The 41,706-nt window shown below is 36.1% G+C and carries 43 protein-coding genes (1 of these 43 running past the window's edge); 9 read left to right on the top strand and 34 right to left on the bottom strand.

The annotated features are described in order from the left end of the window. Nucleotides 1-466 precede the first annotated feature (466 nt). From LRP81_RS07280 to LRP81_RS07255, 6 genes are all read right to left on the bottom strand, one after another. Nucleotides 467-1,852 (bottom strand): sensor histidine kinase, encoded by a 1,386-nt coding sequence (locus LRP81_RS07280; RefSeq protein ID WP_230500595.1) that lies wholly within the window; start codon nucleotides 1,850-1,852, stop codon nucleotides 467-469. Beyond that, nucleotides 1,849-2,532 carry a response regulator transcription factor gene (locus LRP81_RS07275; protein WP_230500594.1) on the bottom strand — a complete coding sequence of 228 codons (684 nt, stop codon included), beginning with the start codon at nucleotides 2,530-2,532 and terminating at the stop codon, nucleotides 1,849-1,851. The genes LRP81_RS07280 and LRP81_RS07275 overlap by 4 nt, the downstream gene beginning before the upstream one ends. Continuing rightward, nucleotides 2,529-3,500: a YncE family protein gene (locus LRP81_RS07270; RefSeq protein WP_230500593.1), complete on the bottom strand. Its 972-nt coding sequence runs from the start codon at nucleotides 3,498-3,500 to the stop codon at nucleotides 2,529-2,531. The genes LRP81_RS07275 and LRP81_RS07270 overlap by 4 nt, the downstream gene beginning before the upstream one ends. A gap of 134 nt (nucleotides 3,501-3,634) precedes the next feature. After that, complete coding sequence (locus tag LRP81_RS07265) at nucleotides 3,635-3,826, bottom strand: hypothetical protein (protein WP_230500592.1); 192 nt, start codon at nucleotides 3,824-3,826, stop codon at nucleotides 3,635-3,637. Nucleotides 3,827-3,882: 56 nt separating this feature from the next. After that, nucleotides 3,883-4,275: a hypothetical protein gene (locus LRP81_RS07260; protein ID WP_230500591.1), complete on the bottom strand. Its 393-nt coding sequence runs from the start codon at nucleotides 4,273-4,275 to the stop codon at nucleotides 3,883-3,885. Between the two features lie 133 nt (nucleotides 4,276-4,408). After that, the gene (locus tag LRP81_RS07255) at nucleotides 4,409-5,329 is read right to left on the bottom strand and encodes a phosphatidate cytidylyltransferase (RefSeq protein WP_230500590.1); all 921 of its coding nucleotides are present in this window, start codon (nucleotides 5,327-5,329) and stop codon (nucleotides 4,409-4,411) included. A 105-nt stretch (nucleotides 5,330-5,434) separates the two neighbouring features. Here LRP81_RS07255 and LRP81_RS07250 point away from each other — a divergent pair, with 105 nt between their 5' ends. After that, nucleotides 5,435-5,989, top strand: coding sequence for a hypothetical protein (locus LRP81_RS07250; protein ID WP_230500609.1), 555 nt, complete (start codon nucleotides 5,435-5,437; stop codon nucleotides 5,987-5,989). A 35-nt stretch (nucleotides 5,990-6,024) separates the two neighbouring features. On the opposite strand, the gene LRP81_RS07245 is transcribed toward LRP81_RS07250, so the two are convergent. The 12 genes from LRP81_RS07245 to ilvA all read right to left on the bottom strand — a co-directional run bounded on the left by LRP81_RS07245 (nucleotide 6,025) and on the right by ilvA (nucleotide 19,619). Then, nucleotides 6,025-6,960 carry a DUF6612 family protein gene (locus LRP81_RS07245; RefSeq protein WP_317987042.1) on the bottom strand — a complete coding sequence of 312 codons (936 nt, stop codon included), beginning with the start codon at nucleotides 6,958-6,960 and terminating at the stop codon, nucleotides 6,025-6,027. A gap of 47 nt (nucleotides 6,961-7,007) precedes the next feature. Beyond that, on the bottom strand, nucleotides 7,008-7,211 hold the full coding sequence (locus LRP81_RS07240; protein ID WP_230500588.1) for a hypothetical protein: 204 nt from the start codon (nucleotides 7,209-7,211) through the stop codon (nucleotides 7,008-7,010). Nucleotides 7,212-7,299: 88 nt separating this feature from the next. Then, a complete protein-coding gene (leuD, locus tag LRP81_RS07235; protein WP_230500587.1) occupies nucleotides 7,300-7,881 on the bottom strand; it encodes a 3-isopropylmalate dehydratase small subunit in 582 nt (193 codons plus the stop codon). Beyond that, entirely contained in the window at nucleotides 7,881-9,299 is a 1,419-nt protein-coding gene (gene leuC / locus LRP81_RS07230; protein WP_230500586.1) for a 3-isopropylmalate dehydratase large subunit, read from the bottom strand. The genes leuD and leuC overlap by 1 nt, the downstream gene beginning before the upstream one ends. Nucleotides 9,300-9,323: 24 nt before the next feature. Then, entirely contained in the window at nucleotides 9,324-10,418 is a 1,095-nt protein-coding gene (gene leuB, locus LRP81_RS07225; RefSeq protein ID WP_230500585.1) for a 3-isopropylmalate dehydrogenase, read from the bottom strand. Beyond that, the gene (locus LRP81_RS07220; protein WP_230500584.1) at nucleotides 10,415-11,965 is read right to left on the bottom strand and encodes a 2-isopropylmalate synthase; all 1,551 of its coding nucleotides are present in this window, start codon (nucleotides 11,963-11,965) and stop codon (nucleotides 10,415-10,417) included. Before LRP81_RS07220 ends, leuB begins: the two co-directional genes overlap by 4 nt. Then, a complete protein-coding gene (gene ilvC / locus LRP81_RS07215; RefSeq protein ID WP_230500583.1) occupies nucleotides 11,952-12,977 on the bottom strand; it encodes a ketol-acid reductoisomerase in 1,026 nt (341 codons plus the stop codon). The genes LRP81_RS07220 and ilvC overlap by 14 nt, the downstream gene beginning before the upstream one ends. 57 nt (nucleotides 12,978-13,034) lie before the next feature. Beyond that, the gene (gene ilvN / locus LRP81_RS07210; RefSeq protein WP_230500582.1) at nucleotides 13,035-13,292 is read right to left on the bottom strand and encodes an acetolactate synthase small subunit; all 258 of its coding nucleotides are present in this window, start codon (nucleotides 13,290-13,292) and stop codon (nucleotides 13,035-13,037) included. After that, nucleotides 13,289-15,004 carry a biosynthetic-type acetolactate synthase large subunit gene (gene ilvB, locus LRP81_RS07205; protein WP_263458230.1) on the bottom strand — a complete coding sequence of 572 codons (1,716 nt, stop codon included), beginning with the start codon at nucleotides 15,002-15,004 and terminating at the stop codon, nucleotides 13,289-13,291. The genes ilvN and ilvB overlap by 4 nt, the downstream gene beginning before the upstream one ends. A gap of 33 nt (nucleotides 15,005-15,037) precedes the next feature. Next, a complete protein-coding gene (gene ilvD / locus LRP81_RS07200) occupies nucleotides 15,038-16,705 on the bottom strand; it encodes a dihydroxy-acid dehydratase (protein WP_230500581.1) in 1,668 nt (555 codons plus the stop codon). Between the two features lie 76 nt (nucleotides 16,706-16,781). Next, nucleotides 16,782-17,726, bottom strand: a complete 945-nt coding sequence (gene ilvE / locus LRP81_RS07195) for a branched-chain-amino-acid transaminase (RefSeq protein WP_399207241.1) — start codon at nucleotides 17,724-17,726, stop codon at nucleotides 16,782-16,784. A gap of 630 nt (nucleotides 17,727-18,356) precedes the next feature. After that, a complete protein-coding gene (gene ilvA / locus LRP81_RS07190; protein ID WP_230500580.1) occupies nucleotides 18,357-19,619 on the bottom strand; it encodes a threonine ammonia-lyase IlvA in 1,263 nt (420 codons plus the stop codon). Between the two features lie 518 nt (nucleotides 19,620-20,137). Here ilvA and LRP81_RS07185 point away from each other — a divergent pair. Beyond that, a complete protein-coding gene (locus tag LRP81_RS07185) occupies nucleotides 20,138-20,983 on the top strand; it encodes a patatin-like phospholipase family protein (RefSeq protein WP_230500579.1) in 846 nt (281 codons plus the stop codon). 147 nt (nucleotides 20,984-21,130) lie between these two features. On the opposite strand, the gene LRP81_RS07180 is transcribed toward LRP81_RS07185, so the two are convergent. The 4 genes from LRP81_RS07180 to LRP81_RS07165 form a co-directional block, all read right to left on the bottom strand. Continuing rightward, on the bottom strand, nucleotides 21,131-21,526 hold the full coding sequence (locus LRP81_RS07180) for a TraR/DksA family transcriptional regulator (RefSeq protein WP_230500578.1): 396 nt from the start codon (nucleotides 21,524-21,526) through the stop codon (nucleotides 21,131-21,133). Between the two features lie 69 nt (nucleotides 21,527-21,595). Further along, nucleotides 21,596-22,486, bottom strand: coding sequence for a TIGR01777 family oxidoreductase (locus LRP81_RS07175; protein ID WP_230500577.1), 891 nt, complete (start codon nucleotides 22,484-22,486; stop codon nucleotides 21,596-21,598). Nucleotides 22,487-22,614: 128 nt separating this feature from the next. Next, nucleotides 22,615-23,766: a thiolase family protein gene (locus LRP81_RS07170; RefSeq protein WP_230500576.1), complete on the bottom strand. Its 1,152-nt coding sequence runs from the start codon at nucleotides 23,764-23,766 to the stop codon at nucleotides 22,615-22,617. Nucleotides 23,767-23,787: 21 nt separating this feature from the next. Beyond that, on the bottom strand, nucleotides 23,788-24,963 hold the full coding sequence (locus tag LRP81_RS07165; protein WP_230500575.1) for an acyl-CoA dehydrogenase family protein: 1,176 nt from the start codon (nucleotides 24,961-24,963) through the stop codon (nucleotides 23,788-23,790). A 214-nt stretch (nucleotides 24,964-25,177) separates the two neighbouring features. On the opposite strand from LRP81_RS07165, the gene LRP81_RS07160 reads away from it, so the two are divergent. Beyond that, nucleotides 25,178-25,600 (top strand): NUDIX hydrolase, encoded by a 423-nt coding sequence (locus LRP81_RS07160; RefSeq protein ID WP_230500574.1) that lies wholly within the window; start codon nucleotides 25,178-25,180, stop codon nucleotides 25,598-25,600. An 80-nt stretch (nucleotides 25,601-25,680) separates the two neighbouring features. Here LRP81_RS07160 and LRP81_RS07155 read toward each other — a convergent pair whose 3' ends face one another. The 6 genes from LRP81_RS07155 to LRP81_RS07130 form a co-directional block, all read right to left on the bottom strand. Then, entirely contained in the window at nucleotides 25,681-26,451 is a 771-nt protein-coding gene (locus LRP81_RS07155) for a 3-hydroxyacyl-CoA dehydrogenase (RefSeq protein ID WP_230500573.1), read from the bottom strand. Between the two features lie 73 nt (nucleotides 26,452-26,524). Beyond that, complete coding sequence (locus tag LRP81_RS07150) at nucleotides 26,525-27,154, bottom strand: DUF5643 domain-containing protein (RefSeq protein ID WP_230500572.1); 630 nt, start codon at nucleotides 27,152-27,154, stop codon at nucleotides 26,525-26,527. 5 nt (nucleotides 27,155-27,159) lie between these two features. Further along, nucleotides 27,160-27,726, bottom strand: a complete 567-nt coding sequence (locus LRP81_RS07145; protein ID WP_399207256.1) for a DUF4179 domain-containing protein — start codon at nucleotides 27,724-27,726, stop codon at nucleotides 27,160-27,162. Between the two features lie 114 nt (nucleotides 27,727-27,840). Next, complete coding sequence (locus LRP81_RS07140) at nucleotides 27,841-28,140, bottom strand: RNA polymerase sigma factor (protein WP_230500570.1); 300 nt, start codon at nucleotides 28,138-28,140, stop codon at nucleotides 27,841-27,843. 38 nt (nucleotides 28,141-28,178) lie between these two features. After that, entirely contained in the window at nucleotides 28,179-28,361 is a 183-nt protein-coding gene (locus LRP81_RS07135) for an RNA polymerase sigma factor (RefSeq protein ID WP_230500569.1), read from the bottom strand. 156 nt (nucleotides 28,362-28,517) lie between these two features. Then, on the bottom strand, nucleotides 28,518-29,249 hold the full coding sequence (locus LRP81_RS07130; protein WP_230500568.1) for a hypothetical protein: 732 nt from the start codon (nucleotides 29,247-29,249) through the stop codon (nucleotides 28,518-28,520). A 199-nt stretch (nucleotides 29,250-29,448) separates the two neighbouring features. On the opposite strand from LRP81_RS07130, the gene LRP81_RS07125 reads away from it, so the two are divergent. Further along, the gene (locus tag LRP81_RS07125; protein ID WP_230500567.1) at nucleotides 29,449-30,411 is read left to right on the top strand and encodes a D-2-hydroxyacid dehydrogenase; all 963 of its coding nucleotides are present in this window, start codon (nucleotides 29,449-29,451) and stop codon (nucleotides 30,409-30,411) included. Between the two features lie 55 nt (nucleotides 30,412-30,466). Then, nucleotides 30,467-31,309, top strand: a complete 843-nt coding sequence (locus LRP81_RS07120; protein WP_230500566.1) for an STAS domain-containing protein — start codon at nucleotides 30,467-30,469, stop codon at nucleotides 31,307-31,309. An 828-nt stretch (nucleotides 31,310-32,137) separates the two neighbouring features. On the opposite strand, the gene LRP81_RS07115 is transcribed toward LRP81_RS07120, so the two are convergent. The 4 genes from LRP81_RS07115 to LRP81_RS07100 all read right to left on the bottom strand — a co-directional run bounded on the left by LRP81_RS07115 (nucleotide 32,138) and on the right by LRP81_RS07100 (nucleotide 34,693). Further along, nucleotides 32,138-32,425: a hypothetical protein gene (locus LRP81_RS07115; protein WP_230500565.1), complete on the bottom strand. Its 288-nt coding sequence runs from the start codon at nucleotides 32,423-32,425 to the stop codon at nucleotides 32,138-32,140. Nucleotides 32,426-32,600: 175 nt separating this feature from the next. After that, complete coding sequence (locus tag LRP81_RS07110; protein ID WP_230500564.1) at nucleotides 32,601-33,119, bottom strand: mismatch-specific DNA-glycosylase; 519 nt, start codon at nucleotides 33,117-33,119, stop codon at nucleotides 32,601-32,603. A gap of 219 nt (nucleotides 33,120-33,338) precedes the next feature. Then, a complete protein-coding gene (locus tag LRP81_RS07105) occupies nucleotides 33,339-33,662 on the bottom strand; it encodes a cyclic-phosphate processing receiver domain-containing protein (RefSeq protein WP_230500563.1) in 324 nt (107 codons plus the stop codon). 296 nt (nucleotides 33,663-33,958) lie between these two features. Continuing rightward, a complete protein-coding gene (locus LRP81_RS07100) occupies nucleotides 33,959-34,693 on the bottom strand; it encodes a YwaF family protein (protein WP_230500562.1) in 735 nt (244 codons plus the stop codon). Between the two features lie 154 nt (nucleotides 34,694-34,847). Between LRP81_RS07100 and LRP81_RS07095 the strand changes: the two genes are divergently transcribed. Further along, complete coding sequence (locus LRP81_RS07095; protein ID WP_230500561.1) at nucleotides 34,848-35,636, top strand: alpha/beta fold hydrolase; 789 nt, start codon at nucleotides 34,848-34,850, stop codon at nucleotides 35,634-35,636. 187 nt (nucleotides 35,637-35,823) lie between these two features. Here LRP81_RS07095 and rsgA read toward each other — a convergent pair whose 3' ends face one another. Both rsgA and LRP81_RS07085 read right to left on the bottom strand, forming a co-directional pair. Further along, nucleotides 35,824-36,888 carry a ribosome small subunit-dependent GTPase A gene (gene rsgA, locus LRP81_RS07090; RefSeq protein WP_230500560.1) on the bottom strand — a complete coding sequence of 355 codons (1,065 nt, stop codon included), beginning with the start codon at nucleotides 36,886-36,888 and terminating at the stop codon, nucleotides 35,824-35,826. Nucleotides 36,889-37,223: 335 nt separating this feature from the next. Beyond that, a complete protein-coding gene (locus LRP81_RS07085) occupies nucleotides 37,224-38,417 on the bottom strand; it encodes an MFS transporter (RefSeq protein ID WP_230500559.1) in 1,194 nt (397 codons plus the stop codon). Between the two features lie 233 nt (nucleotides 38,418-38,650). Between LRP81_RS07085 and LRP81_RS07080 the strand changes: the two genes are divergently transcribed. From LRP81_RS07080 to LRP81_RS07070, 3 genes are all read left to right on the top strand, one after another. Further along, nucleotides 38,651-39,712: an AbrB family transcriptional regulator gene (locus tag LRP81_RS07080; RefSeq protein ID WP_230500558.1), complete on the top strand. Its 1,062-nt coding sequence runs from the start codon at nucleotides 38,651-38,653 to the stop codon at nucleotides 39,710-39,712. 144 nt (nucleotides 39,713-39,856) lie between these two features. Next, entirely contained in the window at nucleotides 39,857-40,885 is a 1,029-nt protein-coding gene (locus LRP81_RS07075) for a Rossmann-fold NAD(P)-binding domain-containing protein (protein WP_230500557.1), read from the top strand. Nucleotides 40,886-41,095: 210 nt separating this feature from the next. Further along, nucleotides 41,096-41,706, top strand: the 5' portion of a protein-coding gene (locus LRP81_RS07070) for a LysM peptidoglycan-binding domain-containing protein (protein ID WP_230500556.1). 70 nt of this gene lie beyond the right edge of the window; 611 of the gene's 681 nt are visible here — the first part of the coding sequence; it begins with the start codon at nucleotides 41,096-41,098; its stop codon lies beyond the right edge, outside the window.

Below are 41,706 nucleotides of genomic sequence, written 5' to 3'. Positions count from 1 at the left end.
GGACAATTAGAAATGCGAAAGCGCCTCGTTCAGCCCCGACAAGCATAAGACAAGCTGGCAAGAAGGTTGGGTTTTACCTTCTGGACAGATTGCTTATGACCTCGAGGGGCTAGGCGCTGGAGCTGGACAATTAGAAATGCGAAAGCGCCTCGTTCAGCCCCGACAAGCATAAGACAAGCTGGCAAGAAGGTTGGGTTTTACCTTCTGGACAGATTGCTTATGACCTCGAGGGGCTAGGCGCTGGACCTGGACAATTAGAAATGCGAAAGCGCCTCGTTCAGCCCCGACAAGCATAAGACAAGCTGGCAAGAAGGTTGGGTTTTACCTTCTGGACAGATTGGATTATGACCTCGAGGGGCTAGGCACTGGAGCTGGACAATTAGAAAAGCGGAAGCGCCATATGCAGCTCCGGCAAGTAAAACGAGGTAGCGAGAAAGCTGGGACAGTTTGCGTTTTATTTCCTCTATTAAAAAGAAAACAAAGGCAATTTTACCGTTACTTTTGTTCCTCGTCCGCTTGTTGATTCCAGTTGTACATTCCCTTTATGCTTGTTTACAATTTGTTGTACGATGGAGAGTCCTAAACCAGTTCCACCTGTTTTTCTAGTACGTGCTTTCTCCACACGATAAAACCTTTCAAAAATATACGGAAGATCATTTTCAGGAATCCCAATGCCTTCATCTTCTATTTGAAAAATTCCTAGATCCTTCATTTGGTGGACTGAAATTTTAATCTTCCTATTCTCAGGAGTAAATTTAATTGCATTGCTTAAAAGATTAACGATTACTTGATCAAGCCTTTTATAATCACCTAAAACAACTACTTCTTCATTAAGGTCCAGTTCTGTTATGATTTTTTTCTCCTTCAATTCTAATCGAAACCGGCGTACTATTTCTTTAACCATTTCTGACAGTATGACTGGCTCTTTATCAAGTGGATATGATGTTCCATCTAATTGCGCCAGGTCTAAAAGATCATGAACAAGTTGGTTCATTCTATCTGTTTCTTTTTCGATAGTCTCTATATATTTTTCAGTTGTAATTAAGTTTTCCTTTACTGCTTCACTATAACCTTTTAAATAGCTAATGGGAGTTCTCAATTCATGTGATACATTCCCTAAGAACTCCTTCCTTTCTTTGTCCACTTCATGTAAATTCTCTGACATCGTATTAATGGACTTACCTAGACTCGTAATCTCATCCTTCCCTTGAACAGCTACTCTTTTTGCAAAATTCCCCTGTGCGATCTCTTTTGCTAGTTTCTCCATTTCTACAAGGGGTCGGACAATTCTATTTGTCATCTTCAATCCAATGCCAACAAGGAATATAATTAATATGACTATACTAGAAAAAAGTAACATCCTGATTGGCTGAAATGCTTCTGTTATAGCTGTTAATGGCATATATAGAAAAATGACTGCCTCTAATCTATCATTTAGTATTAACGGAACAACAACTGCACGAATCTCCTGCTCTAACCCTGTATGGTATTTCGTAAAGATCAGTGTTTTACCAAGTAGTAGCTCCTGCCTTTCTGAAAAAGTAATCAGATTTTGCTCTGCAAAGGAATCAAACGGAGCACCACTTCCTAGCTGCATCGGATCATCCGTAAAAATAATGGATGTTTCTGAACTTTCTTCCACCCATTGTAATCTATCGGATAATACCTCCTGATTCTCTTCTAGAAAAACTGCTTCTAAGTTCCGTCCTTGTTTTAGAAGAATATCTGTCTGTTTTTCAATATACAATATTTGATAAAGATAGTAGGAAACAATTGTTACAAGCAATATTGTGAATACAGATACAGAAATGATAGTCAGCCATATTTTGTAACGGATGGATATAGATTTCATGTTTCCATTCCCTCGAATTTATAGCCAATTCCCCACACTGTTTTTATGTTTACACCCGCAGATTTAAGCTTAAATCTTATTGTTTTTATATGTGTATCAACTGTCCGGTAAGATTCATTATCTGAGTCCATCCCCCATACCACTTCATGAATCTGCTCTCTTGAGAATACTTTCCCTTCATGTTCCATTAAAAATAAGAGAAGATCATATTCTCTTCTAGCAAGATTGACCTTTTTGTCATCCACATATACTTGTCTTGCACTTTTTTGCACCGTAATATTCCCATATGAGAAGACATCAAAAAAGGCTTGATTGTAGCGCCTTAGCAATGCTTCGATTCTTGCTAACAGCTCTTTAGGACTGAACGGCTTCATTACATAGTCATCTGCTCCAAGCTTTAACCCGTTCACTTTATCCCATTCATCACTTTTGGCAGTTAACATCAATATTGGCATTAAATATTTTTCACGGATTTTTTTGCACGCTGTAAAACCATCCAACTCAGGCATCATAACATCTAAAATAATCAGATCCACTTTGTTCAAAAAAAGAAGGTCCAATGCTTCTTCTCCATTTTCCGCAAATAAAACTTCATAACCGTCCTTTTTGAGGTACATTTCAAGTAGGTTTCTCATGTCTGCTTCATCATCAACTACTAAAACTTGAAAGGAGTTTTTCATCTCTCATTGCCTCCTTTAAACAAAAGAAAAGGACCATTTTCTATTACAAAAACATTTTGTACTTCTAAGGTATTTTTGTCGATAATCGCAAGCTCATCTCCATCTAGACATGTGATATATAGATTGTTTTTGTCAACTATCATGTTACTAGGATTATCGCCAACGAAAATTTTTTGTTCTACCGAGTATGTATCTGGATCTAATTTTGATAAGCTATGGTCCCCATGACTTAATACAAATATATCCGACCCCTCGTCCTCTTGTAATATTTGAATAGGCATTAGCCCTGTTTGTACACTTATCTCTTCTTTTTTTGTCTCTGGGTCATAGCCAAAGATTCGGTCGTTTAGACTTCCAGTTGCACCGTGACCACCTGTCCATAAATACTTGCCATCAAACTGCAATCCTTCTGGTCTAGGATTAACATTTATTGAATCTGTTATGTTATTAGAAGTTGTATCAATTTTATATACTTCACTGCTTCCTGCAGAAAGAACAAATAATTGTTGTCCGTTCAGAAGCATTTTTGAAGGATACTCGCCTACTTTTATATCATTTACTTGTTTCTCACTCTGAACATCTATTACTTGAATTGTGTTTGAAATCACATTTGCAGCATATAAGGACTTTTCTTGAGAATCATATAATAAGTCAACAATACCATTACCAACATTCAAAAAAGGTGAAATTATTTTTTCTTCTACATTAATCTTGTATAGTTTCTCTTCTTCTTTCACAGATGCAATAAAAAACCCTGAGCTTATTTCCACTATGGAAGAAAAGGTAAAAGGGAGACTTACTTTCTCTTGTTTGCCTGTTGATATATCCATTGCAGTTATGGCATTTTCTTTTAAATGGGTAATATAAATGGTCGAGTCAAGGTTATTAGTAGTTGGCAATTGAATTTCATTATTATTACAACCTGAAAATGTCAGTACCACTACTAAGAATACGATTATTTTTTTCAACCTATAACACTCCTAATCAAAATACTATCCCTATTTTACTCTATAAATGTGAATTATGTGTGTGAGAAACAAAAAAGATGATTCTTCTAATAAGAACCACCTCAGTATCTGATAATCAGTATTAATGTAATTTGTCATCCATTTAATTTACATTGCTCATAAACATTAGCGTTACCGCCAATACTCTGCCCTCCACATGAAGCACACATGACTGTTCTGGCAAGAGAATCTCCATAAACATCATGATGTTTTTTTAGGGATAGGTTTAAAAAATAAAAAAAGATTGCTACTAATGATGTAAAAGCGATTAAAAATAACCAAAACATACTGTTCCCACACCTCTAATTTTCTATATTTCCCCACAAGACACATGTAAGGTCATTCAATATTGCCTAACAAGTAAAATCAATTTTAATAGAGGATACACTACAATTGCCATTGAAAGTTGGACATATAGTACCATCTCTACTGATATTTTCTCCATTATCAATAGTAAAACCGAACAAACCACACTTGTTGCCATCAATATGTATGCAACATGTCCACTTTTTTGATTGATTTCTGCACGTTTTCTCTTTGTAGGCTGATATCGTCTACGCATGAAAGCACGAATAATTTCAGAAAGTCCCAATAAGATAAAGACCACGGGAATATATTTCAGTTTTCCAGAATTGTGGGCTTCTATCAGCAGAAAAGCACCAAACAACATAATTATTATCGGCAAGCCAAAGGCTAAAAGTGGTTGATCAAATATAGACTGCTCCTCTTTTTCCAAAAAACTTTCCTCCTAACATAAATCCTAGTATGTATACTACCGTAATAAAAGGAATGAAATTGCTATATTCAAGAGTACGAAAGAAGAATCGTTACAGTATATGCAACGATTACTAGGAAACATGATAGTTTATTTACATAAAATCAAAATAATAGCGAATAACATGAAAAAAGATTGGAGCTGAATATGCAAGACTATCCACTCTAGTTAAATAGCTTTTTTTCAATACAGAAGCTTTTTCACCGTCACCAATTAATAAATCTCTCTTTAGAACAGAAATTGCCAAACTTCCTCCAAAACATGAAATACTGATAAGTACACCTGAAAGTAATCCAAAAAGTTCGTCTAGCGGTGTTAAATAGGAATAAATATTGTAAGATACACCTGTTGTCACAAAAGTCGCGATAATAAAACCTTCCCATGTAATATTCGGATTAGATGTCGGAATTACTTTTCTTCTTCCTATATAAAGGGAGACTAGGTGCTGTATCACATCATGCAGTTGGGTTAACACAACTAAAAACAATACTAAATTAGCACCATATTCTGGAGTAGCAATCTGGTAAAATGCAAGATGGCTTAATCCAAATACCATTAACATCAGCCCCCATTGAGTGGAGCTTACAGATCTCAAAAAACCGACTGTCCCTTTGCCAAGGATTCTTGGTAGAGGTAAGAATAAAAAAACATATACCGGAATAAAAACAATAAACATTCCATACCAACCAATATAAATCCAGTAAAATTGGATTGGGATGGATAGATATGCCCAAAGGAACAATTGTCGATCTACTTTTCTCGTCTTTAAGATAGAAAAGTACTCTTTCAATGAAAAGAAACATAAAAACATTAAAGCGATTAAGGAGATTAGAGGGTTAAATAAAGTGGCCACACTAAAAACTGCAAGCATCCCCCACCAAGTTTTTATTTTCACACCTAAATCAGAAAAATCCTTCGATGTAGAGTTTTTCCTAACTATAAGATACATTATATTAAACACACATAACCCCGATGCTATTATCAGCAACGTAATAACCGCTTCTATTTCAAACATGTTAAACCCCCTTTATCTATTATTATGAAATTAATGGTTAATTTTGGTCAAGATAAATTATATAATGAAGTTAGAAAAAGAGTTGTAAGTAAGGCGGTGAGTAAATTGAATGATACACACGTATATATACTATTAACTGATACAGGCACTTTGTTTACAAAATCTATAAAAAAGTATACGAAAGCACCTTATAACCACGTCTCACTTTCATTCGATCCAAATCTTGAAGAGATGTACAGTTTTGGTAGAAAACGACCAAGCAACCCTTTTCATGGTGGATTTGTAAGGGAGAATGTAGAAACTGGGACATATCGAAAGTACCCTGAGACTACCTGTGTTTTATATAAAATGAAGGTTACTGCAAGGGAAATTGAAAAAATGAGAAGAGTAATTAGTATATTTCAGAGGAAGGAAAAGAAGTGGTTTTATAATTTGCTAGGTGTAATTGGAGTGTCTATTAATGAACCAGTAGAGATAGATTCAAGTTATTTTTGCTCACAATTTGTTTCTGATGTCCTTCATCGCTCAGGAATAAAGCTATGGAATAAGCTTCCTTCGCTTGTCACTCCTGATGATTTCAGACAAAGTGAACGATTAGAGTGGCTCTATGAAGGTAAACTTTTTGATTATGAGCCTATAAAACTTCGAATGAATAGATAGAGGTGGAAGGGAAAACCTTCCACCTATCTTCTATATTAAACTCCACCTTGCTCATCTAGCTCTTGCAGGTCTTCCAACGATAGCTCCTCCGCATTATCAAGAACCTCTTGAGGTATCGTAATTTCACCTACTTCATCAAAATTATATAATGTTGCATCGACTTCCTGAATGGACGCTATTGTGTCACCTTCCATGTCCATTTCCATATCCATATAAACAGTCATTTTTGTTTGGAAGAATGTTTCTTTATCCACATGAATGACATAGTTTAACTCGTTCACTGTCATCATAGATAACATCTCCTCCATCATTCCCGACATATCTTCCCCCATCATTCCACTGACCATTCCAATCATTTCATTGAATTGCTCACCTGAACCTTCAAAAGTAAGGACATAAGAGTTACCTTCTTCAGATAATGTCATATTATCTGAATACGCTTTAAGCATTTCCAATTGTACAGCTGGGTTAGATTGCATATCAGATAATGCATTCATCTCATCAGCAAACTCTTGTGGGAGCTTCACCCATTTTTGTTCTAGTGGCTCGAATACAAAGAATCCATCAGAAGTAAAATAGGTTTCGGTATCCATACTCCCCATCATTCCATCTGCATCTTGTACGGATGTTACTTGATACATTGCAAGAGGATTTTGTGATATATCTGATTTTACAGTTGATGACATATTAATGGAGTCTTCCCCAGCCATTGAAATTTCTTGCTCAGTTGTCATTTCCATAGAATAGCTCGATAAACCTGTCATCGCTTCCGTTGATTTTTCTAAAACTTCTTCTGCTGATAAACTATCCGTTACGTCAGACTCACCAGTTTGATTATCAACGTCTTCTACTTGATTATTACTTGTATTCCCTTCACTGGAAGTGTTTTCATTTCCATCCACCGTGTTACTGTCATTGCCACAAGCAGCTAACATCATCATGGCAAGCAGAGTCACTAATAATAACTTCACGTTTTTCAAATAAATCCACTCCTATTCAATTTAATCCCTTTGTTCCTTTACCCTACTTGGATAAAAATAACACCATTACCTAAAGTACATCTTACGAAAGATATTTTGACATTATTACTTACGATAAAAAGTAAGGAATGTTTCACTTTTGTATAAGAATAGGAAATAAGATCTATAAGGCAAATCGGAAGCATCCATTTTTTCTCTAATCGAATATCCATTAAAAAGAGTCCAATGAAATCATTCTTCATTGAACCTTTTTTTCAATAATCTAAAGTCTTCTTTTTATGGATTACACCAATCATTAGCTTAAATTTGGAGGATAGCAGGTAAAAAAATTTAATAATGATTTTTTTCAAACTCAGCTATTTGGTTCTCATACATCTCGGTTAATCCAATATCATCCAGCCCTTTTAATAGCATTTCTTTTCGATAGGGATCTGTGTCAAAATGCAGAATGCTATTTTCTACTCTTATCTCTTGAGATTCCAAATCAATAGTCAATTCTAAATGATTTATTTGTGCTAAAACGAAAAGTTCCTCCACCTCTTCTTCTTTTAATGTAATAGGAAGAATACCATTTTTAAAACAATTATTATAAAAAATATCAGCAAAAGTTGGCGCAATAAGTACTTTGATACCATAATCCAATAACGCCCATGGTGCATGCTCTCTAGAAGATCCGCACCCGAAATTTTTCCTCGCTAGCAGAATGGATGCCCCTTGATACTTTGGTGCGTTAAGGGCAAACTCTTCCATTGGTTTCCCTTTTTCATCAAAGCGCCAATCATAAAATAAAAACTGTCCAAAGCCGGAACGTTCTATTCGCTTTAAAAACTGTTTAGGAATAATTTGATCTGTATCTACATTCTCTTTGTCTAATGGGATAACTGCTCCGCTATGTGTGATGAGTGGTTCCATCAGACAACCTCCTCTTGTTTAGTAAAATCATTTACATCGACAAATCGACCTTTTACTGCTGCGGCCGCCGCCATTGCTGGACTTACTAAATGGGTTCTTGAACCTCTCCCTTGTCGGCCTTCAAAATTACGATTGGAAGTGGACGCACATCTTTTTCCAGGTGGCACTACATCCGGGTTCATACTCAGACACATACTACATCCGGCTTCTCTCCACTCAAATCCTGCAGTCAAAAATACTTCATGCAACCCTTCTTCTTCTGCCTGCTGCTTTACCTTTTTGGAACCAGGTACCACTAAAGCAGTAACATGAGGAGATACTTTTCTTCCTTTTAGTACATCTGCTGCTTGTCGTAAATCCTCAATCCTTGAATTAGTACATGAGCCTATAAAAACATAATCTATACTTATGTCCGATATGTTCATCCCTGGTTTTAGCCCCATGTATTCAATTGCTTGCATAAGAGATTTCTTCTCAGATTGGTTTAATATACTTGAAGGGTCTGGTACTTGACCATTAACACTGCTCCCCATGGAAGGGTTTGTTCCCCAGGTAACTTGAGGTTCAAGATTAGTAATATCAAATTCTATTACTTTATCATATGTTGCCCCATCATCTGTACGTAGAGAGTACCATTCTACTTCTGCTCGATCGCGCTCTTCTCCCACTGGTGCATATTTTCTTCCTGTTAAATACGAAAAGGTGGTTTCATCTGGGGCTACTAATCCAGCTTTTGCACCTGCTTCAATAGCCATATTACATATGGTCATTCTCTCTTCCATTGACATCGCTTTGATAACTTTCCCTGTAAATTCAATAACATAGCCTGTTCCAAAATCAGTTCCATGCTTCGCAATAACTGCAAGGATAATATCTTTTGCTGAGATACCTAAAGGTTTTAAACCTTTAAAATCAAGCTTTAATGTTTTCGGTTTGCTTTGCCATAAACACTGGGTAGCTAAAACGTGCTCCACTTCACTTGTGCCAATCCCGAATGCCAATGCTCCAAAAGCTCCGTGTGTGGATGTGTGGCTGTCGCCACAAACAATTGTCTTTCCTGGTTGAGTTAAACCAAGTTCAGGTCCAATTACATGGACAATTCCTTGCTCAGAACTATGGAGATCTGCGAGTTTAATCCCAAATTCATTGCAATTAGCATCCAAAGTTGTCATCTGTTTATTAGCGATTTCATCTGTTACATGAAATGGGTTAATTGTGGGAACGTTGTGATCCATTGTCGCATAAGTTAAATCTGGCCGCCTTACAGTTCTACCTGTAAGTCTCAGCCCTTCAAATGCTTGTGGTGATGTTACTTCATGAACTAAATGAAGGTCAATATATAACAAACTTGGTTTATTATCTTCTTTTACAACTGTGTGCTTATCCCAAATTTTCTCAAACAATGTTCTAGATTTCATGTCACTCACCCTCCCGAATCATTTTTATCCATTCTGAACTGGTGACTTTAGGTAACTTCTAACCATTGTTCCCATTTGTGTAGTGGTCAGTACCCGCTCCCAATCAAAGCCAATATCCCCTGTTCGATAGCCAGCTTCTAGTGTTTTCTTTACAGCATTTTCAATACTATCTGCCTCATTCTCTAATCGAAGGGAATGTCTAAGCAACATTGCAACAGATAGGATTGTTGCAAGTGGATTTGCTTTATCTTTTCCGGCAATATCAGGAGCAGAACCATGGATCGGCTCATAGAGACCTGGTCCCGTATCACTAAGACTTGCTGACGGCAACATACCGAGTGAACCTGTCAACATGGACGCTTCATCACTTAATATATCTCCAAACATGTTTTCCGTTACGATAACATCAAATTGGCGAGGGTTTCTGATTAATTGCATCGCTACATTATCAACAAGCATATGCTCAAGTTTTACGTCTGGATAATCATAAGAAAGTCTATCGGCTACTTCCCTCCATAGTCTGCTGCTTTCTAACACATTAGCTTTATCAACAGAAGTAAGCTTTTTCTTTCTCCCTTGTGCAATTTGAAACCCTTGACGGAGAATGCGTTCTATTTCTTTTTCTGAATAACGGAGGGTATCAATTGCTTCCTGTCCATTTTCACCATTTTTTCTTTCACGTGGAGTTCCAAAGTAAATACCACCTGTAAGCTCTCTTACAATTAATACATCGGTACCAATAACATTCTCGCTTTTTAATGGCGAAGTATGAAGTAACGCATCAAATAATGTTACTGGTCTTAAGTTCGCGTATAAATTGAGAGTCTTTCGGATTCCTAGCAGTCCAGCTTCTGGCCTTCTATGAGAAAGCTCTTGATCCCATTTTGGCCCCCCTACTGCTCCTAATAGAATAGCATCACTGTTCTTGCATAATTCCACTGTTTCTGTTGGAAGAGGAGTTCCCGTCTTATCGACAGCAACTCCCCCAATCAACCCATACTTCATTTCGAAGGTATGATGAAAATGCTTTGCAACTTCCTCCAATATTAGCACAGCTTCCTTTATTACTTCTGGCCCAATACCATCACCAGGTAATATGGCTATTTTATAATAACTCATCCAACTTCGGCTCCTTTGGCAGCATATCGTGCAAACTTTTCTTTAATGGAAAGACGGTTTACAGCATCCAGATAAGCTTTGGCAGATGCCTCCAATACATCATGCTCCACTCCTCTCCCACTGGAAGTATGACCATCAACATGTATTTGGACATATACTTCTGCTAGTGCATCACTACCATCAGATGTTGATTGAATTCTATAGTCTAAAAGGGAAATCTCTTTTTGCAGAATCCTAGATATAGTATTATAGACAGATTCAACACTACCTTTACCTGTTGCAGACTCTTTCAACAGTTCACCCTCTTTAGTCCTTATCGCAATAGTAGTTGTAGGAATGATATTGGAACCATAAGAAATCTGTAGGGCTTCCATTTGATAGTGCGGGAGCATTCCTTTCACCGAAGAATCCATCATCAGTGCAAATATGTCATCTTCTGTTACCTCTTTCTTCTTCACAGTAAGATCTTTAAAAGCACTAAAAAGTTTTTTCCCTTCTTCTTCATTAAGAAATAGTCCTAGCTCCTCACATCTTTGCTTAAATGCATGACCTCCAGAATGTTTACCTAGAACCATCTTATTAGAATTTAATCCTACCATTTCAGGATTAATGACTTCATACGTACTTTTGTTTTTCAATACTCCATCTTGATGAATACCAGACTCGTGGGCAAATGCATTTGCTCCAACTACAGCTTTATTTTGGGGCACAATCATACCTGTTAGTCTGCTGACAAGATTGCTTGTTCTTACAGTTTGTTTCAAATCTATATTCGTTTCTACCTGATAAATATCTTTTCTAATTTGTAGGGCAACGATAATTTCTTCTAAGGATGCATTTCCTGCCCTTTCCCCAATTCCATTAATAGTTCCTTCTATTTGACCAACTCCACTTTTTATAGCGGCCAATGAGTTAGACACTGCCATTCCAAGGTCATCGTGACAATGAGCAGATAGCTTAACTTTGTCAATATTCGGTACATGCTTGCTAATATATGTGATTAAATGAGCATACTCATCAGGAGTAGTGTAGCCAACTGTATCTGGAAGGTTTATTACTTTTGCTCCTGCGTCAATGACCTTTTCAATAATATGAGCTAGAAATGGCCACTCACTTCTCGTTGCATCTTCAGCCGACCATTGAACATGTTCAAAATACTTAGCTGCATATTGTACGGCATTTACAGCAGCTTCCACCACTTCTTTTGGTTTCTTTTTTAATTTATATTCCATATGAATGGGGGAAGTGGCCAGAAACACATGTATCCCATTCTTCTCTGCATCTTTTACAGCTTCATATACTGCATCAATATCTGATTTGATAGATCTTGCAAGACCGACTACTCTTGTTTTTTTTACTGCTTTCGCAATTTGTTGAACTGCTTGAAAATCCCCATAGGAAGAAGCAGGGAAGCCTGCTTCCATAATATCAACTCCATACTTCTCAAGTTGAAGGGCAATTTCCAACTTCTCGTGAGGATGAAGGTTTACCCCAGCTGATTGTTCTCCATCTCTAAGTGTTGTATCAAATATCTCAACCTTGCGCACTACCAACCACTCCTTTCTTTTTCGACTGAATGAATGGCATTTTCGCACGGAGCTCCCTTCCAACTACTTCGAGTTGATGTTGTTTTTCTTGATTATTGATTGCATGGAACATTGGACGGTTAGCTTGATTTTCTAAAACCCACCCTTTTGCAAATTGACCAGATTGGATGTCTGTAAGAATTTGTTTCATCTCTTTCTTCGTATTTTCATTCACAACTCTAGGACCTGCTGTGAAATCTCCCCATTGTGCTGTGTCTGAGATAGAGTAGCGCATCCCTTCAAGTCCAGATTCATATAAAAGATCTACAATTAGCTTAAGTTCATGAAGACACTCAAAGTATGCTACTTCAGGTTGGTATCCAGCTTCCACTAAAGTTTCAAATCCTGCTTTAACAAGTGAGGTAGTACCACCGCATAATACGGCCTGTTCACCAAATAAATCCGTCTCCGTTTCTTCTTTAAAGGTCGTCTCCATAACAGCAGCCCGCCCAGCTCCTACTGCTTTCGTGTATGCAAGTGCTGTTTCTTTCGCTGTTCCAGTAGCGTCATGATATACCGCGAACAACGCTGGAACACCACCGCCATCTTCAAATACTCTCCTAACTAGATGTCCTGGTCCTTTCGGCGCTACTAGAAATACATCTACATCACTTGGTGGAACTACTTGATTAAAATGAATATTAAATCCATGAGCAAATGCCAATGCTTTTCCAGCCATCAAATGAGGTTCAATTTCTTGCTTATAAACTTCTGGCTGTTTTTCGTCTGGTAATAGGACCATTACTACATCAGCTGATGCTACCGCTTCACCTACGGATGAAACCTGAAACCCATCTCCTTTAGCTTTATCCCAAGACCCACCTGGTCTTACCCCTACTACAACGTCTACTCCACTATCCCTTAAATTTTGGGCATGTGCATGACCTTGTGAGCCATATCCCACAATTGCCACCTTTTTTTCGTTAAGAGCTGACTGAGAGATATCATCGTTATAATACATTTTTGCTGCCATGATTCTTCCTCCTTTAAGTAGTTTGTAATTCCGAACCTTATATTTCAAAAAATTCTGTTAATTAGTCATAGCAATTTGTTCAGATATGTCGGTGATTTGAATAACATCGATTTGTTTATCCAATTGAAGTTTAATTTTTTCTACCTCTCTTTCCTCCACTACATTCACCACTATTGTCATCAACGAAATGGAAGTTTCATTTACGGGTGCTACAGCAAGGCTTTCAATATTTAGTCCTTTTTTTAAGAATAAATTAGTTAATCTGTTCAATACACCAAGTTGATTGTTTACTAACAGCGACAATGTCCTTTTCATGGCTTCACACCTTCCATTTGTTGAATCCCCTTACCTGGGGCAATCATGGGATATACATTTTCCATATGAGTAACCCTACAATCTAATAAGAAAGGTTCATCATTTTCAAGCGCCATTGCAAATGCCGTCTTAAATTCATCCTCATTTTTTACTAAAGCAGCTTTTATACCAAATGCATCGGATAACTTTACATAATCTGGTTGATTTGTTAACAATGATTCTGAATATCTTTCTTTATAAAACAATTGTTGCCACTGTCTAACCATACCCATGGATTGATTATTTACAAGAACCACTTTTACGGGCAGACGATATTCAGTTAGAACTGCGAGCTCTTGTAATGTCATTTGAAAACCAGCATCTCCAAGCACAGCAACAACCACTGCTTTTTTATCTGCAATTTGAGCTCCAATTGCAGCTGGTAAGCCAAATCCCATTGTGCCTAACCCTCCAGAAGTAACCCATTTGTTTGGATGTTGAAAACCATGGAATTGAGCTGCCCACATTTGGTGTTGGCCAACGTCTGTCGAAATAATAGCTTCGCCCTTTGTCAAGTCATGTAAAAGCTCAATTAGTTTTTGCGGTTTTAAAGTTTCACCGTCCTCGACATACCATAACGGGTATTCTTCTTTTAATTGGAACAATTTTTCCAACCATCCACCGATGTCACCTTTCTCTAAATGCCCACTTAGCAATAGTTGCAATGATTTAGCTGCATCACCAATTACAGGGAAATCAGTTGGAACGTTTTTCCCTATCTCTGAAGGATCAATATCAAAATGAACTACTTGAGCGTGCTTGGCAAAGTCTTGGAGATTACCAGTAAGTCGATCATCAAATCTTGCACCAATATTAATAATGAGATCTGATTCATATAAAGCCATGTTAGCTGTATAAGTCCCATGCATACCGGCCATTCCCAGAAATAGGGGATGATCAGATGGAAAGCTTCCAAGTCCGAGTAAGGTGCTTGCCACTGGAATAGTTGTCTTAGCCACAAGTTCTTTTAGTTCATCAGAGGCATGGCTATGAAGAATGCCTGCCCCTGCTAAAATGACTGGTTTCTTAGCTTTCTTTATAGCATGTGCTACACTTTTAACCGCTTGTGGATCTGGATCTAATTTTAGTTTATATCCAGGTAGATGTACTTCCTTTGAATAATCAAATACTCCAGAAACTGCCGTTACATCCTTTGGTATATCTATTAATACTGGCCCTGGTCTTCCAGTAGTCGCGATATAAAAAGCTTCCTTAATAATGCGTGGAAGATCTTTTACATCTTGTACTTGAAAGTTATGCTTAGTAATTGGCATGGATATTCCGAGAGTTGGCGCCTCTTGAAATGCATCAGAACCTAAAACATGAGAATTGACTTGCCCTGTGAACACTACTAATGGGAGAGAGTCCATCATTGCATCTGCAAGTCCTGTAACAATATTGGTTGCACCTGGACCTGAAGTGGCTACTACTACACCAGGTTTTCCAGTGATTCTTGCATACCCTTCTGCAGCATGGATTGCCCCTTGCTCATGCCTTGTTAAAAGGTGGGGAATTCCTCCATCATATATCGCATCATAAATATTAAGGACGGCACCACCTGGATATCCAAATATTACTTCTACTCGCTCCTCTTTTAGAGCCTCCACAATCATTCTCGATCCCGTCAAAAGTTTATGGGTGATTTTTGTGCTATTGGTATCCACTTTCGTCACTGTTTATCCACCTCCTCATGTATCGTTTACACGCTATACTTTAAGCACTCCTCCCGTATTCGCAGATGTTACTAATGCTGAGTACCTTGCTAGATAGCCACTTTTCACTTTTGGTTCAGGTTGACTCCAACCTTTTTTTCTCTCATCAAGCACTTCTTGTTCTACGAGTAGATGAATCGTTCTTTTTTGTAAATCAATTTGAATGGTATCTCCATTTTCTACAAAAGCAATTGGACCACCTTCAGCTGCTTCAGGAGAAATATGCCCAATGGATATTCCTCTCGTTGCTCCTGAAAATCTTCCATCGGTTATGAGGGCAACTTTTGTAGATAAGCCTCTACCAGCAATGGAGGAAGTAGGAGCAAGCATTTCTGGCATTCCTGGTCCTCCTTTTGGACCTTCATAACGAATGACAACCACGTGCCCTTCTCTGACGAGTCCACTATCTATTCCGCTTTGAGCGTCTTCTTGTGATTCAAAAATGATCGCTTCTCCATTGAAGGTCTTGATAGAAGGGTCAACCGCTCCAACCTTAATTACCCCTCCGTTTGGTGCAAGATTACCAAATAGAATACTAAGTCCACCAACTGGACTGTATGCATCTTCTTTTTTACGAATTACCTTATCGTTTACAATTTGAGCATGATTGACGACTTCTCTAATGGTTTGCCCGGAAATCGTTATCCTCTCTGGGTGAATGGCACCTTCCATTTGACAAAGTTCTTTAATGATGGCACTAACACCACCTGCTTCATGAACATCCTGCATGGAATAATCAGATGCCGGACTAACCTTACAGAGATATGGGATCCGTTCAGCAATTTTGTTAATATCCTCCAATTTATACTTAATACCTGCTTCATGAGCTATAGCAAGAGTATGTAGCACCGTGTTTGTTGATCCACCCATTGCCATATCCAAAGCAAAAGCATCATCAATAGCTTCTTTCGTGATAATGTCTCTCGGTCTGATATCTTGATCGATTAAGTTCATCAAGTGTTTTGCAGCATTCTTTATTAATTGATGCCTCTCATCGGATGTAGCGACCATGGTACCGTTCCCAGGAAGAGCAACTCCGAGCATTTCCATTAACGTGTTCATAGAATTTGCCGTAAACATGCCTGAACATGACCCACATGTAGGACATGCGCTTGACTCAATTTCTAGGAGTTCTTCACGTGACATTTTACCTGAAAGTACACTACCAACTCCCTCAAAAACAGATACTAATGACAATGGTTTTCCGTCTTTCGTTCTTCCAGCCTCCATCGGGCCACCTGATACAAATACGGCAGGAACATTGGTTCTAGCTGCAGCCATTAGCATTCCGGGGGTGATTTTGTCACAGTTAGGAATATAAAAAACACCATCGAACCAGTGAGCGTTAATAACTGTTTCAGCTGAATCAGCAATCAACTCGCGACTTGGTAAGGAATAACGCATACCGATGTGACCCATTGCAATCCCGTCATCCACTCCAATCGTATTAAATTCGAAAGGGACTCCTCCCGCTTCCCTTATTGCTTCTTTTACAACTTCTGCAAATTTATTTAAATGCATATGTCCTGGAATGATATCAACATATGAATTACAAACTCCGATAAACGGTTTATCCATATCCTCTGGTTTTACCCCAGCTGCATGCAACAAACTTCTGTGTGGGGCTCTGTCAATTCCTCGTTTAATTGTATTACTTCTCATTTGGCAAGTTTCACTCCTTAAAAGGTGCCTTCATGCATTTCAATCGTCACCTTAGCTTAATCAACATTTTTTATTATTAATGGTTTAAAGCTTCTCCTAGCAGTACACCGCTGTTAATTTCCCAGCCAACTTTTGATTCTTCTGGATAAATTTTATACCCATCTTCTACCACTAATTGTCGGAAGCGATGTAAGATCTTATGCGTTTCTTTACCTGGTTTACCGTCTGCAACCGTTCTTCCATCAAGACTTATGACAGGAATCACTTCAGCAGCAGTACCTGTCAGAAAAACCTCATCTGCAACATACACATCATGTCTTGTAAATGGAATTTCCTGCAAGTCATAACCCATTTCCTTTGTCAAATCAATAATGGCATTGCGGGTAACACCTTCCAAAGCACCAACATAGCTTGGAGGGGTTAGCAGTTTGTTACCTTTTAAGATAAAGATGTTTTGACCAGACCCTTCTGCCACATATCCTTCTGTATTTAAAGTAAGGGCTTCATCTGCTCCTGCCATATTTGCTTCCGCTTTTACCATGATATTATTTAAATAATTCAAGGATTTTACTTTAGGACTTAGAATATCAGGGCGATTTCTTCTCGTAGGGACTGTGACCATCTTTATTCCTACGTCGTATAGTTCCTTTGGGAATAATGCCAGTTGTTCGGCAATCACTATTAAATTTGGAGTTTTGCATTTTGAGGGATCTAAACCTAGATCACCGACTCCTCTTGATAAGACTAAACGAATATATGCTGTATCTTGCAATTCGTTTTTTCTTAAGGTCTCGGCAATAATCTCTTCTAGTTCAGACATCGTATAGGGGATATTTAATAATACAGATTTTGCTGAATCATATAGTCTCTCTAAATGTTCGCGAAGACGGAAAACATTTCCGTTATACATTCGAATCCCTTCAAAAACACCATCTCCATAAAGGAATCCGTGATCATATACAGATACAACGGCCTTCTCTTTTTCTACAAGCTGATTATTCATATAGATGTATCTACACATTATAATCTCCTCTTTTCTTTTCTTTTATTTTTTGAATATTCTGACATAAAATGGTTTAAAAGTTGCCTCTTTGACAGGTCGAAGAACGTCTTACGTTAATCAGAACCTATCCGTAGAGGCTTTTTTCCTCGCGGTGTACACCATCCTGAAGAGATTGTGCTGGTATCGCTCGGACCAGTCATGCTATCGGGAAATTTAAGTGGACTTTTTCATTTATCAGTACCACTTTGTATTCCTAACATCATCGGAACCCTAGATACCCTCCTGATAAAAAAATGGATATGTCATTTATTCATGTTTCTTTGAGTTGTTGTTATTTTAATACCGTCCAAACACGAGGTCAACAGTTAATTTCAGATAATTCTAATTTTACTGACAATATAAAAACGCTTTCATTTTTGTTGTCCCAACAAAGAAAACGCTTTCAAAAGTTTGTCAATTTTTTTTACAAACCTGATTTTTATCGATGCATTTCCCTTCCTAAAAATAGATAGAATTTAGGTTTATAGATATCAACGTCTTAGCTTAAAACCTCAGAAGGATTTTGACTCCTCTAAAACCTAGAGATTGATTTATATACAAAATAAAAAGAAGAACAGGAAACTGTCCTTCTTTTTTCAGAAATACGTATTATATTAATAAATTAAACAATTGTTTATCCTTGTTTATCTCAATATAGGTGAAACCCTTCCTCTCCATTTTATCAATAAGAGCAAAATAATCATCAGGTTCCCTTAACTCTACACCAACCAAAACAGGCCCTTTGTCACGGTTGTTCTTTTTCGTATATTCAAATCGAGTAATATCGTCTGTCTCTCCTAATACATCTTCCATGAATTCTCTAAGAGCACCAGCACGTTGAGGGAAATTGACAATAAAATAGTGCTTCAATCCCTCGTAAATAAGCGACCGTTCTTTCATTTCCTGCATCCGATCTAAGTCATTATTTCCACCACTAACAATACAAACAACTGTTTTTCCTTTTATCTGTTCTTTGTAAAAATCAAGTGCAGCTATCGGCATTGCCCCTGCTGGTTCTGCAATAATCGCATTTTCATTATACAGATTAAGTATCGTTGTACAAACTTTCCCTTCCGGTACTAGAATAATATCATCTATGATATCTTTGGAAAGCTCAAAAGGAATTTTCCCCACCTGCTGAACAGCTGCACCATCTACAAAACTATCAATATCTTCTAGTTTCACTACCTGGTTTTCTGCTAAAGATTGTTTCATGCTAGGTGCACCAAACGGCTCTACTCCAATTACCTTTACTTGTGGATTTTTTTCCTTCAAGTATGATCCTACACCAGAGATTAGGCCACCTCCACCAATACTCATAAACACATAATTGCACTCTTCCTCAAGCTGTTCATACATTTCTAATCCAATTGTCGCTTGACCCGTTATCGTTAATTTATCATCAAAAGGATGCACAAATTTCAATCCTTCCTGATTACATGCCTTCACAGCTTGTTGATAGGAATCATCATACGTATCTCCAGTTAAAATTACCTCCGTGTACTCACCACCGAAAAATTCTACCTTTGATACTTTCTGTCTTGGTGTCGTAGTAGGCATAAATATTTTCCCTCTAATTCCAAGCTTTTTGCAGGCATACGCAACTCCTTGGGCATGGTTCCCAGCGCTTGCACATACTACTCCCTTTTCTCTTTGTTGCTGCGTTAGACTTTGCACTAAATAATAAGCTCCCCTTAGTTTAAAGGATCTGACTACTTGTTGATCTTCCCTTTTTAAGTAGACTTTACAGTTATAGCGTTCTGACAGAATAGGGTCCAACTGAAGCGGTGATCTTACGACGATATTTTTCAGCACCTCATATGCTTGTTGAACTTCTTCCGTTGAAACTCTAGTTTGTAATGCTTTCGTCATTTTTCCGCTCCTTTCTCCTAGTTAACTGCATGGTTTAGAATATTGTGAATTATTGTACATCATCTTAATTGGCTATGTCACGAATCTTTTGCAGAAATTAAAAAACACTCCTGCTGAATGAACACTCCAAGGAGGTTGCTGTTGCTATAAGTTCAAGTCATGAACACCTATATTTTTTTATTTTTATTGAATGTAAAAAGCAAGAATAAGCGAAAGATGCCATTGCACAAAATAATAATATTAGAATAGTAAGTTTAGAGCTTCAGATACCTTGCTTAGATAGTACATAAGTATTATAAGAAAACCAAATAATTCAAAGTTTATTTATTAAATGAATAACGAATGAAATCTTTGTCGAAAACTTTTTAAGCATGCATTCGGACAAATCAAATGTTATTTTGATAAACTTTTCATAGATTATTAATTCTTCTATGAAAAATAAAAATGAAGATTTTGGTTGAATAGCAACTAAGTTTGCGGATAAAAAGGCATTTAATAAAGAGTAGAGGTGTAATACCATGATAAATAGTGGACTAGTCTTAGAAGGTGGCGGTATGAGAGGTGTATATACTGCAGGTGTATTAGAATATTTTATGGAAAATAACTTATACTTTCCATATATCATCGGAGTGTCAGCAGGTGCATGCATGGCTGCCTCTTATCTTTCCGGCCAAAAAGGAAGAAATAGAAAAGTCAATATTGATTTTATCAATGACCATCGCTATCTTTCTTATCGAAATTACTGGAAAAAGCGCCAATTGTTTGACATGGATTTTTTATTTGATGAAATACCAAATAAACTTGTTCCTTTTGATTATGAAGCTTATTCTAAACGAAAAGAGGATTTTGTCGTAGTTACTACAGACTGTATAACAGGAGAGCCTGTTTATTTTAATATGAAAAATCATCAAGAAGATTTACTGACTCTCATTAGAGCATCTAGTTCTCTCCCATTTATCGCACCAAACGTAAGCTTCCAAGACAGGTTTCTTTTAGATGGTGGCATAATTGATCCTATTCCAATAAAAAAAGCACAAGTGGATGGAAATGTTAAAAATGTAGTTATTTTGACGAAGTCTGCAGGATATAAGAAAAAAGCGAGTCGATTTGGGTCGTTGTTAAAATATAAACAGTTCCCTATTATCTCTGAAAAGCTCAAAGCACGATATAAATTATACAATGAGACCATAGATTTTTTGGAAGCTGAAAAGGAAAATGGCACTACTTTTATTATTAGGCCAAGCATACCCTTACAAGTAGGAAGAATGGAACGAAATAAAGGAAAACTGATTGCATTATACGAACTTGGTTATGAGGACGCAAAAAATAACGCAAAAAATCTACAAGAGTTTTTATCACAGTAACGTTCAAATCATCCTTAAATATTTGAAGTCTGCCATAAGAAGCTGAGACTTGATGACCATAAAGTGTTTCCAAATATATAAATCTATCTCACTATGAAGAAAGGAGCTATCTAGATTTATTATTGTTATCTAGTAGCTCCAAGGTTTTTATATATTGGGGTTTTGACTGGACAATCCTTTATCCACTTTTTCTTGTGCACTAGCAATACGTTTAGCATAAGGTATTGCTTCTAAACGTTCAAATGGAATTTCCTCACCTGTATCAACGCAAATGCCATATGTCCCTTCTTCCATTCTTTGAAGTGCATCCTTTATCTCATTGTATAGACGGTCGTCCATCTGCTCAAAGGTTTGTTCTTGGGCTCTTTCGACACGTTCTGCATTACCTTCAGCCAAATGATTACCAATACCAGAAGTAATTTCTCCACTGGATTCTTTCAACGATTCGTCCAATACACTTTGTTCTTGTTTCTTCTCTATTGTTTCTTTCATATTCTCTAATTTATTTCTAAGTATTTTTTCATTCTCAGCAGATAATTTCATAGCTTTGATCTTCTCCTTTCATGTATTGGGGGTATTCCCCAAATAGAAAAGAGTAAAACCATTTAGCATTTACGATACTATATCTTCCAATGCTTTCTCTATCGTAGAGTATTTAAATGAGAACCCTTCCTTTAAAAGACGCTCAGGAACAACCCATCTACTTTTTAAAATCAACTCTGTTTCAGTTCGTATCATTATAGCCCCTAGTTCTAACATCCACTTTGGAGAAGGCAGTCCAACATTCCTGTTCATTTTCTTTCTCAATGAAGACATGAACTCTTTATTGGGAATCGGATTTGGTGCTGAACAATTAAATACTCCTTCAAGGTCTTTTCGCTTCTTAATAAACTGGATGATTTCAGAAACATCTTCAATGTGTACCCAACTAAACATTTGCGTTCCAGGACCTTGTATCCCGCCTAAGCCATATTTCACTAGATTTGTAAATGGGGTCATAACTCCTCCGTTTTTACCGAGAACTATAGCAATTCGTAAAGCAACTTGTCTTGTCTGGTCTAATTCAAAGTTAAAAAAAGCCTTTTCCCATGTTTTTGCTACTTCAACAGAAAATCCCTCTCCAATCTCACCAGCTTCTTCTGTCATTGGTCTATCTTCTGCATGACGATAAATGGTTGCTGTACTTGAATTAATCCATAATGCAGGAGGGTTCTTTGCTGCTTTAATAGCTTCGCCAATAATATTAGTCGTTTTAGTTCGCGAGTCAAAAATTTCTTTCATATTCTTTTCATTATATCGGCAGTCCACAGATTTACCTGCTAGATTTATAACCATTTCTGATTGATCGACTGCACTTATGATAGACTCCGTATCTGACCATGAAATATGTTGTGGCTGTCTTGAAATAATATAAACTTCATAGTTTTCTTTTCTATATTTTTCTTCTAAATATCGACCAATAAAACCAGTACCACCTGCAAGCACTATTTTTTTCTTTTTCATGATAGCCCCTCACCTCATATGATTTCCATGTGTCACCTTTATATTAACATTTTTTAGGATAATCTAATAGACCAAGCAGAAATAATGTGAGGTGTGGGGGCTATATCAGTCATTTAAGATGTAGCCTCTTAAACTAGCCTTTCAATGATGGTGGCATTTGCCATTCCATGTCCTTCACACATGGTCTGCAAACCAAATTTTCCACCTGTCCGCTCAAGTTCATGCATCATGCTGACTAAAAGGCGTGCTCCACTAGCTCCAAGTGGGTGACCAAGTGCAATTGCGCCTCCATTAGGATTTAACTTTTCAGGATCTGCACCCGTTTCCTTTAACCACGCCATCGGTACTGGTGCAAATGCTTCGTTCACTTCAAAAACGTCAATATCATCGATGGATAAATCCGCTTTCGCCAATGCTTTTGCTGTTGCAGGTATCGGTCCTGTCAGCATTAATGTTGGGTCTGATCCAATCACAACACGAGTACGTATTAAAAAGCGTGGTTTCAATCCTAATTCCAATGCCTTTTCTTTCGTCATTAATAATACAGCAGCTGCACCATCACTAATTTGGCTGGCATTACCAGCATGGATGACGCCATTTTCCTTAAAAACGGCTTTTAAAGTTCCTAATGCTTCAACGGAGGAATCTTTTCTCGGGCCGGAATCCGCTTTCATTAAAAATCGAGATCCATCTTCCAACATCACTTCAAGCGACATTATTTCTCTATTAAAATAACCTTCAGCTTGAGCTCTCAATGCTTTCTGATGACTTTCATAGGAATAGTTATCAAGTTCTTCTCTTGATAAACCATACTTTTCTGCAATCCTTTCAGCTGAGAGTCCCTGGTTAATAATTTCATATTTTTCTTGAAGATTTTTACTAAATGGTACCTTTTGATAGGCAGATCCCATAGGAACCCTAGTCATATTCTCTACTCCACCAGCAATAACAATATCCATGTCACCTGCTAAAATCGCTTGAGCTGCAAAATGAACAGCCTGTTGGCTAGATCCACATTGGCGGTCAAGTGTAACACCTGGGACTTCAATTGGAAAGCCTGCAATTAATGCAGCAACCCTTGCGATATCACCTGCCTGTTCACCGACTTGTGTGACACAGCCAAGAATTACATCCTCTACTAACCCAGCTTCAATTCCTGCTCGGTTGATGAGTTCCTTCAGCACTTCACCAGCTAAATCATCGGCACGGTAATCTTTCAACAGCCCGTTTTTCCGCCCAACTGGAGTTCTAACTCCTTCTACAATGACGACTTCTCTCATCTGTTGTTTGATCTCCCTTCTCTATAACCCGATATTTTTAGCAATGATGGTTTTCATAATATCGTTCGTCCCAGCATAAATGCTTGCAACAGGTATATCACGGTATCTTCTCGCAATTTTATATTCCTCCATGTACCCATATCCTCCGTGAAGCTGCATACACTGTGTTGCAATATTTCTAGCAACCTCGGTAAGTTTCCATTTTGCCATGGAAACTTGTGTTACAACATTTTCACCCGCCATATGATCTGAAATCAACTGATCAAGGAAAGCTCTCCCCATTTCCACATCTGTAGCCATCTCAGCGATTTTAAATTGTGTATTCTGAAACTGACTGATAGACTTTCCAAATGCCTCTCTGCTTTTTACATATTCAATAGTTGAATGTAGCATATCTTCAGAAGCTACTTGTGCACCAATGGCCACTAAAAGTCTTTCCTGTTGTAACTTTTCCATCAAATATAAAAAACCTTTCCCTTCTAATCCAAGTAAATTTTCTTTTGGCACTTTACAATCTTCAAAAAATAGTTCTGCAGTATCTTGAGAATGGAGGCCGACTTTATCCAATTTTCTTCCCCTTGAAAAACCATTATGCTCACGTTCAATGACTAACAAGCTGATGCCTTTATGAGGTGGTTGTATGTTTGTATCAGTTTTTACTGCAACTATCACAATATCTGCATGTATACCATTTGTGATAAAGGTTTTCGCTCCATTAACAATATAATGTTCCCCTTCCAAGCGAGCGGTTGTTTTAATATTTGCAAGATCAGAACCTGTTCCCGGCTCTGTCATTGCTATAGCTGTAATTTTCTGTCCAGTAGTACATAATGGCAACCATCTCTTCTTCTGCTCCTCCGTTCCATATGAAGTAATATATGGTACAACGATATCGTTATGAAGTGAGATTCCTATTAATCCTGTCCCTACCCTTTCTAGCTCCTCATTGATAATGACGGAATAAGCCCAATCCGTTTCACTGCCTCCAAACCTCTCTTCCAAATCAGGACAAAGATATCCCTGCTCTCCCATCTTCAGCCAAAAAGATCTTGGTATGATTCTATCTTCTTCCCACATTTCATAAAATGGACATGCTTCTTTTTCTAAAAATTTTCTAAATGACTTACGAAACTGATGATGCTCTTCTGTTAAGTATGGATGTGGACGTTTTTCACTCTTTATTGAAAGCGGTTTCATATTCATCACCTCGATTGATTTTTTGTATTAGTGTTGCGTAGCTTTATAAAGTAATTTACAAAAATGTATGAGTTTCAAAAATACAAACAGAAAATATTTAATCCCACCTAATTTTTATTGTAACGGAAAACACTAAATTTTTGAATATTTAATAAATTTAGGTATTATTAAAGTAATGCATGTAGTAGATTTTAATAGAAAATGAGGTAGTAGTTTGGGACAAAGTATATATACACCACCAAAACATATCGTTTCAGCAGCAACCATTGTAGTGAATGAACAAAAGGAAATTCTTTTGATAAAAGGACCGAGAAGGGGCTGGGAAATGCCAGGTGTACAAGTTGAAGAAGAAGAGTCACTAAAAGATGCTGCAATCAGGGAAACAAAAGAGGAAACAGGTATTGATATTGAAGTCTTGAAATTTTGTGGAATATTTCAAAATGTAACTAGTTCAATATGCAATACGTTGTTTTTAGCAAAGCCAATTGGAGGTAAGTTAACTACTACACCAGAAAGTTTGGCGGTTGGGTTTTATCCTATTGAACAAGTAATAGAGATGGTGAATTTTATGAATTTCAAACAAAGAATTGAATATTGTTTGGATGAGAGGAAGCACCCTTTTTACGAAGAATTTTAAAGAGTCTGCTACGAACTCATAATCATAATAGTAAGACATGTAAAAGCAGACTTCCATATGTAGAAATCTGCTTTTACTTATCACTTAGGCTGCAGCCTTATTGCACCATCTAGCCTTATTGTCTCACCATTTATCATTGGGTTTTCCACAATACTTTGTACTAGCATACTAAATTCCTCTGGGTAACCTAACCTTGAAGGAAAAGGAACCATCTTACCAAGAAAGTCTCTTGCTTCCTGCGGCAGAGCATCCAACATTGGAGTATGAAAGACACCAGGGGCTATTGTTACAACTCGAATTCCATAAACTGCAAGCTCTCTTGCAAGAGGTAAGGTCATTGATACTACCCCTCCCTTAGAAGCAGCATATGCCACTTGACCTATTTGACCTTCAAATGCTGCAATAGATGCTGTATTAATAATAATTCCCCGTTCACCTTCTTTATTTATTTGGTTATCCTTCATTCTTTCCACCGCTAATCGAATCACATTAAAAGAACCAATTAAATTGATATTTACAACTTTAGAAAAGACATCTAAAGAATGTGTCCCTTTATGACTTATAACTTTTTGGGAAATTCCTACTCCTGCACAATTTACTACAGCATTTATATATCCAAAGCGATTTATTCCCTCATTTAAAGCATTCTTGACATGATCTTCATTTACAACGTCTGTCTGGATATATAAACTATGTGCCGACTCTAACTCGTTCTCGAGTTTTTTACCTCTTTCATATGAAAGATCAGCAATTATCACCTTTCCACCGTGTGATACGATATTCCTCACAGTAGCCTCACCTAAACCAGATGCCCCACCTGTGACAAATGCAACTAATTTCTTTTTTTCCACAATCTATCCCCTTCCTTTTAATCTTATCTATAAAATAAGTTCGTTAATTGAAAGACTTTTTTCTTGCTTAGAATTACTTAATTTTTAAAGTCACTTCTTCTCTTATTCTAGAAGGATAATCAACAATCGTTAATGTTATCGGACTTTCTAATTCATTTTCATCAAAAAATAAAGCATGCTGATGAAGAATATTTTCTTTTAATCGTAAGTTTGAAACTGAAAATGAATTGTTCCCGTGCATCTCTCCTTGGGCATCATAAATATTTTGTTCAAATACTTGAAAAAAGGAATAACCATCTCGTTTATCTACTTCTATGTCAAAAAACAGTCCACCAAGCTTTTTATCATAATAGAATTTTTTTATTTTTCCATCGTGAGGTGCTTGAATAATATGATCTTCTTTTAAATCTACAACAACTTTCAATTGGTCTTTTGGTAGTGTTCTAATTGATGAAAATTTTAATTTCAACTCCTCAGGTTCAGAAAAATAGTTGCTTTCAAAATACAAAACAGTTTTACTACCTTTTATTATATGAATACCATCATTACTCCATATATTTCCCATGACATCTTCAATCCTAATATCATCAAAACGAAAAATTTCATGTGTATTGGATTCAGGAAAATCAAGATATAATGCAATTTGTGTCGGAAAAATTTCCAGCTTTTCGAAAAATATTGACTGATTGCCAACCAATTGCATTTCTTCTATTTTTCTTTTTTAAGAGCGTCAAATTTTTTAAAATCCACAGTGATAGGGAATTCAACTTCATCTAATAGTTTTCTATCTTCTTCTTCCAAATCTAATTTTAAGATGAATGTTTCAGGAATAATCATTTTTTCTTGATAAACCAAAGTTAATTTTCCAGATATTTTATCCTCTTTCGTTATTTTTTCATGAGCCTGAGCACTTACGCCATAGGAACTAATTCTATTTCCATTATATTTAAATAATTCCACTTCACTGATAATCACATTTTCCAAATCTCTTTCACTCTCAATTGTGTAAAAGACAAGCGTTTGCATATTATCAACAATGATGGCATCTACAGTTAATTTCACCCCATTAAACTCTGTGGTAACTCCAATTTCTTGCATGTAATCATTCTCCACAGCAGAGAGGATTCCCTTATTAAAACGAACTAACTCCACTATTCGTTCCATTCCAGGTAATGAGCTAACATAGTTTGCCAACGCTGGAGATACTCGAATACTAGTAATCAAAATAAGAAAGAAAATACATGCTCCAACAATACTTGTTTTCCAAAAATTTATATACCGCCTCTTTTTAGCAGTTCTGATTCCTTTTCTTATATAATCATCAATATTATTAGGAATGTTATGTCCTGATAAATATTTTTGTATTTATTTAGTTTGTTTTCTTCGTTGTCAAACATGTTCCTTTCCACCTCTTTCATCCCAGTATTGACGAAGTAACTTCAGACTTTTCGTTAACCATGTTTTTATTGTATTTTCAGGACAAGACATAATAATTGCAATATCTTTTAACTTTAAATCTTCTAAATAACGCAGTCGTATGACCATTTGAAAGGGTTCAGCCAAGTATTCAATTGCTTCCTGTATTTCTAATTGAAATTCATTTTCGTTTCTATATTGTGAATCCTGAATCAAATGCTTGTTTGGTTCTCTTTTTCTCTTCTTTCGTTCATCTGCACAGTAATTCATCATGATCCTTACAAGCCAAGTATTGAAATAAGCAGGATCATTTATTTTTTTATGTTTTTGTATGCTCTATAGGTTACCTCTTGTATTGCCTCTAGTGCCTCGAACTTATTTTTCAAATAGGATAATGCAATTCTGTATAATTGTTCTTTATGCATTGAAATGAGAATAAAAAAAGCTTCTTCATCCCCGTTCCTTGCCCTTTCCACTAAATGTCTTTTTTCCAACCATAGCTCTCCCCTAATGTTTTCCTATATGTAATACAATGATTAGACCTACTAACTTGAAGAAAAGTTTTAATAAAATAAAAATCCACCTGCATTTTTTACAGGTAGATGCCAGAAAATCACAATTAGACATTTTGAGTGTGTTCTAAAATATAATCATCCATTCAATTCCTTTCCTGTCTTCACTGCCGATTCACTTATGATATATGCGAGCTTTAATATACCAAGCCAATTTTCTACTTCTGGTCTTGAAATCGTCATATTGTTTACTTCAGAATGATATTCAAGCCCTTCACATTCTAAATATGCTACCTTCTTCCTTGCTATTCTATGAATAATCATTGGCCATTCAGCATCTGTCATTGAATTTTTTGAGAGTTTCTCTATGTAGGTAGCGCTCTCACGGGAAAATGAACAAGATCCAGCTGTAATATCTACTTCTTTTGCTAATACAAGGGAGCATATTTTATTTGTTATTTTTTCCGTTTCACGCCAATCTTCTGGATGAGTCATAAATGCTCTTTCCGTTCTACCCAATATAGTAAAAGGATTATCTGGGATCTTAGTAACAGTTTTTTCTAACTCTTCTGGGAAAGCTGTGCACCAAGTTAATAATCTGTCTAAATCTACATAATGAAAAAAATCGCACTCACCAGCCAGACCCAGTTTGACTACTTCCCGACGAGCATGTGCAACACCTAATTTTGGTATTATCTTGCCTACCATTTTAGCTTCTTGTAATTCTTCCTTCCAAGTTTCAGCGCTCCGATCACTTACAGTTAAATAGATATCATCATACAAAGAGCTTAAGAATGACTTATGCACTTTAAATTGGTTTATATATCTTCCTGTTGGATCATGTGTTACTACTAAAAGACCTATTTTCATGCGTCTTCCCACTCCCTTAAATTAAATCTATTAAAAAGTTGTAGACCTTATTATGGTAAAGTAAAATTAATCCTGTTGATGGATCATGTATTCGACACTTTCTAGCAAAACACCTCGAAAACGAGCATATAATTTTCAAATAATTATCGATTATCTGATAATATAAAGCAAAGACTATAATAAAGGAGTTTATGCAACCATGGGGAAACGACTATTGCTTGTGACACACAATATTGGAGAAGAATATTTACATCAATTAAATGAAATTCTACCTGAATGGAAGGTGGTGGCTGGAAAAGAGGAAGAATTGTGGACAGCTCATGCAAAAAATGCTGAAGTTATTGTAGGTTGGAAAAAAGAGTTACAAAAACATGTTCTACATAATGAGTCCAAACTACGATGGATTCAATCGTGGAGTGCAGGTGTAAATAGTATGCCATTGAATGCTTTGGACGAAAAAGGGGTACTGCTAACAAGTGCTAATGGAGTTCATGCTTATCCAATTTCCGAAACAATCTTTGCTATGATGCTTGGATTAACACGAAAAATTCATACATATGTAAGACAGCAACAAACGAAGGAATGGCACCATGCGCATATGAATATGGAAATTCATGAAAAAACGATTGGTATTATTGGCGTTGGTGAAATTGGTCAAGAAACAGCTAAAATAGCTAAAGCATTTCGCATGAATGTCCTCGGAGTTAGACACTCTGGTGTTTCACACGAGTATGTCGATAAAATGTACACTCCAAGAGAGCTTAAAGAAGTATTACCTCAATGTGACTATATTGTAATTACGGTTCCTTTGACACAAGAAACCAATAAGTTAATTGGTAAAAATGAATTTATTCTAATGAAGGATTCAGCTTTCCTTATTAACATAGGACGTGGTGAAGTAATTGATGAAGAAGCTTTAATACATGCTCTTAATAATAAAGAAATTGCTGGAGCAGGGTTGGATGTTTTTGAAAATGAACCATTAGATAAGAATAGTCCACTTTGGACAATGGAAAATGTAATCGTCACTCCTCACACATCTGGATCCACGCAACATTATACAAAACGGGTAATAGAAAATATATTTTTACCTAATCTTAAAAAATATATAAATGAAAATAATGAACTAATTAATTTAGTTAATTATAAAAAAGGGTACTAACAAAGTTTAATTTTTATTAAAAGCGGGTAAAGATGACTGAATTGGGGGAATATATATGCATCGAAATAAAGACTTACATAATTTTTTACTGGATAAAGCTAAAGTTCTTACAGATGAATGGTATGAATCATTAGACAAGAGCGCTACAGTAGGAGTTTACGCTTCAACAGACCCACTAGTAATTAAGACATTAAAGAAGCAAAATTTTGATTTCCACTTGCATTTATGTAAGATATTTATTGAAGAAGAAGATAATTTTTTTCATAACTTTGAAGAATGGATTCAAACCGTTGCTCAAGATGAGGAACATTTAAACACACCAATCCATATTACGCTACACGAATTCTTTCGTGTGCGTGGACAATATCTGGAATTTATAGCTGAATTTGTTCAAGAGCATCAAGAAGAGAAGGAAAGAGAATTAAGATGGAATCATGTCATTATTAAAGCATTTGATAATGTAGTATTGAAGTTCGTCGAAGAAAATCAGAAATACTCCAATGAACGACTTCAAGCACAACAGGAGATGATTCAAGAGCTAAGTTCTCCAGTGATAGCATTGGATAACAATCGTGCTCTTCTCCCACTTGTAGGTGACATTGATACAACTCGTGCAAAGTTTATTCTTGAGCACACACTCGAACAATGTGGCGAAAAAGGCATCAATCATCTATATATAGATTTATCTGGTGTCGTAATAATAGATACTCTTGTTGCAGACCAAATTTTCAACCTTTTAAAAGCCTTAAACCTTATTGGCGTCAAAACTACACTTTCAGGAATTCGTCCAGAAATTGCCCAAACAACTGTCCAGTTAGGGATATCCTTTAATGAGGTATCAATTAGGCCAACATTAGCAGGTGCATTAACATTACCTGAAGCGAACATACTTAGGTGAAAATTACACTTCTCCCGTTTATCGGAAGAAGTGTTTTATGCTTTTAAATAAGAAGTTTTGTTAATCATTTTTAACATAAACACCAAACCTCAATTTTTCACCTTCGAATTAAAGGATTAGCTTTCACATTATATCTCAGTAAGATTGCATCTCCTCTTCGTCTTTTTGAGGATGATACAATAATTAGTTAAAAAAACTCTTGTTTCTTCATGGTTCATTTAAGCAACGAGCAATCCACTATAGAAGCAAGCATTCCCTGCTTATATGAGCACAAGAGAGCCTGTTGGTAATGATGGGTTTGATGTTTCATTGGTCAGGTTAATATTAATCAATGTTTTTATTATATTTCGAGCTATATAAAATATAGACATTACTATTCTTTTGTTTATTGCAAAATAAAAGTGCTGGCCTTTGCAAATAAGAAATGCAGAGTCCTGCACTTATTTTTATATGGGCATAAAAAAGACTTGCCCTCACCCCAAGTCCCTCTAGTGTAATTGGTGTCGAATCAATACATGGAGGCAGCTCGTTTCTTATTCTCTACTGTAAATTTCGACTAATCTACTAATAATTTATCGCAAACTTTGTGGCTTTTCCGAATATAATTAGATACACGATTAAATCGTTACTGTCGCGCTCTTTTCTTGTCATTTAGTTAATAGCAACAATCTTTAAGAAAACAGCCTTAGATAAATAAAAAAACACTTCTCCCGTTTTTTCGGAAGGAGCGTTTTTCTTATCTTAGTGAACACATAATAATACTGATTTATCGTCAAGAAAAGAAGCTACCTTGTCATAGGATAGCGTACTATGAATGAAACAACTATGTCATTTTTCAGGTTTCAAAATCGTTCTTTGGACAGGGAAGCCTCCCATTGAAACATTCCGTTCTATGAAAATATAGGAACGGTCATCAATGATAAAATTTCGATTTCCTTTATAACTGACCTTTCTCCCTTGTTCGACAAGTTCATCCTCTATCGCTTTAATATATTCTCTAAAATCCGTATACCGCTCATCAAAATCAATGGTAATATGGTCTTTTCTGTATCCCATTAGCCAATTAAAACCATACAAGCATAGTCCGAATAAAATTATTAATAAAATTATCTGCATTTCGGTTTATCCTCCCATTCTGAATTTTTTATTGCTATTTTCCTCTAAGATTACTATACGATTTATGATATGTTTCGTTTCAATAAAAAATCTCGTCTTGAATGGAAATTTCTGGCTATTATCACGGTGCTGAATCCACGATACCGACATATTTCTATCGATCTTATCTATAAGATTATTTACAAAGTATACGATCCAATATAACCATCAATTTTTTGTATATTGAAACAATTTCTCCTTTTTTCATTCTTACAAGGCCACTAGAAGAAGGTGCAACAAAGTCCAGTGTTCCATCTACTATTGAAGTTTTTTGTAATCCCCATTCAACTTTGCGCTTACCACTAAACTCTTGATAAACGCCTTTCCCAACATAACAAACTATTTTCGGTCGATAATAAAGGATTTTTTCTAACAATTCTGCTCTTCCTTCTTGATATTCTTTTTTCGTTATATCAGCAGCGCCTACTGTTGGCCTGGAAACGATATTAGTAAGTCCATAATTTAGCTCCAAAAGCTTAAAGTCTTCTGTTGGAGCATATTTTCGTGGCGTTATCCCGGCTTCAAAGAGTATACGCCAAAATCTGTTATTTGGATTGGCATAATGATGTCCAACTTTTCCGGAAAGAATACTTGGGTTGAAGCCAACAAATAATATATTCATATTAGATTTCAAATAATCATTTATTTTTTCCAACTGATCTCCTCCTCTTCTTCAACTTTTATTATTTCATAATTTATAACAAAAGCAAAAAAACTGAACAGTGGTTGAGTCCGCCCAGTTTTAATCGTTTTATCATTGTTAATAATTAGTTGCTTCTATAATAATGGATTTTTCGTCATGGTGTAAGATTCGGTTTATAAAGAGTGGAACGAACCCATCTGGCGGTATGTTGTGGGACTTGCGAAGTAGCCCTTAGAGCGGAAGTGGTCTCAACAAAACTTTAATATGATTCGGCATTTTGTACTCAGCTTGCGCTTTTTTCAAATGATGGAACATTGCTTTACTCCCAACCGAGTTTGCGGAATGAATTGTAATTCGATCCGCATACAACTCGTACTCAACCATTTTTTCTACGAGAAGCAGACCATTCCTTCTTCTGTTAACTAAGTCATGATCCAAAGAGAGATGCGCGATGGCATGATTCTCTAACAAGGCGAGGCATTGGTCAATGTCTTCTGCGAGAATATACCCTTCAGGACATCTACGACTATCATCAAGAAATACATTGATTTTCAAGATGACACCTCCAAAATACGACTTAACCATAGTGTAACACATAATCTTTTTTGTTTTTTGCTCTTACCGTTCATTATGATTAAATTAGTAGATTTGCACTATTAAAGTGGACGTTCCTTTATTCATTAGTTTGCAAACTTCCAAAAATGCAGATAAAATGGAGAAAAATGCTTCGGAGGTTTCTTTTTAATGGGGTTGCTTATCGATATATTAGTGATTATCGTTTTTTCATTGATCTTTTTTGGTGTATATAAATATGTAGTAAAAACAATACGAAAATATTAAAACGTTTGGAGCTAGACTTCCAAACGTTTTTCATTCTCATCTTTTTTTCCTAGAATATAAAAGGGAAGATATAGTAAGAGGAAGATTACAAGTACAAGTATTTCCAATGAAATTATATACCAAGGATACGGTCCTAAATAATCAATAAGACTAGCATTTGCAGGCTTTTTGGCAAGAAACATGTAATTTCCACCTGTAAAGGTATTAATGAAAAATACGAATACTGCTATTCCTTGTAATACGAAAAAAGCTATCCACATTGATTTAATTTTAATTCGGTATTTTTCTACCCAAAGCATATAGAATACTGCCAAAACTATCGCAATATGTGCAACAAAAAAATGGATAAAACGTAAATGAGGAAAATCGTAAAATAGTTCTGGGGTTAATAATGCCTGTATTGCCCCTCCTAGCCCCAAAAAATATGCTAACTCAAAAGCCCATTTTTGTTTTGTTAATAGCATCCATGTACAAATATATAAGCTAATAGAACACAATTGAAGTGGCAACGTATAACGAATATCCCACATATCTGTTATAAAATACCAATAATTCAACCATAGTTCTGATCCAACTAAAAAAATAACAAGTCCCCATCTACCAATTCCCTTTATAAGTTGGAAGTTTCTTACGTTGTAGAGAGTTATTATTAGAAATATAGTGATAATCAAAGCTATTAGATGGGTAGACGAAAAAATTAATGGTCCCTTCATAAACGAATCTGGATCCATATATTTGGTATACATTTTTAACTCTCCTTTATCTATTCACAAAATAGTAAGAATTTGCAGGTTGAGAAACCTGGTAATGTAAGTGTATACTTGAATTTGCAAGTTTTTTTTGCCCAACTTATGGGTATAGAATGTTGATTTTAAAAACGCAAGATAAGTGAGGACAAATATGTATTATAAAACAATGAGTCATCCAAAATCGAAAGAGTGGATTGTACTATTTCATGGTTTTGGTGGGAACTCCTCCATCTTCTACAAACAACTGAAAGCATTCCGCTCAGAATATAACCTTCTTCTGTTAGATTTCCCTGGACATGGAAAATCTCCTTATCAACGAGATGTAAATCTTTTTGAGTATTCTGCTGAAAAAACGATAGAAATAATCAATCACTTAAAAATAAAAACTGCACACTTTGTGGGATTATCACTAGGAACCATCATTATGCAGGAAATCGCCATTCGAAAACCAGAAATTATTAAATCTATGGTTCTCGGAGGAGCTACTCCCAAACTTAAAAAATGGGGAGAGTTTCTTTGCAGATTATCTGTATTTTATCCACTTCGAAAAATCCTGCCTCATATGGTACCATACCGGATTTTTGCTCGAGTATTACTACCGAAAAGAAATCATTCCAGTTCTAGAGAAGCATTTATTAAGGAAGCTTACAAATTGTCAAAAGAAACTTACCTTGGTTGGGTATTAGCAGGTTTGGACGGTTACACCACTTTCGATCGCTTAAAGGAAAAGAAAAACAGTATACCGAAACTATATATCTCTGGATCAGAAGATCATATGTTTTTACACAACACTATTAATTATGTAAATCATGAGAGAAATGCATCAATAGAAGTAATTCCAAAATGTGGACATGTTTGCAATATAGAGGAGAGTGAAACATTCAACACTCTTTCTGTTTCCTTTATGAAACGTGTTGACAAGATTAGCATTACAGCCTAACTTTTTTGAAAAGAAGTCCAAGCTTGGACTTCTTTTCAATTGGCATTTTTCATTGGGTTTTGGGTTTTTCATTTGCAAGCTGCTTGAAAATTCGACCTTAACATTAAACTAACAAGAACACGCCTTAACGATTATTTCTTGCTACTTGTAAAGTAAAAAATAATCAAGGTTTTCCAATTCAACCTTCCTATTTACCCTTCTTCCATTTTCGGACTCCAGAAGTGACTTTTTTCCACTTTTGCTTTTCTGCCTGTTGAGCAAGCTTGTCATTCTTTCGTTCCAAATATGCTAATTCTCTTTGCAGTTTTACGTAACTTTGATAACGGGAATTATCAAGCTCCCCCTTTTCAATGGCTTCTTGAACTGCACAATTTGGTTCGTTTTTGTGTGTACAATCACGAAAATAACACCTTTCAGAAAGGGATTCAATATCCTGAAAGCTTTGACTTAGTGCAGAATCCGCTTCCCATAACTGAAGTTCCCTCATTCCTGGGGTATCTAAAATAAGTCCACCGGATGGTAATACGTGTAGTTCCCTGTACGTCGTAGTATGACGACCTCTATCATCATCTTCTCTCACTTCTTGTACTATTTGTTTCTCTTCGCCTAGTAAATAGTTTGTCAGTGTGGATTTACCTGTCCCAGAAGAACCAAGCAAAGCAACCGTTTTTCCAGCTATAAAATAAGAATTTAGTTCTTCAACGCCTGTGGCTGTTTTAACACTTACTATATGAACAGGAATTCCAAATGCTACTTTGTCTATTTCTTCTATCTTTTCTTCAATGTCTTGACATAAATCTGCTTTCGTTAAGACGATAACTGGATTTGCACCACTTTCCCATGCCATAACTAAATATCTTTCTAATCTTCTTGCATTGAAATCTTCATTTAGTGATTGAACAAGAAAAACAGTATCTACATTTGCAGCAACAATCTGTTCTTCTGTTATTAAGCCGGCTGCTTTTCTAGAAAATTTACTGAATCTCGCCAATAGTGCATGAATAGTAGCTTTGTTTTCATTACTTCGTTCACTTATAACCACCCAATCACCAACTGCAGGGAAATCTTCTCTGTCAAATGCACTATAACGATACTTCCCAGAAACTTCAGCTAAATATTCGCCTGATTCTGTTGCTAGGCGGTACATACGTTTATGTTCAAGCATTACTCTTCCTACTGAGTAACTTTCTTCTGCATACTGTTTGAATTCCTTTTCAAAATACTCATTCCAACCTAAATCTTTTCTTTTCAAATTAATTTCCTCCAATGGAAAATAGAATTTTGGGCAAAACAAAAAGACCGCTCTCACGGTCTTTATTTAAAACAAGTTAATTTAACAATCAATTAATCTTCGCTTTTGTTCACCATGGGCTTTTAATTACACAGCCCGCAGTAGATCTATTTTCTATTGAAAGAATTATTCTTTCCACTGCAAGGGCTGTGTGAATATATTTAATTGGTTGCATTTATTAACAATTAATTTACTCATATAACATCCCTCGCTTTCTATTTTGATAAATGATTAATCTAAATATATGTTAATTTTGGTAAAAAGTAAATAGAAATTTTCATTTACTTACTTTACTTTCATTTTGTCTCTAAACTCATAAGCTTCTTTTTTTCTTTAGATTGCCATAAGAAAGAAACAAAGATAGTAATACTTAAAATTACTAATCCAAGCAAAAATGGATAAATTAAGTTCACGTCATAAAGTATTCCGGCCAAGGTTGGTCCAAGAACGTTTCCGATACTCATGTAAGCATTGTTCATTCCCATAGCAAACCCTTGTTCATTTCCTGCAAGCTTTGATATCAACGTATTAATAACTGGCCTTAAGATTGAGGTTGCTAAGAAAATAATAAGTGTAATTCCGAAAAAGATACTGTAGCTTGAGGCAAATAAAGACAAGAAGAATCCTATTGCTGCAACAATTAAAAATGTATTTAGAACATTCCCTTCACCAATGGCTCTTACAATCCGATCAACTACAAATAGCTGAACAATCACACTAATGATCCCTGTAGCAGTTATCATTATCGCTATTTCCTTTGGTGTTGCACCAAATTGATTATCAATAAATAATCCTAACACAGATTCATATGCCATTAATCCGAAGCTCATTACTAATGTAATAATTAATGGGATAAAGTAAGGCTTCTTTACAGATAACGCTATTTTTTTAATCATAGATTCTGACTCTTGAACGTGAGCTACTTCTGCTACTTCTCTACTTTCCTTTAATACTAAAATAGAAAATATCGTTGCAACTAATGAAATCAACGCCGAAACTAGAAGTGGCATCTTCAATCCATACTCCGCAAGAAATCCCCCGATACCAGGACCAATTACAATTCCCAAAGACATGGATGCTGAAATATAACTATTTCCTTTTGCACGTTGCTCTAAGCTTGTGATATCAGCCACATAAGCAAATAATGCGGGTATTAATAACGCAGCACCAGCACCACCTATTATACGTGAAAAATAAAGCATCCAAACGGAATCAAAGGCATAAAAAACAAACATCGACAGCGTCAATCCTGCTAGTCCTAAAATAATCATGATTCTTCTGCCGTATTGATCAGCCCATTTACCTGCAATCGGTGACATGAAAAACTGTGCTCCAGCAAAAATAGCGATCATTAAACCGGCTGCCAAACCACCTTCACCAATGGAAGCGAGATAAGCTGGTAAAATAGGAATAATAATACCAAAGCTACCAATGGCAATAAACATATTTATCATTAAAACAATCATTTTCTTTTTTTGTTCTGATGTCATAATCTCACTACTTCCTATTTTCTTTTTTTCATGTAATACACTAACAACCTTAGTAGTTTATGACTTTTTATGACCAGTGTCAATGAAATGGTTTTCTGTAAATGTAAAACGCTCTGAAATATTTCTTTAAATCCCTTTACCTACTTCTATTATTTCGATTCACGAAAAATAAAACAATAAGATGAATATATTTGTGTTACAATTACTTTATTCAATCAAAGGAGTGTTTAGGGATGCGAAATATTCCTTTCTTACTACTAGTAGAGGCCTACATTTTAGGAACGCTCGGAGGGGCTATTTTTTATTTTTTTAACCTTCCTTTACCTTGGGTGCTTGGTTCGCTGACATTCATCATGTTTTATCAAGGTTTTTTCAAGCGATCTATATATTGTCCTGAACCTTTAAGACAAAGTGGTTTTTTAATCCTTGGTCTCTTTTTCGGTCTTTATTTTACGAAACAAACATTGTTGACAGTCGGACCTTATCTGCTTCCTTATGTATTGGCAACTATTTTGCTTATTTTAGTAAGTATAATAAATAGCATCCTTGTGACAAAATGGATTTCTGTCGACAAAATTACTAGTGTGTTCGGTTCCATTCCTGGTGGACTTTCAGAAATGGTGATCGCTAGCGAATCATTAAATGCAAAATCTTCTCTCGTTATCATATTTCAAACAGTCCGCTTGTTAACGGTACTATTTTTTGTACCATTTTTTGTATTACATACCTTTACTAATACAGAGGGTGCAGGAAATCCCTCCACACTAGCGATAACATTTAATATTTGGAATTGGGAATACCTATGGTTTTTTATTCCAGTTTTATTTGGTGTCCTATTACGTAAAAAAATCCCTGCTGGTATTATCATAGTTCCCCTAATTGTTACTGCTTTAATGAACATTTTTCTTGTAGAGCTTCCATCCTTACCATCGTTATGCATGATTTTTGCTCAAATTACAGTCGGCATAGGGATGGGAAAAAGTATTGCATTTTCAGATTTAAAACTCGGTGGCAAGTACTGCTTTGTCTATTTCGGTTTAACTCTTGCCTTAATCTTTGTATCTTTTGGTCTAGGAGTTGCCTTAGCAACATTTACTTCTTTAGATCTTCCAACTGCTATATTGAGTGTTGCACCTGGAGGTCTTATTGAAATGGTTCTTACTGCAACATCTGTCGGTGGTGATCCAGCAGTAGTAAGCTCACTACAACTGATAAGATTATTGTTTATCATAACGGTAGTGCCGCCATTATTAAAATGGTACTTCAGTAGAAACATACAAGAAAAAACCGTGTAACCTATTCATTAACTTTACAATTTTCAGTAGAATTTATTCCAATCATACTGTTTTTTCCGCTTGCTCAATGTGTGGAAAAGGTATTTCCCTGACATTCGTAGAATAAAGTAAAACAAGAAAAATCTTACTGGAGGAGGTTTACATATGAAAATTCTTATAATCGGTGGAACTCGTTTTCTAGGTAGATTTATTGTAGAAGAAGCAATGAAGCAAGGTCATGAAGTAACACTTTTTAACCGTGGCAATCATCAAGAACTGTTTCCTCAAGCTGAATGGATAATTGGGGACCGTAATAAAGATCTTTCCTTACTGGAAAATGGTAAATGGGATGTAGCAATCGATACATGTGGATACACACCGAAAGCTTTAACAGAATCAACTAGAGTATTAGCCGATAAGGTAGACCATTACACATTTGTTTCTAGTATTTCCGTATATAGAGATTGGATCCCTGATAGTATTAATGAGGATTATCCTGTACAATCATTGACTCCAGAAGAAATAGAGAAAATTGGATATGGGACACAAGAAGAAATAAATAAACACTATGGGGCATTAAAAGCGGAGAGTGAATTGGCTTCAGAAAGTAATATGCCGAATAAAGTGCTTCATGTCCGTTCTGGACTTTTGGTCGGACCTTATGACTATTCTGATCGATTTTCCTATTGGATAAATCGAATAGCAGAAGGTGGAGAAGTTCTCGCCCCGGGACGTAAAAATAGATACATACAATATATTGATGCAAGAGACTTAGCTTTATGGATTTTAAAAATGGCAGATGAAAAAGTGACTGGTACCTTTAATGTCACAGGCCCTACCACCCCCATTACAATGGAAGAGTACTTATTGACTTGTAAGAGAATAACTGAATCTAATGCAGAATTATCTTGGGTAGAGGAAAGCTTTTTAGTTGATCAACATGTAGCGCCTTGGGTTGAATTGCCGTTATGGATACCTGAAGATTTCCCTCTTACTGAAGGAGGAACACCATGGCGTGGCTCAGGGACAATTAGTATTGAAAAAGCAATTCAACAACGTCTGTCCGTTAGGCCGTTAGAAGAAACTGTACATGATGTTTTAAAATGGGAAGAAACTCGCAAGGAAGAAGAGAAAAAAGCAGGGCTACACAGGGAAAAGGAACATGACTTGTTAGCAGAATGGACTAGCAGATAGTTTTTATCTTATGAACCTGAAGATTTTACAGGTTCTTTTTTTATGCCCCTTACTATAATGATTATGGTGCAAAAGCTGGAATCAGTAGCAATTTGTTATCTGAATCTTACAGAAATCAAAAATGGGCAGCCCTATTTCTTTAGTACAAGCGACAAATTTCTGCGCACTCCGTCAAAGTAAATGAAACTAAAAACTATGGGAGTGTTTAACATGAAAAAGCATCAAAAATTAGCTTTGGCTCTAGTACTTACTTTTGGAATTTCTAGTAGTCTCGGTCTTGCCTCACACGAAAGTGCTACTGCTGCCGAAGACACCCAACAAAACGTTATTACGATAAAGAAAGGAGATACTCTTTACAGTTTAGCAAAAAAGTATCATGTATCAGTAGAGGACCTTAAAGAGATGAATAACTTATCTTCTTCCAAAATAATGGCAGGAAATACTTTGGTAATAAAAGATGTAATTTCTACCACAGTCAAGAAAGGGGATACTCTGTTCTCTCTTGCAAAGACATATGGTGTTACAGTAAAAGACCTAAAAACCTGGAATAAACTTTCTCATGAAACCATTTATACAAATCAAACCCTTTTAGTAAAGAAACCTATCCTCATAGAGGTGAAAAAGGGAGATACCCTATACTCAATTTCCCAAAAACACCACGCATCTATTGAACAATTAAGGAAATGGAATAACCTATCAAATAATATAATTATAGCTGGTCAGCCACTTTATGTCTCACCAGCACCAGAAAGCTTTTCGATAACTGTGAAAAAAGGGGACACATTGTATTCAATTGCTCAAAAATATGGGTTGTCCGTAAA

It is taken from the genome of Sutcliffiella rhizosphaerae (assembly GCF_917563925.1).
GTDB lineage: Bacteria > Bacillota > Bacilli > Bacillales > Bacillaceae_I > Sutcliffiella_A > Sutcliffiella_A rhizosphaerae.
This window is presented reverse-complemented; position numbering and strand designations above follow the sequence as displayed.

What these genes read in the sequence shown, in the direction of transcription:
- LRP81_RS07175 (WP_230500577.1), bottom strand. Translation starts at nt 22,486, where the DNA reads ATGAAAAAGAAAAAAATAGTGCTTGCAGGTGGTACTGGTTTTATTGGT.
- LRP81_RS07140 (WP_230500570.1), bottom strand. Translation starts at nt 28,140, where the DNA reads ATGATGAATTACTGTGCAGATGAACGAAAGAAGAGAAAAAGAGAACCA.
- LRP81_RS07125 (WP_230500567.1), top strand. Translation starts at nt 29,449, where the DNA reads ATGGGGAAACGACTATTGCTTGTGACACACAATATTGGAGAAGAATAT.
- LRP81_RS07130 (WP_230500568.1), bottom strand. Translation starts at nt 29,249, where the DNA reads ATGAAAATAGGTCTTTTAGTAGTAACACATGATCCAACAGGAAGATAT.
- leuC (WP_230500586.1), bottom strand. Translation starts at nt 9,299, where the DNA reads ATGAAATCTAGAACATTGTTTGAGAAAATTTGGGATAAGCACACAGTT.
- ilvA (WP_230500580.1), bottom strand. Translation starts at nt 19,619, where the DNA reads ATGACGAAAGCATTACAAACTAGAGTTTCAACGGAAGAAGTTCAACAA.
- ilvN (WP_230500582.1), bottom strand. Translation starts at nt 13,292, where the DNA reads ATGAAAAGGACATTGTCGCTGTTAGTAAACAATCAACTTGGTGTATTG.
- leuB (WP_230500585.1), bottom strand. Translation starts at nt 10,418, where the DNA reads ATGAGTTATTATAAAATAGCCATATTACCTGGTGATGGTATTGGGCCA.
- ilvD (WP_230500581.1), bottom strand. Translation starts at nt 16,705, where the DNA reads ATGAGAAGTAATACAATTAAACGAGGAATTGACAGAGCCCCACACAGA.
- LRP81_RS07080 (WP_230500558.1), top strand. Translation starts at nt 38,651, where the DNA reads ATGCGAAATATTCCTTTCTTACTACTAGTAGAGGCCTACATTTTAGGA.
- ilvE (WP_399207241.1), bottom strand. Translation starts at nt 17,726, where the DNA reads ATGTGTAGATACATCTATATGAATAATCAGCTTGTAGAAAAAGAGAAG.
- LRP81_RS07115 (WP_230500565.1), bottom strand. Translation starts at nt 32,425, where the DNA reads ATGCAGATAATTTTATTAATAATTTTATTCGGACTATGCTTGTATGGT.
- LRP81_RS07120 (WP_230500566.1), top strand. Translation starts at nt 30,467, where the DNA reads ATGCATCGAAATAAAGACTTACATAATTTTTTACTGGATAAAGCTAAA.
- LRP81_RS07265 (WP_230500592.1), bottom strand. Translation starts at nt 3,826, where the DNA reads ATGTTTTGGTTATTTTTAATCGCTTTTACATCATTAGTAGCAATCTTT.
- LRP81_RS07085 (WP_230500559.1), bottom strand. Translation starts at nt 38,417, where the DNA reads ATGACATCAGAACAAAAAAAGAAAATGATTGTTTTAATGATAAATATG.
- LRP81_RS07095 (WP_230500561.1), top strand. Translation starts at nt 34,848, where the DNA reads ATGTATTATAAAACAATGAGTCATCCAAAATCGAAAGAGTGGATTGTA.
- LRP81_RS07255 (WP_230500590.1), bottom strand. Translation starts at nt 5,329, where the DNA reads ATGTTTGAAATAGAAGCGGTTATTACGTTGCTGATAATAGCATCGGGG.
- LRP81_RS07100 (WP_230500562.1), bottom strand. Translation starts at nt 34,693, where the DNA reads ATGTATACCAAATATATGGATCCAGATTCGTTTATGAAGGGACCATTA.
- LRP81_RS07240 (WP_230500588.1), bottom strand. Translation starts at nt 7,211, where the DNA reads ATGAAGAATGATTTCATTGGACTCTTTTTAATGGATATTCGATTAGAG.
- LRP81_RS07185 (WP_230500579.1), top strand. Translation starts at nt 20,138, where the DNA reads ATGATAAATAGTGGACTAGTCTTAGAAGGTGGCGGTATGAGAGGTGTA.
- LRP81_RS07275 (WP_230500594.1), bottom strand. Translation starts at nt 2,532, where the DNA reads ATGAAAAACTCCTTTCAAGTTTTAGTAGTTGATGATGAAGCAGACATG.
- ilvC (WP_230500583.1), bottom strand. Translation starts at nt 12,977, where the DNA reads ATGGCAGCAAAAATGTATTATAACGATGATATCTCTCAGTCAGCTCTT.
- LRP81_RS07280 (WP_230500595.1), bottom strand. Translation starts at nt 1,852, where the DNA reads ATGAAATCTATATCCATCCGTTACAAAATATGGCTGACTATCATTTCT.
- leuD (WP_230500587.1), bottom strand. Translation starts at nt 7,881, where the DNA reads ATGGAACCACTCATCACACATAGCGGAGCAGTTATCCCATTAGACAAA.
- LRP81_RS07075 (WP_230500557.1), top strand. Translation starts at nt 39,857, where the DNA reads ATGAAAATTCTTATAATCGGTGGAACTCGTTTTCTAGGTAGATTTATT.
- LRP81_RS07150 (WP_230500572.1), bottom strand. Translation starts at nt 27,154, where the DNA reads ATGCAATTGGTTGGCAATCAGTCAATATTTTTCGAAAAGCTGGAAATT.
- LRP81_RS07170 (WP_230500576.1), bottom strand. Translation starts at nt 23,766, where the DNA reads ATGAGAGAAGTCGTCATTGTAGAAGGAGTTAGAACTCCAGTTGGGCGG.
- LRP81_RS07165 (WP_230500575.1), bottom strand. Translation starts at nt 24,963, where the DNA reads ATGAAACCGCTTTCAATAAAGAGTGAAAAACGTCCACATCCATACTTA.
- LRP81_RS07180 (WP_230500578.1), bottom strand. Translation starts at nt 21,526, where the DNA reads ATGAAATTATCTGCTGAGAATGAAAAAATACTTAGAAATAAATTAGAG.